Genomic DNA, 55,804 nt, shown 5'->3' with positions numbered 1-55,804 from the left:
TCAGGCTCTCGACGAGTTTCGACGCGTTCCAGAGCTTTCGGAGGAGCTTCTCGCCCGCGCGCAAGCCCTTCTCCGAGTAGGGGAGGTCGTCGCCGACGGCTGACCCCGCGGCCCAGTAGCGCGCGGCGTCGACCGGGTACTTCGAGACGACCTCGTCGGGCGCGACGATGTTCCCCTTCGATTTCGACATCTTCTCTCTGTTCTCGTCGAGCACCATCCCGTTGATCATCACGCTGTCGAACGGCACCTCGCCGGTGTGCTCGTAGCACTTCACGACCGTGTGGAACAGCCAGAAGGAGATGATATCGTGACCCTGTGGGCGGAGATCGAACTGGTAGAGTTCGGGATTCTCGAACGTGTATTCTCCCGCTTCCTCGTCCCAGTCCCACCCGGCGTTGATCAGCGGCGTGAGCGACGAGGTCGCCCAGGTGTCGAGGACGTCGTCCTCGGGGACGAACTCCCCGTGGCCGCACTCAGGACAGGCGTCGACCGGCGGGTCGTCGCTCAGCGGGTCGACCGGGAGCGACGCCTTCTCGGCGAGGACGACGTGCTCGCAGTCGGCGCAGTACCACACCGGGAACGGGATGCCCGAGGAGCGCTGCCGGGAGATGGCCCAGTCCCACTGGAGCCCCTCGATCCAGTTCCGGTACCGGGTGAACATCTTCTCGGGGTACCAGTCCATCTCCCGGCCCGCCTGCAGGTACTCGTCGGTCTTGTCGAGCAGTTCGACGTACCACTGGTCCTTGACGAGGAACTCGACGCTCGTCCCGCAGCGCTCGTGGACGTTCACCGTGTGGGTGATCGCGCGACGGTCCAGAAGCGCCCCGTCGTCGTCGAGGTCGGAAACGATCGCCTCGCGGGCCTCCTCGGAGGAGAGTCCCTCGTACTCGCCCGCGACGTCGGTCAGCGTCCCCGACTCGTCGATGGCGATCCGGAGGTCGAGGTCGTGGGCCTGGTACCACTCGATGTCGGTCTGGTCGCCGAACGTACAGCACATCACGACGCCGGATCCGGTCTCCATATCGACCCGCTCGTCCGCGATGATCGGGACTTCCTGATCGAAGAGGGGGATCCGCGCCGCCTCGCCGACGAGGTACTGGTTCTCGTCGTCGTCGGGGTGGACGAACACCGCGACGCAGGCGGGCAGGAGTTCCGGGCGAGTCGTCGAGATGGTGAACGTTTCGTCTTCGCCGACGACCTCGAAGGCGATGTCGTGAAAGTGGCTCGGCTGCTCGTCGTCCTCGGTCTCGACCTGCGAGATGGCCGTCTCACACTCCGGACACCAGATCGCCGGCGCGCGCTGGCGGTACTCGCGACCCTGCTCGTGGAGGTCGATGAAGGAGAGCTGGGAGATCCGCCGGACCTCGGGAGAGATGGTCTGGTACGTCTGGTTCCAGTCGATCGAGATCCCGAGGTTCTGCATCTTCTCGGTGAACTCCGACTCGTACTCCGCACAGACCTCCTGGGTCATCCGCTGGAACTCCCGGCGCTCGTAGTCCTGGTGGCGGACGTCGAGTTCCTCCTCCGCCAGGCGCTCGGAGGCGATGCCGTTGTCGTCGTAGCCGAACGGGAAGTAGACGTCCTTTCCTCTCATTCGGTTGAACCGAGCGACGAAGTCCTGCAGCGTGAAGCCGTAGACGTGCCCCCAGTGGAGGCTCCCGGATACCGTCGGCGGCGGCGAATCGATAGAGAAGGCGGTATCGGGGTCTTCTGCACCGCCCTCGTACGCGTAGGTCTCGTCGTCGACCCACCTGTCTTGCCACTTCTGCTCGACGGTTTCGGGGTCGTATTCTCCGCTCGGCATTCTCGGGAGAAGATACCGGCGGGCGGCGTGTTAAGTCACTCGATTACCGGGACTCGGTCGAGGCAGAGAACGGACGAGCGGACTCGAAGAGGACGGCGCGGCTACTCGCCGCCGAGGGCTGCGAGGTCGAACTCGAAGGCCGCCACCGGCAGTTCGAGGTCGTGCTCGACCAGGATTTCGGGATGCAGTTCGCCGACGACGCCGGCGGTCTCGCCGTCGATCACGACCGAGGCGACGCGGCCGTCGATGAACGAGGGGTGCTCGGTCGGCGGCGTCTCCAACGCCGCGTCGAAGTCGCGGCAGACGGCCTGCAGGCGCGCCTTCGCGTCCTCGTAGGTGGCGTCGTTGCGAGCGAGAACGCCCGCGACGTGCCGACGCTCGCGGACGCGGGTGTTCACGTCGTCGTCGCGCTCGGCCACGAGGCCGACCTCCGCGAGGTCCTGCGGGTACGCGCGGTGGGTGTTGTTCTCCAGGACCATCACCAGCGAGGGCAGCGCCCACGGTCGCAGAATCGTGTAGTCCTCGCTGTAGGGCTCGGTGATCCGGACCGGGTCGCCGCCGCCGAGGTAGTCGCCGCCGGCCGCGACGTTCATCCGGTCGTACGCCTCGGCCTCGCTCGTCATATGGAAGTTCAGCAGGTCCTCGAAGCCGAGGCCGGTCAGGGCGGTTCTGGTCGCGGCTTCGAGCCGCGAACGCTCGTGTCGGCCGCCGACCGTCCCCACGTCGGGGTAACGCGGTTCGAGTTCGTCGAAACCGTACGCGCGGCCGACGTCGTCGACGAGGTCGAGGGGATGAAGCACGTCCGTCCGGTACGGCGGGATCGACACCTCGTAGGCGGTTCCGCTGGCCGCCGTCTCCGCGTCGTCGTCGCGCTCGACGACCGCGCCGAGGCCGGAGCGCTCGAAGAGGTCGACGACTTCGTCGACGTCGAGGTCGACGCCCAGCATCGTCTCGATGCGGTCGTGGGAGACGGACTTCGTCTCGACCTCGAAGTCGGGTCGCACGAGGGTTCGCTGGCCCTCCGGCGACGACGCGCCGTACTCGACCTCGACCTCCTCGATCGTCGCGCCGCGCGCCGAGAGCGCGTAGCAGATGATGTTGCACATCCGGTCGATCGTCCACTGGTCCGTTCCGGTGAGTTCGACGAGCAGTTCGCGGGACTCGGTCGAGACCTCGGTCCGGCGACCGTTGATCACTGGCGGGAACGAGAACAGGCCGAGTTCGTCGTAGATCGCCGGGTAGCGGTCGTACTCGGAGACGATGTCGGCGTACGTCTCGCCGGTCGGGTGCTCTTCGAGCACCTCGGCGGGCGTCATCTCGCGATCGCTGTCCAGCGGGACGAACGTGTCGCCGTCGGGATCGATTCCCGTGTAGGTGATCGAGTTGCCGTCACCCTCGTCCGTGAGAGCATCGCCCTTGATCGCCACCAGGTCGTGAATCCCGATCGCGCCCTTCGCGCGCTTGCGACCCATCGTCGCGTGGAGTTTCTCCTGCAACTGGATCAAAGAGTCAAGCGCGGACTCGTCGAGATCGACGCCGCGGACGATCGCGCCCGTGACGTACGGCCGCTCGTCGGGGACGTCGCCGTCGACGACGTACGTGAAGTCGGGATCGTTCGTGCTCGGCACGTCGACGCCGCGGTCGTCGCCGTAGTGATACCGCAGCGAACGGGCGACGCCCTCGACGGAGAGCCGATCCAGGCGGTCGGGGCCGAACTCGAACTGCAGGAGGCCCTCCTCGGTCTCGCCCTCGAACTCCAACCCGAGGCCGAACAGATCGGATTTCAGTTCCTCGTCGCCCTTCTCCTCGTGGCCGGTCAGTTCCCGGAGTTCCTCGGGATCGATGTCGACGACAGGCATCAGTAGGTCACCTCCGCGCCGCGGAGGAAGTCAAGGTCGGCTAACGTCCCGTGCAGGTCGCGGATGTCCTCCGCGCCCGTCGTGAGCATCGCGAGCCGTTCCAGCGCCAGCCCCCACGCCATCACGTCGTGCTCGACGCCGAGCGGTTCCAGCACCTCGTCGCGGAACATTCCTGAATTACCTATCTCGATCAGTTCGCCCGTCGTGGGGTGGCGGCCGAACAGCTCGAACGAGGGCTCCGTGTAGGGGTTGTAGTGCGGCTTGAACTGGACGTCGGTGATGCCGAACTGCTCGTAGAACTCGACGAAGGTACCCATCAGGTCCCTGACTGAGAGGTCCTCGGCCATCACCCACCCCTCGATCTGGAAGAACTCGAGCAGATGGGTCGCGTCCAGCGTGTCGTTACGGTACACCTTCTCCACGGAGAAGTACCGCTGCGGGGGTTCGAGCTCGCCGACTTGGGTACCGGAGAGGTAGCGCATCGACAGCGACGTGGTGTGGCCGCGCAGCGCGATGGCGCGCGCGAAGTCCTCCGACCACGGCGAGTGGTAGCCGTCGCCGTCCTCGCCGACGCCCTCGCGGTGGGCGCGCTCGACGTTGTCGACGAGGTCGTCGGGGAGGTCCTCGATCGGCGGCACGTCCAGCGCGAAGCGGTCCCAGTGAGTCCGCGCCGGGTGGTCCTGCGGCATAAACAGACAGTCGTTGATCCAGAAGTCCGCGTCGGCGTGCGGGCCGTCCATCTCCTGGAAGCCCATCCCGACGAGGACGTCCTTCACGCGCTCGGCGGTCTGTCTGAGGACGTGCGTCTTGCCGCCGCGGACCTCCGGGGCGTCGGCCTCGACGTTGTACTCGGTGAACTCGACGTCCGCCCACTCGCCGGAGGTGAGCATCTCGGGAGTCAAACGGTCGACCGTCTCCGCGGCCTCGACGCCCTCCATCAGCGCGGTGACGCCCGCGTCGGTGAGCGCGACCGTCCTGACGGTCCGCTCGTGGCGCTCGAGGAGGTTTCGGGAGACGAGTTGGTCGAGGACGTCGCGCTCGACGTCGGCGAGCACGTCCGACGCGCTCGCCTCGCCCGCGCGGGCCAGATCCGCCAGCGCGGCGAGCGCGACGGTCTCGGGATCGGATTCGGTGTCGGCGTCGCCGTCGGCGGAGAGTTCGCCGCCGTCGATCTCCCCGTATCCCTTCCGCCCGAAGTTCGCCAGCGCGATATCGACTTCGGGGCCATCGAGGTCGGCCGTGCCGATGACGCGCCCCATCTCCACCGGCTCGTCGGCCGCGCCCGCGTCGACGGCGGCGCGGTACAGTCGCACCTCGGGGAGCCCCCTGTCGACGTACGTGCGGCCCTCCTCGGTCAGTTCGTACTCGATCGATTCCGTCTCCGTGACGTCGAGGAGCCCGTCGTCGCGGAGCTCGAAGACGGCCTGCGTCGCCGTCTCCGGCTTCAGGCCGGTCTCCTCGGCGAGTCGGTCGATCGACTGTTCCTCTGTCGCGCTCGCGGCGTTCAGCACCGCGACCTGTGGTTCGGGTAGTTTCATTGCTTCGTGAGTCTCGCTGCAGCGTCGGTCGTTGTCGCGTCTACCGACCGGCCGCCAGTTAGCAGTTCCGAAGACTACGGGCGGTCCCGAGTCGCAGGACCGCCGGCGAGCGTGGAACGCCTCGGGGGAGGACGACGCGTCCGCGGCCACTCCGGACCGAATCGAACGGTTTCGCCGACTGCGACGCCCCGTCGGAAAGGGAACGCGCCGAGTTCGTCGGATCCACCGCCCTCACGCGGTCCGGAAAAAGAAGTCGGACCCGTCGCTGTCGATCGATTGCGTGTCGACGCCGAGCGCCGTGGAATCGGGTCCGAAGCGCATACGTGAGAGAGACCAGTGGGCAGACAAAACAGTTGCGGAAGCGTGCGGTGTGGTCGCACGGAACGACGTCCGTCGGGGCGCGCGTTTATGAGTCGGGACAGCGTACCCAGTGGTATGCCCGAAGAGATCCTGTTCAAATCGGAGAGTCGTCAGAGCCGAGAAGAGATCGCGGCGTACCTACGATCGGTCGCCGACAAACTCGACTCCGGCGAAGCCATCACCCTCAGCGCCGGCGGCGAGTCGGTGACGATGGAGCCCCCGGCGCAGCCGACGTTCGAGGTGAAAGCCGAGCGCGAAGGGCCGACCGGCGCGCCAGGCGAACTGAGCATCGAGTTCGAACTGGAGTGGGACGAAGGCGGAGAAGACGACGCCGCCGCCGACAGCGGCCTGTCGATCGAGTAGCGAACGGAGGCGGAAACGACTCAGTCGTCGCCAGGTGCGACGCCCCGCCGCGGCGACTCCAGGGAGATGTCGAGACCTTCGAGGAGATCCTCGACCTCCGCGCGCTTCTCCTGGTGCTCTTCGAGGAACGCGCGCATCAGCTCGGCGGCCTGCTCCTTACAGCCGCCGCAGAGGCGCTCGCCGCCGACGCACTCGTCGTAGACCTCCTTGGCGAACTCGTCGTCGTCGCCCGCGAGCAGGTAGGCGTACAGTTCGTAGACCGGACACTCGTCGGCCTCGCCACCCAGTTCCCGCTGTTCTTCGGCCGTGTCGCGGCCGCCGGTCGTCGCCGCCTTCACCTTGTCGTAGCCCTCCTCGGGGTCGTCGAGCAGCGAGATGTGCGAGGCCGGGATCGACGAGGACATCTTCCCGCCTGTCAGGCCGGTCATAAAGCGGTGGTAGATCGACGACGGCGGGACGAAGCCGTAGCCGCCGTGGTCGAGTTCGACCTCCCGCGCGAGTTCCTCGGCCTCGCTCGCGTCGAGGTCGAAAGCGTCGACGTGCGCGTCGTAGCGGCGCTTCTCCCCGTCGATCGTCTCGACGAGCGCCTCGAAGGCGTCGTCGGTGGCGTTGAGATCGAGGAAGCGCACGCGGGGGCGGAGCGGCTCCATCCCGGCGTTTTCGAGCTTCTCGACGGCGGAGTCGCGGACCGCATCGTCGACGGCGACGCCGAGGGCGTCGAGGGCGTCGTCGTCGAGGCCGGCGAGCCACTCGCCCGCCTCCTCACACCGGGGACGCTCCGGCTCCTCGGCGTACGCCTCGCGCTCCTCGTAGACGGCCGCGACGAGCGCGCGCTCGGCGTCGTCGAGTTCGAAGCTCGCGTACGCCTCGGTCACCTTGAAGAAGCGCATCCGCGCCGCGAGGTCGCGGGCGAACCGGACGTGCGGGTCCTGGTCCGGCCCGACAGGGATGACGGTCGGCTTCGGCTCCTCCAACTGCGGGTAGAGGATGTCGGCCATCTGCGTGACCACCGACTGCATGTGCGAGACGTTGGTCTCGCCGTCGAAGCCGTAGATGCCCTGGAACTCCGAGAAGTTCGCCTTCGAGCCGAGTTCGAAGGCGAGGTCCTGGAGTTCGCGGTTGTCCGACTGGCGGTAGAGTTCGCCCTCCTCGGGGTCGAAACCGAGCGCGAGCAGGCTCAGGAGGTAATCGCGGGCGTGCTCGTCGATCTCCGCCCAGGTCATCCCGCGGGCGGCGTGCGCCTCCAGGTCGGCGATCAGCCCGTAGGCGTCTGCGCCCTGCTCCTGGTGCCAGATGATCTCGTCGAAGACGAGTTTGTGGCCGATGTGGGGGTCGCCAGTGGGCATAAAGCCCGAGAGGACGGCCGCCGGCTCGTCGTTCCGCAGGGCGTCGGCGACGGGAGAGTAGTCGCGGTGGCCGAAGATGACGCCGCGGCGCATCAGGTAGTGAGGGTTCGGAACGTCGGGGAGGACGTCGTCGAACTCGCCGATGCCGAACTCCTCGAAGAGCTTTCGGTAGTCGGAGACGGTCGAGGACCCCCACGGGTCGAGCGCGACGTCGTCCGCGCCGGGGGCCGAGTCGCTCTCCGTACCGCCGTCCGTCCGTGGCCGGGCGGTGTCGGGCGCTGCCGGCGCGTCGGTACGCGCGGTCTCGGTGACGTCGCCGTCGTCGGTCTCGCGGTCGTCGAGGTCTCGTGTCATGGGGTAACGCGGGCTACCGAGAGCCAGTCTATCTCGCCGTTCGCCGCGGTGAGCGCAAAAACCATTCGCTTCCGGACCCCGCCGGCCAGACGGACGTCGAGCGAGAGGTCCCGCGGGTAGAAGCTGTGCCCGGGAGCGGCCACGCGCACGAGGTCCGTCGAGTGACTCAGCGAGTCGACGTCGGTGAACTCCTCGTAGACGCGGAAGTCGGCGCCGAACTTGAAGCCGCTCTTCGGGACGACGCCGCGGTCCCGAAGAGCGGCGTAGGTCCGGAGTCGTCGGTCGAAGCGCTCGCCCTCCACGTCGCGACCGAGCGCCGCGACGGCGTCGGGGGCGACGTCGACGACGCCGCGCTGGGCGAGGTACGCGCCCTCGACGAGCGAGAGCTGAAGCGGCCCCGACTCGGCGTTGCGGCCGAACAGCCGCTGCCCGTAGAACTGTCGCTCGTAGAGGGTTTCTGCGGTCTCGTCGCAGACGACCCGGTCGCCGAGTAGGTCGGCGTCGACTTCAGTCGGGAGGTCCGCGGCGGCGCCCGCAGTCTCGCCGTCCCCCGCGTCGCCGATCGCCGGGTCGCCGTCGGTCTCGAAGTACGTCAGGTCGCCGTCCTCGTCGACGATCGCGAGGACGAGATCGCCGAGTGCCGACGCGGCGATCCGCTCGCGCTCGCCCGCGACGCGGATTCGATAGGCGACCTCGTCGTCCCACGGCCCCTTGCCGCGGGGGAAGACGACGAAGTGGATCCCGGCGTCGGATGCAGCGTCGGGTGCCGCATCGGAGCCCCCGGACGCGCTGCTGGGCGCATCGCCGGTTCCGCCCGCGACGTCGTCGACGCCGGGCCAGTCCTCCCGCGCGGGCGAGAGATAGAACCCGCGGTCCCGGAGGTCCTTGTAGACCGCGAACCGGAGCGTCGCGCCCGTTTTCACGAGGAACTCGCGGAAGTCCAGGCGGGGAGCGTCGGCCGCGTCCGAATCGGCGGCCGCGTCTCCTTCGTCGACGACGGCGTCGAGGTCGCCGCGGGAGAGGAGGTGGGCGGCCTCCACGGGCGCCAGTTCGATGCGGTTGCGGTCGAGCGGGCGGCCGTACCCGCGGGCGTCGTAGAACCGCTGTCTGGCGTCGCCGCCGACGCGGACCACGCCGTCGGCCAGTGTCCCGTCCATACTCTCTCTGGCGGCCGGCGGCGACATAGGGGCTGCGATCACTGGCAGTCGTCTCAATGCACACTTTCTGATCACTTCGTGGGAGAGGCCGAGCACGATACACCCGATCAGTCCTTTCAATATTCTCGTGTATTACAGTCCTAACGCTAATAACGGTTGACGGCATATTCTCAGTCACCGATGTCGATCGACCGGGATACATTCGAGAACGCGAGTGAGGACGAGCTCGAAGAGCTGTCCGTCCCGGATCGAGTGCTCGGCTTCCTCGGTGCCAACGAGGACCGCGCGTTCAAGGCGCACGAAATCGCCTCGCAAACCGGCCTCGACGAGGGTGCGGTCAGTACCGCACTCTCTCGGTTGAAAGACCGCGGTTTGGTCGAACACAAGGCGACGTACTGGGCGGTGACCGACGACGCGGACCGGATCTCCGGATACGCCGGCTACGAGCGGGCGACCGCGCTTTTCAACGAGCAGTTCGGTGAGGAAGACAAGGAGACGTGGCGCGAACACGCCCCTGACGAGCCACATCCGAACGCGGAGACCGAGCAGTGACCGACGAGGGACCTGCCCCCACCTTCGAGCGCGGTGACGTCGTCTACGGTGCCGATCCGTTCAAAGAGGGTGGCGCTGCTCGTCCCTGGCTCGTACTCTCGAATCACGAAGGTCGTCCGTTCCACGGCGACCAGTACATCGCACTGACGCTCACCTCGAAGTCGTGGATGGACGGCCTCCTCGACGTTCCCGAAGAGAGTTGGCTTCGTGGTGGGACGCCCGACGAGAGCCGAGTTGTTCCGTGGGGCGTCCAGTCGATCGACCGCGAAGACATCGATTTCTGGCAGGGACGTCTGGAACCGGACTTGGTCGACGAGGCGGTGGCCGCTCTCGTCGACGAACTGCGCTAGCGGTTTACACCCATTGGGGCTGAGCCCGGAGACACGATCACACCTGCGTCGCGGTCACCCCTCGAACGCGTCGCACGTGGCGTCCAGACACCGACGGCCGCGCGCGGTCTCGAAGACGGGGAGCCCGCAGGCGCAGTCGTCGACGACGACGCCGGCGGGGATCGCGAATGCGGTCTCGCAGTCGGGGTAGGCGTCGCAGCCGGCGAGCAGGCGACCGCCGCGACGGATGATGCGGAGGTCGGATCCGCAGTCCGGACACGTCCACTCGCCGTCGAACCGCTCGCGGACGGCGTCGTCGAGCGACTCACACGAGCGGTCGAGGCAGATCTCGAAGGCGTCGCCGGCCTCCGCGCGGATCTTCGGCAGGCCGCAGGACTCGCAAGTGTCGTCGAGGACGGTCGCACCCGCGGGGAGGGAGTACCGAACGTCGGAGTCGAGCCCGCGGACGTCGCCGCCCGCTCGGACGAGCGGTTCGCCCGTCTCGGGGTGGGAGCCGACCGGGACGCCGGCCTCGGTGACGGGATACTCGACCCACCCGGCGGACTCGTGGGAGACCACGCGGAGGACCTGCTCGCCCGCGCGTGCGACGAGGCCGAAGCCGCCCTCGTCGGTCTCGACCGTGAGTGAATCGGGACGGGTCAGCCACGCCACGGGCTGGTAGCCGTCGGCGTCGTGGACCAGCGTGGTCCGATCGGGCTTGACCACGACCGCGACGCGGCCGCGCTGGGTTCGGGCGCGAGCGCCCTCGAAGGTGGTCGTACAGTCGCCGGCGAAGACGCGGATCGTCTCTGACATACGGGGGGCCTGGCCCCGTTTTCGGTGATAAACGCTCTCACGAAGGTCTTTGCACGAGGGCGTGCGAGCACCCCGTATGGACGTGCCCGACGGCGCGGTGCTGTTCGATATGGACGGAGTGTTGGTCGATTCTGAGACGTACTGGCACCGCTTCGAGGACGAGTGGGTGTTCGCCGAAGCGATCGAGAGCGGGTCGCCCGCTCACGAGGAGGTCACCGGGATGCCGTACTACGAGATCTACGACTACCTCGACGCGGAGTACGGGACCGCGGTGCCCAGAGAGCGGTTTCTGGCGACGTACGAGGAGCGCGCGGAGTCGCTGTACGGCGAGCAGGTGGCGTTGACCGCGGGTGTCCGGGAGCTGTTCGACGCGATCCGGGCCGACGGCCGGACGCTGGCCATCGTCTCTTCGGCTCGGCGCTCCTGGATAAATATCGTCCGCGAACGCTTTGGTCTCGACCCACTCGACCTGGTGTTGAGCGCGGAGGAGATCGACGAGCCCGGAAAGCCGGAACCGCACGTCTACGAGCACGCCGCGGCGGAATTGGGACTCGATCCGGCCGAGTGCGTCGTCGTCGAGGACTCGGTCAACGGCATCGAGTCGGCCGTGCGCTCGGGGGCGTTCACGGTCGCCTTCCGCTCGACGCACAACGCCGACCTGGACCTCTCCCGCGCCGACGCCGAGGTCGGCAGCTTCGAGGAACTGCGGGCGTTGCTGCTCGATCGCGCGGCGTAGGCGGCTACGTCACGTCGACCGTCCGCGTCGCCCGAACGGGGTGCAGCGGCTCGTCGGGGAACGTCACCTCGACGACGAACTCCAGTTCCTCGGCGTTCGCGCCGAAGACGCCCACCGGGACCGAGAGCGAATCGGAGAGGTACGCCTCCTTCGTCGTCATCTCGACGTCGTTGACGGTCACGCGGACTCCCACGGCCGCGCCGCCGCCCGCGTTGCGGACGGTGACCTCGCACAACTCGTTCTCGCCGAGGGCGATACCGTCGGGGAACGACCCCCACGAGACCTCGATAGCGGGGAATTCACGCGCGTTCGTCACGATCCGCTCGGCGACGCCAGCGGAGAGCCCCGCGCGTTCGAGTTCGTCTGCTCCGGCGTCGACGACGTCGGCGGGGCTGTGGAGCCCACCCGTCGCGAGCGTCCGCGCCCGGGTCGGGCCGATACCGTCGACGGCCGTGAGGCCGACCGCGTCGCGCGGAACGCCGTGTTCGACGCGGGCCTCCACCCGTCGGGCGAGGTTCGCCGCCCGCGGCCCGGCGAACTCAGCGAGGAACTCGCGGAGCGCCGAGAGCAACCTGAGCGCGTTTTGGCGGATGATCCAGGCGTCCGAGCGGAGGTCCGCGGGCGTGCTGTTCTCCATCCCGGCGTGAAGGATCGCGAGCACCTTCCGCGGGCCGTCCTCCAATCCCGTCGACACGTCCGAGAGGACCGCGTCGACGGCGTCGGACTCGGACTGCCGCGCGGAGACCGAGTGGAACTCTTCCGCGCCGGCGACGGCCTCCAAGATGCCGTCCGCGGAGACGGTCTCGCGCTCGCAGAGGTCGTGGAAGCGTTCGGCGGTCTCCAATCGGAGGTAGTACTTCGAGGCGAGGCGGCCGAGCGCGGTCCCCCCGACCGAGAGGTCCTCGCCCATCTCGACGAAGCCGCGGGCGACGAGCGATTCGAGCGTCTCTCGCACGCGCCCGCGGAGGTTCTCGAAGTCGTACTCTGCCGGCTTCGACTTCGCGCGCTGGTAATAGAACGTCGTCTCCAGCCACGACATCACGTCGTCGAGGTCCCGGATCGTGCCCATCGCGATCTCGGCGTTGAGGTGCGAATCCAGGTCCTCCGCCAGCCGCGACTCGATCTCTTTGCCCTCGCGCAGCAGTTTTCGGTACTTGTCGGCGTCGGCGCGGTCGCAGACGACCCAGCCGTAGCCGACGTCGTCGTAGCCGGGCCGCCCCGCCCGGCCGAGCATCTGGAGGATGTCGAGCGGCGAGATGTCGACTTCGCCCTCCAGGGGATCGTGGTACTTCGTATCGCGGATGACGACGCAGCGCGCCGGGAGGTTCACGCCCCACGCGAGCGTCGACGTGGAGAACAGCAGTTGGATCTTGCCCTCCTTGAACCACTCCTCGACGCGGTCGCGGTCGTCCTTCGAGAGCCCGGCGTGGTGGAACGCGACGCCGTCGGGCGCGGCCTTGGCGAGTTCGTCGTCGGAGAGTTCCTTCGCGTCGGTGTGGAAGTCGAAGTCGCCGCGCGCGCCCATCGGGATGTCGCGCTTGGCGATCTCGTCCCTGGATTTTCCGGCGGCCCGCACGGCGTCCTGCCGGGAGGAGACGAACACGAGCGCCTGCCCGTCCTCGCGGATGTGCTCCTCCGCGAGGTCGAGGGCACTGTAGAGCCGGCGGTACTTGTCGGCGAAGGCGTTGTCGCCGTGGGTGTACGTCTTCACGTCCGCGTGGAGGTCGACCGGGCGGTATTCGTCGCCGAACTCGAAGGTCGTCTCCGGCGGGGCGTCCAGCCACGCGGCAACGTCCTGGATGTTCGGCATCGTCGCCGAGAGCGCGACGACGCGCGGGTCGCAGATGCGGCGGAGTCGCGAGACGGTCACTTCGAGGACCCCGCCGCGGGTGTCGGAGTCGAGCAGGTGGACCTCGTCGATGACGCAGCAGTCGACGTCGGCGATAAACGAGTACCGTGCGGAGTCGTGCTTCCGCGTCGCCGAGTCGGTCTTCTCGGGCGTCATCACGAGGATGTCCGCGCGCTCGGCGCGTCGCGGATTGAGGTCCCGTTCGCCGGTGACGACGTAGACGGAGTACCCCAGTTCCTCGAAGCGCTCCCACTCGGACTCCTTCTCGTTGGTGAGCGCGCGCAGCGGCGCGATGAAGAGCGCGGTGCCGCCGCGGTCGAGCGTCCGACAGATCGCGAGTTCCGCGAGCGCGGTCTTGCCGGAGGCGGTCGGCGCGGCGGCGACGACGTTCTCGTCGCCGTCGAGGATCGCCGGCGCGGCCTCGCGCTGCATCCGATTGAACTCCTCGAAGCCGAAGGCGTCGGCGAACTCCGGGACGACCTCGGTGACTTTCACGCGTCGGACCCCCGTGCGGACGGGTGGCGAACGGCGCTCGGCGGGCGGCACCGAACGGGTCGGGGAGGAGTAGAGATCGGAGCGAAACGAGTCATATCCGACACCGGGGGCTCCGGCGGCAAAGTCGTTTCTCCATCGGCGCGGACGCGTCGGCGACCGCGTCACTCTGACGACGACCCGCCGCGGCGGCCGGGGAGGACCTGCCCCCAGACGCGCTTGTCGAGCAGCCGGACGGTCATCGGCGCGTCGACCCGGATCTGACAGGAGAGCCGCGGGTAGCCGAACCGGCGCGCGGCGGCGTCGTGCCAGTGTGTCGGCTCCGGGGCGGGATCGACCTCGACGGTGCAGGTCGCACACAGGCCGCGGCCGCCGCAGTTGGCGTATCGGGAGACGGTGCCGTAGACCGGGAAGCCCCGTTCGAGCAGCGCGTCGCGGAGCACGACGCCGCGCTCGACCTCGACGGTCGTCTCGTCGTCGCCGTCGACGATCGTCAGCGAGACGGGATCGTCCATATCTCTGCGTCGGGCGCCTGAGGCCTCACTCTGTCGGCCGGCCGTGCCTCCGATCGGCCAGGGACGATCCCCGGATCGAACGCGGCTGCGACCCCACGGCTCATTAGCACCGGATCCGAAACTCCCGCTATGGAAATCGAGTGCGCCTTCTTCGGGCCGCTCCGCGAGCCCGTGGGGACGAAGACGGTCGTCGTCGACACGGACGCCGAAACCGTCGGTGCGCTCCTCGCGGAGCTCGAAGCCGCGTATCCGGGGCTCGACGGGCGACTGCTCGACGGGGGCGAGTTGGTCGGCGACCTCGTCGTGACGTGGAACGGCAGACACGTCCAGCACGAGGACGGCCTCGAAACCCCGCTGTCGGACGGTGACGTGATACGGATGACCCCCGCGGTGTACGGCGGGTAGCGTCGTCGGGCGGCGGAACGGTCGCGCGGGGAGCGTCAGTCGCCGTCGACTCGACCGTCCGAAGGGCGTCAGGCCGTCGACTCGACCGTCTGAAGGGCGTCAGGCCGTCGAATCGGAGAGTGACGGGGCTCAGTCGTCCGCCGGAGTCGCGGTCGTGCCGGAATCGAACCGACTCTCGGGAACGGTCCCGTCGTCGTTCCAGCCCCGCGCCGCGTAGTACTCCTCCAGCGACGAGTCCAGATCGGGAATCTCGTAGGGGAGGTCGTCGTCCGCGCGGTCGTACCCGCGTCGGTTGTTGAAGTGGCGCTCGCGCTCGACGACGCCGGCACCGACTTCCAGGAGGGTCTCGTAGTCGGCGTCGAAGAGCGCCTCGAACGCCTCGGGGTCGATGTAGTCCCCCGAGAACGCGCAGACGATCCCCGAGTCGCGGAACGCGCAGTAGTTCTCCTGTTCGACCAGCGTCTCGGCCTTGCCCGCGGTCCCCTCGGGATCGTGCACGCCGCTGTAGGCGAGGCCCATCATCTCGCCGTACATATGGTCGCCGCCGCGGTTCGCGACGGCGTACTGGAGGCCGAGGCCGTGCAGCACGCGGCCGTCGTGGGCGGCGAACTCCATCCCCTTCATCGTCATGTCGTCGACGCCCAGTTCGTCGTGGGCGCGGTGGACGCCCTCCGCCAGCAGGTCGCCGACGCCCTCGCGGCGGGCGATCAGTTCCGTCACCTCGCGGGCGAGTTCGGCGTTCCCGAACTCGTCCTCGCTCGCGAGGTAGGCGGCGACGGTGACGCCCGCGGAGATGGTGTCCAGCCCGTACAGGTCACAGAGCTCGTTGGCCTTCATCACGTCGACGATGTCGCCGACGCCCTGGCTCGAACCGAACGAGTAGACGGTCTCGAACTCCGGGCCCTCCGTCTCGATGCCGGCTTCCTCGTCGCGAGTCGGCAGTTTGCACGCGAACGCGCACTGCGAGCAGGCCGCCTTCTTGTACTTCTTCTCCTCGACAGCGTCGCCCCCGATGTCGGCGGCGTGTTCGAACTCGTACTCGGAGAAGTACCGCGTCGGCAGCGAGAAGTTGTCGTTGATGAACTCGGTGCCGCCGGTCGTCCCCTGCCGCTTCATATTGTCGTCGGCGGTGGCCGCCGCGCGGTGGATCTCGGCCGCGGCGTCGGCTGGGACCTCGACGGGCGGGCGGGCGTCGCCCTCGAACGTGAGGAGTTTGACGTTCTTCGAACCGAGGACGGCGCCCAGGCCGCCGCGACCGAACGCCCGGGAGTCGAACGTCATCACGCTGGCGAACCGGACGAGGTTCTCGCCCGCGGGCCCGATCGCGACGCAGTGCTCCGGCCCGAGGTCGTGGCGTTCCGCGGCGTAGTCGCTCACCTCGGGGACGAGCGCGCCTTCGAGCTCCGGCACCGGCTCGAAGGTCACGCCGTCGTCGCGGACGTGGACGGCGAGGAGTTCGTCGCTCTCGCCGACGAGTTCGAGGGCGCTGATGCCCGTGTCCGCGAAGTTCCGCGAGAGGTAGCCCCCGGCGTTCGTCGAGCAGAGGCCGTCGGTCAGCGGGGACAGCGACGTCATGTTCATCCGGCCGGTGAAGCTCATCCGGGAGTGCTGCAGCGGCCCCGTCGAGAGATACGCGCGGTTCTCCGGACCGAGCGGGTCGGCGTCGAACGGGATGCGGTCGTGCGCGAGATGCGTGGCGGTGGCCCGACCGCCGACCGTCGCGGCGAGCAGGTCGTCGATGTCGGTCCGGGTCGCCGTTCGCTCGGCGAGATCGACTTCGAGGAGCGGACCTTTGGCGTGAAGCATTTCTCGAACGTACGGCGTCGAAATAATAAGCATTTTTGGGGTGAGACTGGCGACGGTCGGGGACTCGACGCGGCCGACCGGCGCGGCGGTACCCGTAGGCTTTTGCTCGGGCGCCCGAACATAGGCGTATGAGCGGAAGGCGGAAGCCGGACTGGTTGAAGATGCGTCCGCCGTCGGGACGACAGTTCACGGACATCAAGGAGACGCTTCGCGACCGGGATCTCCACACCGTCTGCGAGGAGGCCAACTGCCCGAATATGGGCGAGTGCTGGAGCGGCCGCAACGGTCCGGGGACGGCGACGTTTATGCTGATGGGCGATCGGTGCTCGCGGGGCTGTAACTTCTGCGACGTCGCGACCGGGGGGATGGAAGCGCTCGATCCCGAGGAGCCGGCGAACGTCGCCGACGCCGTCGCCGAGATCGGACTGGACTACGTCGTCCTGACCTCGGTGGACCGCGACGACCTGCCGGACCAGGGCGCGGGGCACTTCGCGCGGACGATCCGCGAGATCAAGGATCGCGATCCGGGGATCCTCGTGGAGGTACTCATCCCCGACTTCCAGGGCGAACCCGAGTTGGTCCGGCAGATCATCGACGCCGGTCCGGACGTGATCGCGCACAACATCGAGACGGTCGAACGGCTCCAGTGGCCCGTGCGGGACCGCCGCGCCGACTACGAGCAGTCGCTATCGGTGCTCGAACAGGTCTCGGCGGAGTCCGACGTCTACACGAAGACCTCCATTATGCTCGGTCTCGGCGAGTACGACCACGAGATCTACCAGACGCTGTCGGACCTGCGGGAGGCCGACGTCGACGTCGTCACGCTGGGACAGTACCTCCAGCCCTCGCGGTCGCACCTGGACGTCTTCGAGTACGTCCACCCCGATTCCTTCGAGACGTGGCGGCGCGTGGCCGAGGAGGAACTCGACTTCCTCTACTGCGCGTCGGGGCCGATGGTCCGGTCGTCGTACAAGGCCGGCGAACTGTTCGTCGACGCCGTGCTGCGGGAGGGCAAGAGCGTCGCCGCCGCCAGACAACGGGCCCACACGGCCGGCGACTGACCACGGAAAGGCTCTCACGTACCAAGGGCGTACGCATCCGGAAATGGGATTCATCGCCGAATACACGATCGACTCGCCAGTGCTGAAAGAGACGCACGATCGCCTCCCGGACGCGGTCCTGGAGATGGAGGACCTCCAGATCCTTCAGGACGGACAGGCGAAGTACGTCTTCTGGATCGACAACGTCGATCCGGAGGCGTTCGAGGAAGCCCTGTTCGAGGATCCCTCCGTCGCGGAGTTCGCCGTTCTCACTACCGTCGGGGACCGATCGCTGTACCGCGTGAACTTCACGTCCGAGGCGAGACAGAAGATGACCTACCCGGAGGCATCGAACTTCGATATCGTCTTTCTCGGCGCTCATTCGACCGACGAAGGCGTCCACTTCCGGTCGCAGGTCCCGACCAGGGACGCGCTCTACTCGTTTCGGGAACGCTGTCGAGAGCTGGGGATCCCGTTCAAGCTCGACAGCATCTATCAGGAGGACAGCAGTGACGCGCTCGACCAGTACGGGCTCACCGATGCACAGCAGGAGGCGTTGGTGCTGGCGCACGAACGCGGGTACTTCGCGTCAACGCGAGAGGCCTCGTTGGAGGAGATCGCATCGGAGCTCTCGATCTCGCGGCAGGCGCTCGCCGGGCGGCTGCGTCGCGGCCACGAGCAACTCATCGAGAGCACGCTGTTGTGACCGACGTGGCGTCGATTTCGCGATCGGCTCCGAAAAGTAGTGATAAAACATTACATAGTAAATAGGTAGCGTAAGGTGTGACTCACGCCTTCAAAGATACAGACTGAGTGTGTGAGACGACCACGCTCGGCCGCACCAAAATGAGCAACTCACCGCTGACACAGATTCGCGACGGCACGAGCACCCGATCCCCGATTCCGAAAGCGATGATTCACAAACGGATCCTCAGCGTGGCAGAGAGAGACCCGAACGCGACAGTGGGGGAGTTGTCGAAGTCGGTAAGCGGCGCTCGACCCGACCTCGTAGCGCGAGTCCTCGAAGAGTACGGTGACCCAGGTGCCCGCGGGGACGGGACGGAGCGGAGCGACACCGCACAGAAAACCGCGACCGCCGAGACGGAGGAGGCCTCTGACGCCGACGCGGGGCGAACCGACACCGGAGCCGACTCGGAGACGACGGCCTCGATCGCTGAAGCGGACGCCGAACGGGAGCAGGCACTGAGCGCCGAGCAGTACGAGGTCCTCGCGGCGATCCGGGAGCACCCGAACGCGACGCAGCGTGACCTCGCCGACCTCGTCGACGTGAGCTGCGCGACGATCAACAGGCGCGTCAACTCCATCGAGGGGTTCGAGTGGGACGAGCGTGCGGCGTTCGCGACGGCGGCACTCGACGGGGAGGAGCCCGGACGACCGGACGGAACGCGAAACGGCTGGGAGCCACCGCTACCCGGAGCGGACGGGCTCTCCGAAGCGGACGGATTCTCCGGAGGAGAGTCGACCGAAACGGAGGACGATCGGTGTCCGGCGAATACCGGGGAATCCGGCGAATGTCTCTTCGGTGACGTCGAATTGACACATAAGGTCGTTCACGCGTGTATGGCGTCGGACCGGATCACCGAGGCCGAGGAGATGAAAATCCTGCGTGCGGTCATCGAGCACCGATAGGGACCGGGCGAGGGCTATCGAACTCGGCCGCTATTTGAACTCGGGGAACAGCCGGCTGTGGGGGACGTCGAGGTCGAGCAGCCGAACGGCGTTGCCGCCGAGGATGAGGTTCAGGTCGTCCTGCGGGAGATCGGTGTCCAGCGCGAACTTGAGCAGTTGCCGCTGGTTAGCCCCCCAGTAGTCGGGCTGATGCGCCGGCAGTCCCTTGCTCGAGATCTGCTCCCAGTACGTCGGCGGGTACTCGTTCGGCTGGCTGTGCTGCACCATCGACGCGCCCCAGTCGCTCCCCCAGAGGAGCTGGTCGATGGCGATGTTGGGGTCGTTGATCGGCTTCTTCATCAGTTCGCCCCAGTAGAGCCCGATCTCGAGGTACACGTCGTCGAAGGTGCCCGCCACCTGCGTCACCTTGTCGACGTAGTCCTCGCGCCATCCGGCCTGCATCCCGCCGTGATCGAACACGATCGGGACCTCCGGATACTCGGCTTTGAGCTGGGACGCGAGCGTCGGGTCCTGCCAGTCGGGGTAGAGATGAAACAGGTGGTTCCCGCCGTATCCGGACGTGTAGCCGGTGTGCCAGCGGACCGGAACGCCGTGGTCGGCGGCCACGTCGAACACGTGTCGGAGGTGTTTCTTTCGCTCCCGCCACGGCACGGGTTCGGTCCGCGTCGGGTCCCCCCGAATCCCCTCGCCGGTCATCACGAAGCCGTCTTTCGAGAGCCACTCGTCCAGTTCGTCGGCCGCGGCCTCCCAGGACCACGCTTCCTCGCCGCGGAGGGCGCGTTTCTTCGTCTGTACCGGGGCCGCCGCCGCGACGAACTTCTCCGGGTTGGCCTCGATCATCTGCCGGTTGAGCTCGTTCGTCATCCCGAACGCTGACAGGAGAACGCACATATCCACGTCGTAGGTGTCCATGTCGTACAGCAGCCGCTCCGAGTTGTCGTACACGACGACGTCCGTGTCCTCGTCGGCGTCGTCGGCCATCACCGCCGTTTTCATCGCGTCTGCGAGGTTCGCGTAGTCGCCCTCGCCCTCCCCGATCCGGACCGCGTGACGCTGCGCGTGGCAGTGAGTCTCCACCACGAATCGTCCTAGTCTCATTACGTGTGGTCAGCTACCACACACACTAATAGCTCTTTCGCGAGGGTCGTAAATTCGGTAGTTTCGAGCCCGCTACGTCCAGAATAACCGCATCGAACGCGGCGGAACAGAACCCGTAACGGAGCCGGGAGGAGCGCCCGCGTCCGCTCAGTTCCCGCCGGCGTACTCCCCGTTCTCGTCGAGGCACGGGAAGTCCTCGCCGGTGGGGTTCTCGCCCTGCGGCCACAGCGGCGAGAGGTCCGCGTCGGCGGGGTACCGGAGGTTGTCGTTACCGTCCCATCCCCATCCGTTCTCCGACAGCAACTCGCGGGCTCCCTCGACGTCGCCCTCCGGGTCGTCGGTGAACTGCCCGAGGCGGTCCGCCGGCGGCCGCCAGGGGTGACTCTCGGTGAACACGCAGGAGGAGTACTCGATCTCGCCCGCGCCGCGCCACACGATGTCGTGGATCTGCTGTCTGTTGAACGACATCCCGAGCGCCTGCCGGAACTCCCGGAACTTCACGGGGCTCTGTGGGTGCTGGGGGTAGAGGTAGAACCCGGTCGGCTCCGCCTGCTCGACGAACGCCACCGAATCGCCCATCGTGTCGCTCAACTGCTCCTGGGTGCTCGGCCCGATCTGCGACACCATATCGAGGTCGTCGTTCTGGAAGGCCTGAACGATCGATTCGTTGTCCGCGAACGCTTGGAGCAACACGTTGTGGCCGACGTCGTGGACGGGGTGTCCGTCGTGCGGAGTGAGCCGCATAAACGAACCCCGCTGGATGTCGTCCACCTGGAAGGGCCCGGAGCCGATGATCGGATCGAAGTCGAACTCTCCCGCGTTCCCCACGGCGGCGCTCCAGGTGTCGCGGTGGAGGATCCCCCACCTGCCGAACGTGTTTCGGATGAGCGGTCGGAACACCTCCGAGAGGGTGAATTCCACCGTACTCTCGTCGACGACCTCGATGCTCTCGTAGGGCGGGGAGGTCGCGGTGGGGAAGATGCCCGCGTTGTCGGAGATGAACTCGAAGGTGAACTTCACGTCCTCGGCGGTGATCGGATCGCCGTTGTGGAAGGTCGCGTCCCTGAGCGAGACGGTGAGCACGAGGCCGTCGTCGGAGGTCTCGATGCTCTCTGCGAGCATATTCTGGAGGTCGTAGTTCTCGTCGAACTCGACCAGCGTCGAGTGGACGAGGTGACTCCACGGGGCCGTCACCGTGGGGCTCGTCGACGTGGGGAAGTTCGTCGTCTCCAGCAGTTGCGGATCGACGTGCGTGCGGAGCGTGTCGCTGTTGGTCGGCGTGGATCTGAAGAAGACGTACGGGTTCACGAACGGCTTCAGCCCCGCGTCTCCGGTGCCGCCGATCTCGACGTTCGCCGGTCTGTAGGCGCCCGTCGTCACCCTGGGGTGAATCGGGATGATGTAGGCGTCCTCGGCGGCCGTCCCCAGCGCCGAATTCACCAGCTCGCGCCGTTCCTCCTCGGAGGTGGCGCGTCGTTGCGCGAAGGCGGCATCGGTGTACTCGCAGTTCGCGTAGTTCGCCGGGTTCGCACCGTCGGCCCCCGCGCGGTCCGCGGTGAACTGCGAGACGAGTTCGTCCGGATCGAGGCGGGACGGCGGCGAGGAATGCGTCCAGTACTGGAGGTGCGAGCGTCGGGCGTCCGAGAACGCGTTGCTGTTCTGGGTGGCGAAGTCCGTCGGGAGAATGTTCAGCGAGATGCCGAGCTCCTCGACGCCGTTCTGGAACTGGTTCAGCGAGTTCTCCATCAGCGTCGAACTCGTCCCGATGTTCGCCCAGTATTCGATCGCAATCTCGGGCACGCGTTCGCCGAGTTCCTGTTGGTCACCGCCACCCCCGCCGCTGTCTCCGCCATCACCCCCGCCATTACCGCCCTCGTTACATCCGGCGAGACTCGCGATCCCGACGCCACCGAGCATCTGAAGCACGCGCCGTCGCTGTACTGATCCTCGGTTTTTGTCACTCTGTGACATACACTTTGAACTCCCTGATAGTTAATGAATGTTGTGGGGCGAAACAGCGAGAAACAGGCGTTACAGGCACTCAAAACAGGATTCGGGTCGAAAGGCTACTCGTCGACACTGACGCGCGGATCGATCACGCCGTAGAGGAGGTCCACGCCGAAGTTGGCGACGATGATGAATCCGGCGACCAGGAAGAACACGAACTGGACGACCGGGAAGTCGCGCGCCAGCACCGCCTGGACCAGCGTGAACCCGATACCCGGCCAGTTGAACACCGATTCGATAAGTACGAGGCCGCCGAGTGCTCGCGTCATCGACACCGGATACAGCGTCACGACGGGCAGGATCGAGTGCTTGCCGATGTGTCGAAGCTGACGCGACTTCGGCAGTCCCGAGAGCCGGTGATAGAACGTGAACTCCTGTCCGATGGTCTCGACGACGCTCGTCCGCATAATCAGAAGCGGCAGGTAGGTGTATCTGATCACGATGACGGCGAAGGGCAGCATATAGTGCATCGCGAAGTCGCTCGTGAGATACGGCCGCCAGAAGGGAGCGTCCCTGAACTGCGTGTACGTGTCCGGCGTGATCATCCCGAACGACGGGAACCACCCGAAGTACCCCGAGAACACGACGATCGCGACGATCGCGAGGAAGAACGACGGGACCGACGCGAAGAGGATGAACGGGAGCAGTCCGTGCTTCTCCAAGGTGCTGCCGCGTTGCGTGCCGAGGATCGTTCCGTAGATCGAGCCGATCACGTACGCCGCCGTGATCGCCGGGGCGATGAGGACGAACGAGTTGAAGATCCGGATGCCGACGTGCTCGATGACCGGCGTTCGGAACTGGATCGACGTGCCGAAGTCGAAGACGACGAAGTTCCCGAGATATCGGAGGTACTGAACGTACAGCGGATCGTTCAGCCCCCACCGATCGCGGAAGGCCATAACCGCCGACTCGGACGCACCCTGCTGCAGCATAATGTCGGTGAAGCTCCCCGGCATCAGCCGGAAGAAGAAGAACAGGAACGTCAGGAGGAACCAGAGGAGGACCACGGTCTGAACCGTCCGGTACGCGAAGTATCGCTTGCGGGTCATCGGGCTGTCCCTCCGTCGTCGGTCGGCACACGGTGAGCCGGGAATGAGTGGGGTGTCATTTCTGTCCCTCGGCTATCGCTTCGCCGCGGCGTTGCTCCTCCTCGTGGTCGTAGTAGAGGTGGCAGGCGACGCGGTGGTTCTCGGCGTCCACGGAGACGTTCCGAGGCGTCCGTTCGCAGATATCCATTCGCTCGGGGCACCGGTCGCGAAAGCGACACCCCTCGCCGATGCCGACCGGATTGCCCGGGGTTCCGTCGATGGTCGTCCGCTCCCGATCGTCGTGGGGGTCCGGAATCGGGATCGCGTTCACGAGCGCTTGCGTGTAGGGGTGTTTCGGGGAGTCGAGCAGGTCGTGAGTCGGTGCCGATTCGACGACGCGACCCAGGTACATCACGTCGATCCGATCGCAGACGTACGAGACCGTCGAGAGATCGTGTGAGATGTACAAAAGCGCCACGTCGAGTTCGGCGGTCAGATCGGAGAGGAGGTTCAGGATGGACGCCTGCGTCGAGACGTCGAGCATCGAGACGGGCTCGTCCGCGAGTATTACCTTTGGTTCGAGGACGAGCGCCCGTGCGATAGAGACCCGCTGCAGTTCGCCGCCGCTCAGCTGCGTCGGGCGCCGTTCGAGGTACTTTTCCGGCGGGTTGAGTTCGGCGCGTTCGAGCGCTTCGCGGACCCGCCGATCGCGGTCGTCCATCCCGTGGATGCGCAGCGGTTCGAGCAGCGATTCGCGGACGGTCAGTTTCGGGTCGAACGAGTTGAACGGGTCCTGGAAGATGATCTGGACCTGCCGTCGGAACGCCTTCATCTCCTTCTTGGAGAACTCCGAGATCGGGTTCCCTTCGAACCGGAGTTCGCCGTCGGTCTGCTCTTGCAGCCGCGCGAGCGTCTGGAGAAGCGTCGTCTTGCCGCATCCGCTCTCGCCGATGATCCCGATCGAGTCGTTCTCATAGAGCGCGAGCGAAACCCCGTCGACCGCCTGAACCGGTTGGCTTCCCCCACCCAGGAAGGCGTCGAGAAAGCCCGTGTCCTGATCGAAGTACCGTTTGAGGTTCTCGGTTTCGAGGAGGGGGGTCTCGTCCGTCATCGCTGCGGTGCCTCCGACGTCGGGTCCACCGGTGGCGCGCCCTCCGAGCGGTACAGCTCCAGGACCTCGTCTTTGCGGAAGCACGCCGCGCGGTGGTGACCGGACGCGTCCTGCGCGACTTCTTCGAGTGGTGGGGCGGACCGGCGGCACTCTTCGACCGCCCACGGACAGCGGTCGGCGAAGGTGCACGACTCGACGTCCCCCATCGACTGCGGGGGCCGGCCTTCGATGACCGCGAGGTCGCGCTCCGGGTGGCGGATGTCCGGGAACGCTTCCTGCAGGAGAATCGAGTACGGGTGCCGGGGCGAATCGAACAGTTCCACGACGTCACCCGTCTCTGCGACCTGCCCGCCGTGCATAATCGCCATCGACTCACAGCTCTCGAAGACGACGCTGATGTCGTGGGTGATGAGGAGGAGGCTCGTCTCGGTCGCCTCCTTGATCTCGTCGAGGTACTTGAACACCATGTCCTGCATAATGACGTCGAGCGCCGTCGTCGGCTCGTCGGCGATGATGAGCGACGGGTCCAGAAACAGCGCGAGAGCGATGATGGCCCGCTGTTGCATTCCGCCGGAGAACTGGTGTGGATAGTCGTCGATGCGGTCTTTCGGCAGCCCGACGACCTCGAAGAGGTCGCGGAATTTCTCCCGAGCCGCCGCCTCGGAGAGATCCGTGTGCACCTCGGCCAGTTCCAGCGCCTGTTCGCTGACCCGCTGGAGCGGGTCCAGGCTGTTCATCGAGCTCTGTGGGATCCACGAGATCTCCTTCCATCGGAGTTTCTCGTTCATCTCCCGCTCCCCGTACTCGTGGATCTCTTCGCCGCGGTACCGAACGGATCCGGCGGTGATTTCGCCGTTGTCGTCGAGTCCTCGGAGCAACGACTTGGCGAGGGTGCTCTTCCCACACCCGGATTCGCCGACGAGGCCGAAGTACTCGCCGTCGTCGATGGTGAACGAGGCACCGGAGACGGCCGTGAGTGGACCCTGGTCCGTCCGGTATTGTATCGTAAGATCCTCGATTTCGAGGAGGGGTTCGCTCATGTGTGATGGTCTCGCATAGCTCACAGTCCTAATTAACGGTTTCGACGCTCTCAACGGCTGAAATAAACTGAAACAGGCGTTTCGCGAAATCCACGACGAACGGTACCGACGCGCGTTCCGCCCCGGCAATCGACCACGAGCGCGCCGTCGGCAGTGCCCTTATACGAGGTGCCCCTCTCAGTGGACGGAAGGATGAATCCCTCGGAGCTGCTCGAACGGCTCGTGGAAGCCGGCGTCCTCACCGCGGAGGGCGAAACGGCCGAACTGACCCCCGAATTCGTCGAGTCCCGGGCCGAACACCGGCGTGCGGTGAGTGAAATGGACGCAGTCGAGGTCGAATCGGAACTCGGTTCGATCGGCGAGGGCGCGGAGGAGCGGCACCAACGAGAGCTGTTAGCGACCAAACGAGCCATCGGAGAGCACGTCGAAGACCTCTCCGATGCGGCCCCCGAACGCCTCGCACCGGTCGTGATGCAGTTCGTCGAAACGCCGGGGCGGACCGACGGGGTCCCGGAGCCGTTCAGCCCGATCGTCGGGAGCAGTTTCACGCCGCTCCTCCGCGCCTGTGAGAGAGCAGTGGTATACGTCTGGAAAGAGGACTGTGAACCGTGTGACGACCAGCGTTCCGTGCTGGAGGAGATCTTCGAGGATCCGCCGGACGACCTGGCGTTGCTCGCGATCTACGGACCGAACGCTCTCGGTGTGATGGACGAGTACGACGTCGCCGGCGCGCCGGCGCTGCTGTTCGTCGCGGGCGGTCGGGTGGACTCCCGACTGTTCGGTGCCCAGCACGCGTCCACGATCGAAGCGGAGGTCGCGAAGATCCGCGAGACCGCCGAGATGCGGTAGATCGTACCGAGAGGCCGGCGGGGCCGATAATGCGTCCGTGAGCGGGTGCGAGAGAGTTTGGCTACGGGAGTTGCCGAGCGTTCGGCCCCGAGCGAGGGCAGGAAAGTGGCTCCAAGCGACGGCAAAAGGGCGGTTGCGACCCCGTCCGGGCCGCGAGTCGGGCAGCTGCGAAACCGAGACCGTTCGCCGCCTACGCGGTCGCGACGGCTTCGCCGTCGGTCTGGCCGACGAGTTCCTCGTAGCGGCGACCCAGCATAATCGTCGACATCACGGTGAGTGAGATGAAGATGCCGGGGGAAATCGACCACCACCACGTCGTGGTCATCTGCCCCGAGGTGTACGCGTTGCGGATCATAATGCCCCACGAGGGGACGAGGGGGTTGGAGACGCCGATGAACGCCAGCCCCGCCTGAAGCAGGATCGAGAGACCGATACCGAGCGCGAAGTACATTATCGCCATCGGCGCGACGTTCGGGAGGATGTGCTTGTAGATGATGCGCGGCGTGCTCGCCCCGGTCGCCTTCGCCGCGAGGATGAAGGGCCGCTGACGGATCTGCAGGACCTGCGACCGCAACACCCGCGCGGGCCCCCGCCAGAGGAGCAGTCCGATGACGACGACGGACATCAGGAATCCGACGCCGAACAGGGCGAGCAGGACGATCGCGAACGGAATGAGCGGCACGCCGTAGGCGATGTCCGTGATCCGCATCAGGACGTCTTCGGTGCGGCCGCCGACGTAGCCGGCGGTGATTCCGATCGCCGAACCGATCGTGATGATGATCGTCCCACCGAGCAGCCCGGTGATCACGGTCGGGCGCGCCCCGACGAGGATGCGAGAGAACACGTCGTAGCCCGACGACGTGGTGCCGAGCGGGTGAGTAACCGAGGGCGGCTCCGAGAGGAGCGGCTCCCCCCCAGCGTACATCGGCTCGTCGTAGGGGTACGGTGCGATCTCCGGTCCGATCGCCCCCAGGAGGATCACGAAGACGAGAAAGGAGAGGTAGAACAGCGTCGTCCGGTCGTTCGCGATGAGTGCAATCCCCTCACGGAGGTTTCGAACGAGCGGGTGCTGGCGCAACCCACCGTCGGGGAGTACATTCGACAGTGACATACCCTCACAAAGTCGGGTGGGTGCGCATAAGCATTCCGCCGAGAGCGGAATCAGCGGCCAGACCGTTCACTAGCGTAACGGGTCTAACAGGCTGAAACGCGGTGTTTCACGGGAGAGGATTGATAGTAGTCCGGGGTCTCCGGCCCCCTATGGAGACGAGACCACGGCGACTCGCGGGATCATATACATCTGCGGCGAACAGCCAGGCGGGTATGACCGTCCCGCGGAACGGTTCGTGACCCCGATGACGACCACAGCCAACCAACACGTCGATCTGCCGTCCCTGGTCGACGTCTGTCGGCAGAACGCGGACCGAAGTCCCGACGCGCCGGCGTTCGACGACGGGGACCGGTCAGTGACGTGGGGCGAGTTCGACCGCGAAACGGACCGGGCGGCGGACTCGTTTCTCGACTACGTTTCGCGGGGCGACCGCGTCGCGTTCCTGTGTGAGTCCTCGGTGACGCAGACCGTGCTCCTCTTCGGAGCGATGAAGGCCGGCTGTGTGGTGACGAACGTCCACCTCAAGTCCGCCTCGGACGTGATGAAACGGAGTGTTGCGGAGACCCGACCCGCAGTGGTCGTCGTGGACGAGCACGTCGCCGACCGGGTCCGAAGCGAACTCGACGAGGACGCGATGCGGTCCGTGTCGACGGTGGTCGTCGTCGGGGACGACGCCGACGAGGGCGAACAGACCCACGGCTCGTTTCTGGAGGGCGCAGCGGCCCGGTCACCGGACGTGCTCATCAACGAGGAGGACCTGGCGACGATCTGGTGGACGTCGGGGAGCACGGGACGCCCGAAGGGCTGGTGTCACACGCACCGCGGAATGTATCTCAAGGCGATGAAGGGCGCGGCCAGGTACGGCGTCGACCGATCCGGACGGACGCTCGTCGTGTTCTCGCCGTCGTTCGGGGCCTGGTACAACCCGGTCGTGAAGGCGATGATGGGGTGTGAGAGCGTCCGGTTCTTGCGGGGGTGGGACGCGGCGGAGTTCGTCGACATCGTGGAACGGGAGGACATCACGCACACCGGACTGGTCGCCACGATGTGGCGTGAAGTCCTCCAGCGGGGCGTCGCGGACCGCGATTTCAGTTCGCTCGAAGTCGTCTATTCGACCGGCGAGAAGATGGACAGCGGAACGCTCGATCGACTTCGGGACCACGTCTGCCGGAACGTCACCCAGTCGTACGGATCCACCGAGATGTACGGGACAGTCCTGTACAACGAGGAAATGACCGGCGATCGGATCGACAGCGTCGGGAAGGCCCAGACGGGCACGGAGGTTCGTATCGTCGAGGAGGGCGGCGCTCCCGACGACGTCCGCGAGCCGGGGGCACTGGGTGAGATCATCATCCGAGGCCCCGACGTGCCCGCGTGGGCCTGGCGGAACACCGCAAAGACCACCGACGGGTTCCGAGACGGCTGGTGGTATTCCGGTGATTTGGGCTACCGTGACGAGGGGGGGTACCTCTATCTCGAAGGCAGAGTCGACAACCAGATCAAATCGCGCGGCGTGAAGATCATCCCCGAGCGGGTCGAGGAGGCCCTGAACGATCACCCGGACGTGACACGGTCGGCAGTCGTCGGCGTCGACGACGAGGAGTACGGGCAGCGAGTCACGGCGATCGTCGTGCCCGCGGCCGAAAGCCTCACGAGCGAGGAACTGGACGAGTGGTGCCTCGAGAGCGACCTCGTGGCGGACCACGAACGGCCGCGGGCCTATCACTTCGTGGATGAACTCGAAAAGACGTCGAGCGGGAAACTCGACCGGAACGCGGTGAAAGAGCGGCTGGGACTCTGAACGCGCCGCGGGCGCGGTTCACTCGTCGTCGATCGCGGTGACCACCGGTCGATCGGCGTCCAGGAGGACGCTCTGGGTGACGCTTCCGAAGACCGCTTTCCCGACCGGCGAACGCTTTTTGCCGCCGATGACGAGGTATCTCGCGTCCCGGTCTCTCGCGAGCGAGAGGATCGCTTCGGTCGGAGATCCCACTCGCCCGACCGACGTGACAGAGGCCTCGTGCGCTCCGAGCGTCTCGTCGACGACGTCGTCGACGAGGCGTTCGGCGCTCTGTTCTTCCTGCGTGAACGAGTAATCGGCCGACCCGTCCAACCGAGTGATCTCTCGGCGGTGTTCTTCGAACTCGTCTTCGGGAACGACGTGGAGGACGACCAACTCCTCGCCGTACGCCTCCGCGAGGTCGGCCCCGACCGAGACGACGGGATCCGTCTGCTTGCGTCCGTCGATCGCTGCCACGATGGTCATACCCAGTACACTCGCAGGTGTGAAGTAAGCGTTTGGGAGACTGCAACCCGGTACGACAGTCCGTATCAAAGAATATCCATCCTGCTTCTCATATCGAGACGTTATGTCCAACACGCGTGACGGCAGAGACTCGACAGCGACGCGGTCTCAGCGGGGCGGCGGATGAGTCCAGTCGGGTTACAGACGACCGCGAGACCGGACAGTTATCTCAGCGAACTGCTCGCGAGCGTCGGGCTCCCGACGCAGCTCGCGAACGCGGTCGCCTCGGCGCTCGTGTTTCTCGTAGTGTTCGTCGGAGTCTACGTCGTCAGCAAACTCGTGGTCGTGCCGCTGGTCGCCAGGCTGCTCGACAGGCGCGGCGTCGAGGAGCACGTTCGAAAGCCCCTCACCCTCGTCGTCTACGGCCTCCTGTTGTTCGTCGCCGTCGGCCTCGCCTTCTCCTTCGCCGGCTTCGGGAACATCCTGGTGGCGCTCTCGACGGTGACGGCCGCCGCGACCCTCGCCGTCGGGTTCGCGATGCAGGACGTGCTGAAGAACTTCGTCGCCGGGGTGTTCATCTACACTGACGAACCGTTCCGGACGGGCGATTGGATCGAGTGGGAGGGCAACTCCGGCTACATCGAGGACATCAGCCTGCGGGTGAGTCGGGTGCGAACCTTCGACAACGAGCACCTCACGGTCCCGAACTCTCAGCTCACCGACGGCGTGATCAAGAACTACGACAAGAACGGCACGCTGCGATTGAAGTTCACGTTCCGGATCGGCTTCGACGACGACATCGACGAGGCGATGGACATCATCGTCGAGGAGGCGCGGGCACGGGACGGGATCCTGAGCGATCCGGAGCCGTCCGTGCGCCTCGTGGAAATAAACGAGGCGTCCTTCGGACTGCAGAGCCGCATCTGGATCGAAGACCCCGGAAACTCGGATTTCCTCGGGATCCGCGGTCGGTTCGTCCAATCGGTCACCGAGCGCTTCGAGGCGGCGGGGATCACCATCCCCTATCCGCACCGGACCGTGGACGGATCACTGGAGCGGACGGGACCGAGCCCGAGCGGGCGGGTGTCCGACGACTAGCGGGAGAAAAGCGGCGTCGGAAGCGGCGCGCGAGCGGCCGCGGAGCCGCCCGTTTCGGGAGCGATCGGTCCCACGGGCGTTTTTGTGTCCCGGGCCGGGACCTGCAGCTATGATCTCGACGGGCGTCGCGCTGGCGATCGCCGCGTTGGTACTGTTCGGCGGCTGGGCCGTGACCGCGGGGCTGGCGACGCGGTCGGTGTCGGCCGTCAACGCCGTCTTCCTGTCCTACGTGGCGAGCATCGCCATCGCGGGTGCCTACGTCCTTCTCGCGAAGCGGCCGATCACTGGGACGCGGACGGACGTCGCCTTCGCGCTCGTTTCGGGTGCATTTCTCGCGGCGGGGAGCATCAGTTTCTACGCGGCGCTCACGCGGGGGAATATGGCGATCGTCTCCGCGATCGCAGCCCTGTATTTCGTCGTCCCGGCGTTCGTCGGCGTCGTCTATCTCGACGTCGCACTCAGTGCCGCGAACGTGGCCGGCCTGACGCTCGCCGTCGTCGCCGTGGTCTTGATCGCGCTGTGAACCGCGGTCGGGACCGCGGCATTCCCCATACGGCTTTGACCCCGGAGGCCGCAGTCCGGGGTATGCCTGGAATGGACGCGGAGACGGCCGAACTGATCCAGTCAGTACGGAGCGACCCGCAGCGGAAGGCAGTTCTCTCGCATCTCGCAGACGGCCCGAAGACCGTGAAGAACGGGTACGAAACCGCCGCCAACGCAGACGCCGAGACGGTGCTCGCGGCACTGACGGACGACGGGATCGTCGAGCGCGACGGCGAGAGGTACGTTCTCACCGACTTCGGCGAACGGGTCCACGAGTACGCGACGCGCGAGTGGAACCCCTCGAACGAGGGGACGAAGCGCGCGGCGACGTTCGAGACGCTCGCCGACTGCGAGTGGCACTGCTCAGCGTGTGAACTCCCCAGTTCCCAGCCCGCGAAAGACATCCAGATGCTCCGCAAGGAGGGTTTCGAGTTCGTGCAGAACACCGGCCAGGGCCAGGGCGATTACCGGCACTGCGAGAACTGCGAGGACACGACCTTCCACAGAAAGCTCAAATATCCGTTTCCGACCCAGAAATCGATCACGCGACAGGATATGCCCGCCTCGTTCAAGCGTCGGGTCCGCGACCGCTACGACCACCGCGACGCGTTCGACGGTTCCTCGCCGAGCACGACCCTGGAGGTCGACCACCGCGTGCCGGAGGTGCGCTGGGAGGAATCGGAGAGCTTCGACTACGAATCGATGAGCGGCGAGGAGATCGAGGAGCACTTCCAGCTCCTCTCGCGGAAGCACAACCTCCTGAAGAGCCGGAAGTGCGAGGCCTGCGTCGAGAGCGGGAAGCACCCGCCGTTCATGCAGATCGAGTACTACTACGAAGGCGGCGAGGAGTACGAGGAAGACGTCGGTTGCGTGGGATGTGGCTGGTATAACCCCCAGGAGTGGCGGGCGGCGTTGCAGGCGGAACTCGACGGGTAGTTCGGAGTTTTTCGAAACAGTCGGAGCCGAGCCGTCGGCGTCGGTCGAGAGCAGTCCGCCGTCGGCGTCGATCCAGAGCGGCCGGCCGTTAGGGCCGTAAGCCCGGACGCCTCAGAGACGCTCCGCGTCGGGAGCGACGTCGTGGCCGTCGACGATCCCGTTCGCTTCGAGGAGGTAGTAGAGCGCGACGTGGGCGACGAACGCGGCGACGAGTCCGTTCAGCGCCGCCCCGACGGGACCGGGGATCACCTGCGGTGCCGCCAGTCCCGGAACGACCTGCCCGGCCGTGAGCACCGCGACGACGGCCCCGACGACGTAGGCGAGGACGCCCGTCCACCGGACGCCCGCGAACCGGACGTCCTCCATCTTCGGGACGCGCATCCGCCAGCACAGCAGGAAGTCGGCGATGACGACGCCGCCGAGCGGCGGGACGTACTGGCCGAGCGTCGACAGCCACGGAATGAGGAGGCTGTCGGCGCCGACCAGCGCGAGAAGAATACCGATCGCGCCGCCGACCAGGATGAACGGCCGCTTGCGGTCGAACTCGAAGGCCTCGCTGCCGGCGACGCCGAAGGCGTAGGCGGCGTTGTCGTTCGTCGTCCAGATGTTGAGAATCAGCGCGAGGAGGCCGACCGCCGCGAGTCCCTGCGCCGCGAGCACCTCGTAGAGGTCGCCGGCGGGGGTGACGTCGTAGACCGATCCGCCGACAGCGCCCGACAGAAAGAGGAAGCCGTTCCCGACGAGGAAGGCGATGAGCCCCGCCCAGAAGCCGACGCGGGTGCTGCTGGCGAACCGCGCCCAGTTCGGGGCCTGTGTGCCGCCGCTGATGAACGTCCCCACGACGATGGTGACGGCGGCGGCGAATCCCATCTCGCTGCCGGACGCACCGCCGAACAGGCCCGAGAGGCCGCCGACGTCCCCCACGGCGATGAAGATCGAGAGGAGGCCGACGATGACGAGAATCGGAACGGCCACGAGCGACAGCCGCTCCATTCCCTCGTAGCCGAAGTACGCGGTCGCGAGGTGCAGGATCCCCCAGATCAGGATGAGGGCGGCCGTGAACGTCGGCGTGTCGAGGCCGAAGAACGTCGCCGTCGGGATCGCGACCATCGGAATCGTGACGCCGAACCAGCCGACCTGCGTGCCGCCGAGGATCAGGTCGGCGAACTTCGCGCCCCAACTACCGAAGCTGTACCGCGCGAGGAGCACCGTCGTCAACCCGGCCTTCGCGGCGATGCCGCAGAGCGTCGCGACGTAGACGCCCAAGATCGCGTACCCGGCGGCCATCGCCGTCAGCATCGGTCCGAATCCCATCGCTGCGCCGACCTCGGCACCGGCCCAGAGCGTGCCAGCGAAGAACACGAAGCCGAGAAGGACGGCAGAGATGCTCACCAAGCCCTTCCGTTCGTCGCCGGGGACGTGATCGAGCGGATAGTCGGGGTCGGGGAGGTTCTCGTCGCCGAACACGAACCGTCGCCACGCGGGCGTGTCGTCTTCCGTTGCCATTGGGTCCGGAATTCGTCCTATTTTTATAAAATTGGGGATTGGGACCAGATTTGTTGTTACAGTTCGGCGATCAGCGGAGAGATAGCGGAAATGATTAACCGTACGTGTCCGTCTCTCCCGGATATGTCCGAGTACATCGTCACGAGCGGCCGGACGCTGGCCGGCGACGCCGTCGACATCGAGATCCGCGCGGGAGCGATCGATCGGATCGTCCCCGCCGGTGACGGCAATCCCGAGGCGTTTCCCGCCGAGCGCCGCTACGACGCCGACGGTCGACTGGTGACCCCGCCCCTCATCGAGCCCCACGTCCACCTCGACGCGACCGGGACGGCCGGCGATCCCTCCTGGAACGACAGCGGCACGCTCGCGGAGGGCATCGAGGTCTGGGCGGAGTACAAAACGGACATCACCGTCGACGACATCGTCGAACGGGCGACGAAGACCGTCGAGTGGTACGCGTCCCACGGCGTGACGCGGATCCGGACGCACGCCGACACGACCGAGCCGTCGCTGACGACCGTCGAGGCCCTAGTGGAGTTGAAATCGCGGGTGTCAGACCTCGTCGACCTGCAGGTCGTCGCGTTCCCGCAGGACGGGGTCCTCACCGACGAGTCTCACGAGGATCTGCTCCGGGACGCGGTGGAGATGGGTGTGGACCTGGTGGGCGGGATCCCGCACAACGAGTACACCCGCGAGGACGGGGTCAAGAGCGTCGAGATCGCGTGCGACCTGGCGGAGCGACACGACCTGCCGCTGGACCTCCACATCGACGAGACGGACGACCCGAGCTCGCGGTTCACGGAAGTCCTCGCCAGCGAGGCGATAAAACGAGGGATCGGCGACCGCGTCACCGCGAGTCACACGACGGCGACGCACTCGTACAACAACGCCTACGCCGACAAACTCATCTCGATGCTCGCCGAGAGCGGCGTCTCCGTGGTGACGAACCCGCCGGACAACTCGGTTCTCCAGGGTGCGTACGACGACTACCCGCGTCGGCGCGGCCACACCCGGATCGACGAACTCCGTGAGGCCGGCGTCACGGTCGGGATCGGACACGACTCCGTCCTCGATCCGTGGTACCACTACGGCGTCGCCGACCCCCTGGACGCGGCGTTCATCCTCGCACACTACGCCCACATGGCGGGCCGCGGCGACGTCGAGGTGCTCTGGGAGATGCTGACCGACGCCAACGCCGAGATCTTCGGCGCGGACGAGTACGGCCTCAGCGAGGGCACCGAGGGCTCGCTGGTCGTCTACGACAGCCCCGACGCGTTCAACGCGCTCCGGCGACGAGCGCCGCGAACGCTGGTGCTCCGAGAGGGGAAACCGATCGCGGAGACCGAACCGAGCGCGACGACGGTGCACCGATCGGACGAGGCGGTCGACGTCGACTACAAGCGGTAGTCGGACTGTAGCGGGCCCCGAAAGCAGACCCCCGCCCGCCGGCCGCGACACCCCGCGGTCTTTAAATACGATCGCGAACGAGAACCGGACAGATTCCGAATGCCGAACTCCGACTTCGATCGCTCCTCGATCACGGTGCTCGATCTGTTCTGCGGCGGCGGCGGCCTCTCGGAGGGCTTCCTGCAGGCCGGCTACGACGTCGTCGCCGGCGTCGACGTCGACGAGGACTTCCTCGCGACGTACGAGCACAACCACGAGGACGCGCTCGCGATCCAGGCAGACCTCTCGGAAGTCGATCCCGAGGCGTTCTTCGCGGAGCACCCGATCGACCAGGAGGAGATCGACGTCGTGATCGGCGGCCCGCCCTGCAAGGGGTTCAGCATCGCGGGCCACCGCGACCCCGACGACGAGCGGAACTACCTCGTCGGCAACTTCATCGACTTCGTCGAGTACGTCGGGCCCGCGGCGTTCGTGATGGAGAACGTCCCGGGGATCAAGTCGATGGAAGAGGGCGACACCCTGCGGGCGATCCTGGAGGGCTTCGAGCGCGCCGGCTACGAGAAGCCGGCGTACGAGACGCTGAACGCCGCCGACTACGGCGTCCCGCAGAACCGCCGCCGGGTGATCTTCCAGGGGCGGCGCGACGGGTCGATCCCGACGTATCCCGAGCGGACCCACGGCCCCTCGAAACAGGCGACGCTCACGGGGAAGCGGTTAGAGCCGTACGTGACCGTCGAGGAGGCGCTCTTGGAGCGGGGCGCGGACGGGGACGGGACAGCCGTCGAACGCCTGCCGAACCACGAGAAGACGAACCACTCCGAGGAGATGGTCGAGCGGATTTCGGAGGTCGACCCCGGCGAGAGCCTCTACGAGAGCTACGGCGACAGCTGGCGGCGACTCCCCCGCGACGAGCCCTCGATCACGATCAAGGAGAACCACAACGCGCCGTTCGTCCACCCCGTCGAGGACCGCGTCGGGACCGTCCGCGAATGTGCGATCCTGCAGTCGTTCCCCGACGATTACGTGTTCCAGGGCCCCAAGAGCACGCAGTTGAAGGTCGTCGGCAACGCCGTCCCGCCGGGGCTCTCGAAGGCCATCGCGGAGGCGCTGGCCGAGGACCTGGCGGCGATGGAGCGGAGTCGCGCCGCCGGCGCGGAGTGAGAGTCGGGTCGCAGTAGTCGCCTCGGACTTCGTTACTCGTCTTCCCGCCGAACCACGTTGTACCCTTCCAGCACCTTCCCGAGTCGATGCATAGACGCGACGACGACGTCGCAGGAGGGGCGGACGGCGTCCTTGGGAAGGTAGCCGATGGACAGCCCCGCGACCTCCAGCATCGGCAGGTCGTTCGCGCCGTCGCCGACCGCGATGGTTCGGGAGAGCGGCACGTCGAGGTCGGCGGCGAGCGACTCCAGGGCGTCGTCCTTCGTCCCGGTGATGAGCGGCCCCTCGACCTCGCCCGTCAAGCGGCCCCCCTCGATCGGGAGTCGGTTGGCGACGACGGTGTCGACCTCGACGCCCTCGCGTTCGAGGGCGCGCTCGACACCGCGCTCGAATCCGCCGGTCAGGATCGCGACGTGGTGACCGGCCTCGCGGAGGCGGGCGATGAGTTCCGCCGCGCCCGGGCGGAGTCGAACCTCGCCGAAGGCGTCCTCAGCGTCCTCCTCTGAGAGCCCGTCGAGCAGCGACGCGCGCTCCCTGAGGCTCTCCGCGTAGGAGAGTTCGTCGTTCATCGCCCGGTCGGTGATGTCCTGCATTCGCTCGGCAACGCCCTCGCGCTCGCCGAGCAGCACGGTCATCTCGGAGTCCGAGAGCGTTCCGTCGAAATCGAAGGCCACGAGTCGCATACGCGGGAATCGTCGGCGGAGGCTTTCAAATCACCTATCGCGACCTGAGGACGGACGTTCACACGGATCGCGACTCCGGGAGCGGGCGTTCATATGGGGCTCCGAAGAGTAGTCTTATCGAGGTCTTGAACCGAGCTGTCACGCTATCCACGGGGGACGGTAACAGGCAACAGATCGCCTGTGAGACCGATGAAGAAACGTTTAACCGGGAACCAGGGATGGGTTAGGATATGAAGGTCCTTATTACGGACCCGATCGACGACGCCGGTCTGGAACGCCTCAGAGAGGCGGGCCACGACGTCGAGACGGCCTACGACGTAGACGGTGAGGCGCTTCTGGATGCAGTCGCGGACGCCAACGCGCTCGTCGTCCGGTCCGGAACGGAGGTGACCGAGGCGGTCTTCGAGGCCGCGTCGGATCTCGTCATCGTCGGTCGCGCCGGCATCGGGGTCGACAACATCGACATCGACGCCGCGACCGAACACGGCGTCATCGTCGCGAACGCGCCCGAGGGGAACGTCCGCGCGGCCGCCGAGCACACGGTCGCGATGTCGTTCGCCGCGGCGCGGTCGATCCCGCAGGCCCACGCCCGACTCAAGATGGGTGAGTGGGCCAAGAGCGACTACCTCGGCACGGAACTCAACGGCAAGACGCTCGGCATCGTCGGCCTCGGCCGCGTCGGCCAGGAGGTCGCGAAGCGTCTCGACGGTCTCGGGATGAACCTCGTCGCCTACGACCCCTACATCAGCGAGGAGCGCGCCGATCGACTGGGCGCCGAACTCGTCGAGTTCGAGGCGTGTCTCGAACAGGCCGACTTCCTGACCGTCCACACGCCGCTGACGCCCGAGACCGAGGGGATGATTTCGACTGGAGAGTTGGAACTGATGGGCGGCGGCTACCTCGTCAACTGCGCTCGCGGCGGCGTCGTCGACGAGGACGCGCTCGCCGCGGCGGTCGACGACGGCGTCCTCGACGGCGCGGCGATCGACGTGTTCGCCGAGGAGCCCGTCTCGCCGGACAGCCCGCTGCTCGACGTCGACGACATCATCGTCACCCCGCACCTCGGGGCGTCGACCGAGGCGGCGCAGGAGAACGTCGCGACCTCGATCGCCGACCAGATCGACGCGGCGTTCGCGGGCGAACCGGTGATGAACGCGCTGAACGCGCCGTCGGTCGACGAGAGCGTCTTCCCGCGCATCCGGCCGTACATCGGCCTCGCCGAGACCGCCGGAAAGGTCGCCGCACAGCTGCTCGACGGCCGGATCTCGTCGGTCGAAGTCGCCTACGAGGGCGACATCGCCGAGGAGGACGTCGAACTCGTCACGGCGTCGGCGCTGAAGGGCGTCTTCGAGCCCCTGGAGTGGCAGGTCAACGCCGTCAACGCGCCGCAGATCGCCGAGGAACGCGGTATCGACGTGAAAGAGTCGAAGCGGCTCCAGTCCGAGGACTTCCAGAGTCTCGTGACGGTCACCGTCGGCAACGAGGAGGACTCCCTCGGCGTCTGTGGAACCCTCTTCGCCGGTGACGACCCGCGGATCGTCCGCATCGACGGTTACCGCGTCGACGCGATTCCCCACGGGAAGATGCTCGTCGCGCGCAACGCCGACAAACCGGGCGTCATCGGGTTCATCGGCTCGGTGCTCGGCGATTACGACATCAACATCGCGGGGATGTTCAACGCCCGCCGCGACGAGGAGGGCGGCGAGGCGCTCACCGTCTACAACCTCGACGACCCCGTTCCCACCGAAGTCGTCGAGAAGATCCTCGCCGACGACCGGATGATCGACGTGAAGTACCTCACGCTCAACGGCGCGGACGACGAGGAGTAGTCGGCCGCGAGAGGCGGTCGACGGACCCCACCGCGGGGGGATTGGCCGTCGGGGCGCAGGGGAGCCACCCGGAAAGCTACCGTCGTCGGAAGCCCGGAACTAGTTGGGTCACCCGAGACACGAGCGCGTCGACGAGGCGGCCGGGGCGCGTCTCCGCACCCGAATCTTCCTTCTCCTGTTCTAACTCCTGATTGGCGTCTCTGAGACGATGTTCGTAGTGATCGAGAACGTACTGGCGCTCCCGGCCGCGACGTTCGAGTTTTTGCGCCAGTCGCGAGTTTTCTTCTTCGAGCCGTCGGACCGTCTCGCGTAACTGCTCGTTGTCGCGTTGAAGTTCGACGACGAGATCCAGGAGCGTCGACGCCTGGAGGGCGGGGTCGACGCTATCGCGGTCCACTCGTTGGTCCGAAACGGATCCACGTTCGTCGGTATCGGAGGGTGCCGCACCGCTCGGTCCGGACTCTCGTGGGCCGAGATCGTCACTCTGTACGCCGCAGACGGTTCCGCGCTCGTGGGAATCTGTGGCCGATCCGTCGCCGCAGACCGGGGGGTCAGAGAACTCCGCAGACATATATGTGAATTGGCACCACACGACTAAGAAGACCCGTCAGACACAGGGCGAACGGACGTCAGTCAGCGGCTTCAGAGCCCCGAAAACGACGGATACGCGAATTCGTTTCTCTCGCAAACGGGGGCGACCCTTTGTCGCGCCGAGGGCGGATCGTGCGCATATCCGCCGTTATGTCTGACGATACGGATCTTTGAACGGACTTATTTCGGGAGGGGAAAATTTTGAGCGATCTTACCCCGAGCGAGGGAGCGCATAACAATCTCCGGATGAGGTGAGGGAGAGTCCGTCGGGAACGACCCCGACACAACTATGACGAAGCCAACAGACCCAGATGCGCGCGCAGCGGAGATCGCCGCCTCGGTGAAGGACAGACTGAGTTCCGAAGAGCGTTCTCGGCGGAGTTTCCTGACTCGTTCCGCGATCGCCGGCGGGAGCTTGCTGGCGCTCGGTGGAGCGACGGGATCCGTCCTCGGACAGGAAGACGACGACTCGGCGGAGGGAGCCGCAGCCTTCGACGACGTCGAGGGGACGGACGTCGACGTCCTGAACTACGCGTTGTCCCTCGAACACGTCGAGAACGCGTTCTATCGCGAGGGACTGGCGAGGTTCAGCGTGGACGAATTCGTCGGTGCCCCGTCCCTGGAGTCCTACGACGGGGACCGCCAGACCCAGGTGTTCGACCGAATCGGGGCGATCGCCGAGCAGGAAGCCACCCACGTCGACGTGCTCACGCAGGCGATCGAACTGCTCGGCGGGACGCCCGTCGAGGAGGACTCGTACGACTTCGGCGTCGAGAGCGTCGGCGACTTCCTCGAACTCGCGCAGGTCCTCGAGAACACCGGCGTCGCCGCCTACGCGGGCGCAGCCCCGTTCGTCGAGAGTCCGGATCTGCTGTCTACCGCGCTCTCTATCCACAGCGTCGAAGCCCGCCACGCGGCGGTGTTGAACGAGGTCAATGGTGAGTCGCCGTTCGCGAACGCGTTCGATCCGGCCCAGTCACAGCAGGAGGTGCTCGACGCCATCGAGGGGCTCATCGAGTCCGACGACGGAGACGATGGCGACGGCGGAGACGATGACGACGGGAGCGGCGACGACGACGGAAGCGGCGGAGACGACCAAACGACGACGCCAGGCGACGGTACTGCCACCCCCGGGGACGAAACGGCGACTCCCGAAAACGGGTCGACGACCACGCCAGGAGACGAGACGACTACGACACCGGGGACCGAGACGCCCTCCACCCCGGGCACCGAGACGACGGTCGGGGACGCGACGGAGTAGGCGTCCCGAAGTAGAAGAAACGGGCATCGACCGGCGCGATCCACCGCACGTGCGTCCGTCAGTTCGCGCCGATGTGATCGAGGATCGCGTCCAGATCGTTCGGCACGGGTTCGGGCTTTCCGCCCGCCTCGAACGCGGCGTCGGGATCTTTCAGCAGGTGACCGGTCGTGAGGCAGACGACGTCCTCGCCGGCGTCGACGACGCCGCGGTCGCGGAGCTTCCTGAGTCCGGCCACCGACGCTGCAGAGGCGGGTTCGACGCCGATTCCCTCGCGGGCCAGGTCGCGCTGAGCCTCGGTGATCGCCTCGTCGGAGACGGCGACCGCGGTGCCGCCGGTGCCGCGGATCCCCGGCAGCGCCTTCGGCGCGTTGACCGGGTTGCCGATGCGGATCGCCGTCGCGCGAGTCTCGACCTCCTCCCAGCGCTGGGTGTCCGCCCAGCCGTTCTCGATCGCCTCGACCATCGGCGCGGCCCCCTCGGCCTGGACGCCGGTGAGTTTCGGCACCTCAGCGGGGTCGAGCGCGCCCGACTGGACGAGTTCGCGGAAGGCCTTGTACAGCGCAGAGGTGTTGCCCGCGTTGCCGACGGGCAGGACGATGCGGTCGGGGAAGCGGCCGTAGTCGTCGCGGAACTCCTCTAAGATCTCCAGACCGATCGTCTTCTGGCCCTCCAGACGGAAGGGGTTCAGCGAGTTGAGCAGGTACACCTCGCCGCGGGCGGCGAGTTCCTGCACCAGGTCGAGACAGGCGTCGAAGTTGCCGTCGACTTCGAGGATACGCGCGTCGTGGAGCGCGGCCTGGGCGATCTTGCCGGCCGCGACCTTTCCGGACGGGAGGAGGACGAGCGTCTCCATCCCGCCGCGAGCGCCGTAGGCGGCGAGCGCGGCGGAGGTGTTCCCGGTCGACGCACAGGCCAGGCGACCGACGCCGAGTTCCTTCGCGACGCGGACGCCGACGGTCATCCCGCGGTCCTTGAACGATCCGGTCGGGTTCATCCCCTCGTGTTTGATCCGGAGCGTCTCGACGCCCACGTCCTCGCGGAGTCGCGGGGCCTCGTGCAGCGGCGTGTCGCCCTCGGGGAGCGTGACGCCCTCCTCGAACGGGAGCGCGGCGCGGTAGCGCCAGACGCCGCGACCCTGGCCCTGAAAGTCCTCGAAGGTCGGCGGCTCGGCGTAGCGCACTTCGAGCAGGTTTCCGCCCTCGCCGGTGTATCGGATCTCGTCGAAGGGAGCGTACGTCTCGCCCGTCTCGATGTCCGCGAGCCAGACGCCGTCCTCGGCGACGTCGGGAGCGTCCGGCGCGGGAGCAGTGAGTTCGAGGCTCATTGTGGAATCCCTCGCGTTCGGCGGTGAAAAGGGGGGCGGTTCACTCCTCCGCAGCGCCGTACTCGTCGATGCTCCGGTGGACGCGCTCGGCCCACTCGTCGAGGGCCTCGTGAAGCATCTCTTTGGCCTCCGGCAACTCCGTCCCCGTGTACTGATAGATGTAGCCGCCGGAGTCGAGCAGCCGCCGCTCGCGCTGCGCGAGCCCCTTCTCCATCAGCGTCGTCAGCGACCGGTTGACGTTACTCCGGTCCCGATCGAGGATGTCAGCGAGTTCGGCGACCGTACTCCCCGGGTTCTCCAGAAGCGTGAGATACGTTCGGCTCTCGTGGCGCTGAATTCCGAAGACGCAGGCGAGCACCTGCTGGAACCCCGGATCTTCGGTTTCCAGAAGGTCGCTCATCTCTGGCACGTCGCTCATACCATCCCATTCGCCACCGCCACGACTAAAGTCCCGCGTCGCCGGCAGTTCAGGTCGTTCGCTGCGCCCCAGTCAACTCACTCGATGCGGCCGTAGCCCATCTTCTCGATGCAGGTGAGCATTCCCTCCTCGTCTTCGTGTTTGTGGAGCGTCGTCGGCGTGTCACAGTAGTACGTCTCCCCGTCGTGGCGGAGTGAGAGCTGATGGGTCCCGCCGAGGAGTTCCGCTTCGACGACGACCCGGCGGCCGCTCTGGAGCGCATCGAGGATCTCCCTGCCGGTCAACTCGCCGGATTCGATGCGGAGTGGTTCGGACATACGCTAGCATTCGAGGCCGAGGATATGACTGTTGTCCGTCGAGTCGGGAATTCGGTACGTTCGACGGACGAGAGAGAACGGCGATGAGAACGCCGGTCGCAGAGCGGACAGTCAGTTCGTCGTCGACCGGGACCGGTTCTCCGATTCCGGTGGCTCGACTCCCTCGACGGCCTCGGCGGTCTCGGTTTCCTTTTCGGTGTCGACGTGCCAGCGCGTCACCTCGTCGTCGAACTCGCCGAGGCGTTCGCTCACCTGCTGTTTCAGGTCGTCGTCGTTGACGTTCACCTCGAAGATGAACGAGACGTCCTCGCCGCGCGTCGATTTCTGGATGTTGGCGCTGACGAGTTCGTTGTCGAAGTAGTACGGAGCCAGTTGCGTCATCACCCGCTGATAGACGGTGTTCTCGACGCGCCGGAGCGCCCGACGACCCGCGGAGTCGGCCGCGCGCGCCACGTAGCCGAGCGACTCCGACCAGCGCTCGACGGCCTCGTCGTTGTCGCCGTTCTCGACGTGTTCGTAGGATTCCGAAAGCCGCTCCCCGGCGGTCTGGAGGTCTTCGTCCGGGTCCTTCCCGGCTTTTTCGCCCTCGCCCTCCGCGACGCTCGCCTGGTCTGCGGTCTTCTCGCTCACGTCCTCGCCGAGTCGCTCGTGCGACTTCGGCCGCCACTCGTCCCACTCCTCGAAGGCGTCGCTATCGACGCCCGCGTCCCGGAGTGCTCGTGTGATGCGTTCGCCGTGTTCGACGACGTCGCCCCAAGTCCCCCGGACTTTGAATCCGGAGACGCTCTCTTCCATCGTCTCGCGAAAGGTACGTTCGTCAAGGTATAAAACTCTACTCCGAAGGTTGCGAGCGCGTCTCACGCTACCTCGATCTGGGCAGGACATCGCTGCGCCGACCCGAGAGGCTTTTGTGCCGAACCGAGATGTATCGCGTATGGGATACACCGTAGTGAGCCAGTCGGCGGTGAGTCCGGCCGAGGGGCGGCCGTGCGAACTACGCCGACTCTCCGAGGCCGCGGAGATGTCGAACCTCGCGATCAACCGATTCCGCGCGGAGCCGGGCGAACAGATCCCGCTCGCGTATCACTACCACGACGAACAGGAGGAGGCGTTCTACGTCCTCTCGGGGACGCTGCACGTCGAGACGCCGGACGGGACGTATCAGGTCGAGCCGGAGTCGCTGTTCACCGCGACGCCGGGATCGCCGCACAGAGCCTATAATCCGACCGACGCGGACGAGGCCGTCGAAGTGCTGGCCGTGGGCGCTCCCGCAGTCGAGGGCGACGCCAACGAGTACGACCCGGACTCCGAGGAGACCGACGGGGGGGTCGACACGGCGTCCGAGGAAGCCGATGCCGAATCGGAAGCCGGGGGTGTCTGAGATGGCTATCGAAGACCGCGACGACGCATACCTGATCACACACGCGCTCGCGAAAGACACCCTCTCGCGGCTTCGCGACGTCGAAACCGAACAGGTCGCGTTCCGGAAGGGCCTCGTCAAACTCGGGCGGATCTGCGGCTACGAGATCATCGACGGAGCGATGGAGACCGAGTACGTCTCCGTGCAGACGCCGCTGACGGAGACGACGGGCGAGCGAGTCAAAGGGCTCGACGACGTCGTGATCGTCAACGTCCTCCGGGCGGCGACGCCGTTCGTCGAGGGCCTATTGAAAGCGTTCCCCCGGGCGAAGCAGGGCGTCATCAGCGCCGGCCGCGACGAGAGCGCCGGGATGGACGAGGAGGGAAGCTTCCCGATCACCATCGACTACGTGAAGCTGCCGGAGATCACCGAGGACGACACGGTCATCGTCGCCGATCCGATGCTCGCGACCGGGTCGACGATGTGCGCCGTGCTCGATCACGTGCTCGAATCTACGGCGGCCGATCCGGCCGATCTGTTCGTCCTCTCGGCCGTCTCCGCGCCGGACGGCCTCCTGCGCGTCGACGAGGAGTTCCCCCAGACAGATCTCCTGACCGTCGCGATCGACGACCGCCTCGACGACGACGGGTACATCGTTCCCGGTCTCGGCGACGCCGGTGACCGGGCGTTCAGAACGACCTAGCCCGGAAGATCGAAACGACGCGGCGGCCGGACGGAATCGGGAGGTGACGCCCCCGGCGACGTGAACAACTTTACCCGCGGGCTTCCCAGAGGGACCTATGACCGGGAGCGAACCCTGCGATGCCTGCGGTGAACCGATCGAGGAGGCGCTCGCACGGACGGTGCAACTGAACGTCGATCGCTCGGAGGTCGACAGTCAGCGACTGTGTCCCGCCTGCTTCGCGGACTGGATCGAGCGCTATCGAACCGAGATGCAACCGCGAGCGAGCGAGAGCCTCCCCGACAGCGACGCCGACATCATCGTGGATTGAGCCCCCCGGCCGACACCGTCTCAGACTGAGCGTCGAGCGCGGGGGTTTCAGACCGCGTACCGACGCGGACCGTCGGTGTCACTCTGGAAGACGGCGATGTAGGGATCGCCCGTCTCGTCGTCCGGACAGGCGGCGGTTCGCTCGACCGGGAACGACTCGCCGGTCGTGTTCGCGGCGTCGAGATACAGCGTCACCGGATACGTCTTCGAGCCGAAGCCCCAGACGTGTTCGTTGTAGCCGTCCTGGACGTTCAGATGGGCCCGCACCGGCGGTCGCTCCTCGCGCTCGGGTTCGCTCGGACGTCTGTATTCGCTCCAGTCGCCGGCGACGCAGACGCCGTAGTTCGGCGTCTCGACGCGCTCCGGAAGCGGCGTCGGGTTGTTCACGACGACGGAGGCGACCCGGACGTCGCCGCGGGGCGACTGCGTGATCTCGATCCGACTCTCGGGCTGGAGTTCGTACGCGAGACCGCCGGTGACGACGTCGACGACGAGGACGAGCGCGACGAGCGCGGCGACGACGCCGAAGAGGGACGTCGCCTGCCTGCCCGTCAGCAGTCGGTTCCCGCCGTCGAATCGCGTTCGGAGGACGAACAGCGCGGCCGCGAGAAGCAGCAGCCCCAGTACGGTCGCCTCGTTGCCGAGGTCGAACGTGTTCACGAAGTCGAAGAAGATGCCCACCACCGAGACGACGACGACGCCGTACCCGAGGAGGGTCAGCTGTCGGTCCGTCGTCCGTTGGGAGATAGCGAAGACGCCGGCGAGGAATCCCAGCGCGAGCAGCGTCTTCGAGACTGGCGAGAGGCCGAGGTCGACGCTGAAGACGAAAAAGAGGACGGCCACCGTCGTGAGCGCCGCCGCCGCGGCGTTGAACAGCGTCTCGGAGTCGATGTCGACCATACCGACCGCTTCGAAACGGAACACCAATACCGCACCGGTGGCACAAACGGTCGTTTCAGTCTCGCGCGATCCGCGCGGACCGTGTCCGGCGGATCAAGAGTGCGGAGCGAGCGGGTCGACGACGGCTCCGACGAACCCCCTTCTTTCGTCTCGAACCCCATCGCAGTGTGGCGAAATCACTTCGAAAAGAAGCGAAGGAAACGGACCCCCGTACTCTCCGGAGCAGACATATGAGGGACGTTCCCACGGGTCGGGTGAATCGATCCGGCTCCGCGGGACGAACGGTGACGACACTCGCGAGCCGCTCGTGAGCGTCCCCGGTGGCGATCACGCGTCGATGTCGGCGCGGCCGCTCGTCGCGCTCCGGATCCGGTCGCGGAGCGTCGCGGCCGCGTCGACGGGAGCGCGGACCTCGAAGGCGACGTCGGCCTCGTAGGTGCCCTCGAACTCTACCCCCGAGCTTTCGAGAAGTCCGCGGACCGTGCCCGAGTCGTCGTACTCGACGGTGACGACGAAGCGTTCGTGCGGCACGGTCTCGACGACGCCCGCGTCGTCGACCGCGTCCTTGACCGCGCGCGAGTACGCTCTGGCCAGGCCGCCGACCCCGAGGTTCGTTCCGCCGTAGTACCGAGTGACGACGGTCGCGACGTTCCTGATGTCGCGCTGGACGAGGACGTTCAGTGCCGGTTTGCCGGACGATCCGCTCGGTTCGCCGTCGTCGGACTGGTACTCCCGAAGCATCGGCCCCGTTCCGAACCCGGTTCCCGTTCCGGACGCGGTTTCGGGGCCGGATCCCGTTTCAGCCTCGTTTCCAGGTCCCTCAGTCCCGGCTCCAGACCCGGATTCCGGCCCGACCGCATCTCCCGGCCCGGTGGTCGGATCCGCGTCACTCCCCGTCGAATCCGCGTCACTCCCCGTCGAACCCGGGTCACTTCCCACCGAATCCGCGTCGCTCGGCCTCGACGGTGATCCCGCGCTCGCAGGAACGCGGTATGCGGGGACGTTGTGCGTGGCGTCCGGATGCCGTTCGCGGACCCGTTCGATGAACGATTCCGCCTCCTCGACCGTGTTTGCAGGCGAAGCGTACCCGATGAACTCGGAGCCTTTCACCTCGAAACTGGCCTCGCCGGGACCGGCTACCGTACGGAACGATTCCGGGTGGCTCTCCGAGTCGTCGGATCGATCGGTCACGGCCGAGAGTAGCGCCGCCATCGGTCAAAAGGGTTCGCGTCGCACGGAGAGAGACGTGTTGGCGCGAGCGATGTCAAACGATTCGTCTCAAGTGATCTTGAGCGATTCGTCTCGAGTGACGTTGGACGATTCGTCTCAAGCGGTGCCGACCGCATCGTCTCAAGCGATGCTGATCCGGTGGACGAAATCGAGGTCTGCGAGTTCGTTCAGTAGGTCACCGGGGATCGGCTCGTCGGTGACGACGTAGAGTTTCGGATCGTCGGTGAACTCCGGGTCCTCGCTGATCGTCTGTCGGATCGAGATGTCGCGGTCGGCGAGACGGGTCGTGATCTCCGCGACGATCCCGGGCCGTTCGGCGTCGTTGACCTCCACGGTCAACACCGACAGGTCGAGCACCGGGGCGAGGTCCATCAGGCTTGGAATCGACGAGATGTTCTGAAAGATGCGTCTGAGTTCCTCGTCGTCCAGGATCGCCGTCGTCGTCGAGTCGACGACGCGGCGGTCGACGTCGATTTCGCGGGCGATGCCCGTGTTCGGGATCTCGATGCCGCCGGAGACGACGCGCCCGTCGTCGTTCACCGAGAACCCGCGTTCGAGGAGCAGGCGAATGACCGCCTGTTGGCTCGGGCTTCCCTCGAACTTCTGCATAATCTCGTCGAACATCCGTCAGAAGGGTGCACGGCCAGCGCTATTATAGTAGCGTTTGGGCGCCCGCCGAGGTCGTCGCGGTTGGACGCTCGTCGAGTCGGCGGGAGAGCGCGACGTTCCGGAGTATCGATCAGTTGTCGAAGCGCGCCTGAACGAACGGCTGGGCGTTCTCGATGTCACCGAGTCGGGAGTCCGAGAGCAGCACCGCCTCGGTTTCGTCGATCGGAACCGACAGCGAGATTTCCTTCGTCCGGCCGTACCGCCCCTTCGAGACCACGACGGCGTTGACGATGCCGAGCATATCGAGTTCGGAGATGAGATCGGTCACGCGACGCTGCGTGAGGACGTCGGCGTCGATCTCCTCGCAGAGGCGCTTGTAGATGTTGAACACCTCGCCGGTGTTGACGTTGCGGACGCCGTTCTTTTCGAGCAGGATCGTCGCGAAGAGGACGATCTTCGATTGGGTCGGCAGCGTCCGGACGACCTCGACGACGCGGTCCAGTTCGATCTTGTCCTGGGCCTGGCGGACGTGCGCCTCCTCGACGGTGTCGGCCTGTCCCCGCTCGGCGAGTTCGCCGGCGGTCCGAAGGAGATCCAGCGCGCGACGGGCGTCGCCGTGCTCCTGCGCGGCGAACGCCGCACACAGCGGGATGACGTCGTCGGTGAGCGCGTCGTCCTTGAACGCCACGTTCGCGCGGTGTTGGAGGATGTCGCGGAGTTGGTTGGCGTCGTACGGCGGAAAGACTATCTCCTCCTCGCCCAGGCTGGATTTCACCCGCGGATCGAGGAAGTCGGTGAACTTCAGGTCGTTCGAGATCCCCATAATCGAGATCCGTGAGTTATCCAGTTCCGAGTTCATCCGCGAGAGGTTATACAGCGTGTCGTCCCCGGACTTCTCGACGAGTTTGTCGATCTCGTCGAGCATAATCACGACCACGCGTTCCCGGTAGTCGACGGCGTCGAAGAACGTCGAGTACACGCGGTCCGTCGGCCACCCCGTCATCGGAACCGGTTCCATCTCGTCGCGGTCGTCCTCCAGTTCCTCGATCCGGTCTCGGACCGCGTCGGCGGTCTCGTACGTCGAACCGGAGAGTGCCGTCGGGTCGTCGACCGCCTGTGGGTGGAGTTCGTTCAGATCGTCGAGTTCCGATTCGATCACGTCCTGGTTCTTCTCGATGAACTTGTTCGCGAGCTGGGCGAGTACGCGATACTGCGTGTCCGTTACCTCACAGTTGATGTACTCGACTTCACAGGGGACGTCGTACTTTTTCGAGGTGGATTCGAGTTCCTGACTGACGAACTTCGCGCTCGCGGTCTTCCCGGTGCCCGTCTTCCCGTAAATCAAGATGTTGGAGGGCGTTTCGCCCCGAAGTGCGGACACGAGGATGGTCGCCATCTGGTTGATCTGTTCGGTCCGGTGGGGGAGTTCCCGCGGCGTGTAGGAGGGCCGGAGGACTTCCTTGTTCTCGAAGATGGGCTCACCGGAGAGCAGGTCGTCGAACAGCCCCTGACTATCGCCGTCGTCGTCCAACACGACTTCGTCGAGGCTGACGTCCGTCGTTCCGGTACTGCCGTCACCGACCCGGACGGAGTCGGGATCCTCGGGGCCGATGCTCTCTTCGATGTCGATATCTTCGGCCGTCACCGGGTCCCCGCTCGCGGAACCCTCGTTCGTCGATTCCGAAGCGTCTTCGTCGAGCGTGTCCGCGCTTTCTGCGCCGGACGCGTCGTCGGCGTTCTCCGAGTCGGAAACGCGATCCGCGCTGTCCGAATTCCCACGAGACCCCGTGCCCGCCGTCGGCCCCGGGTTCGGGTCCGTGTTTCGCTCGGTTGTGTCGGCCGACTGTGAATCTGAGGCGACCGATTCTTCGCTATCCGCGTTCTCGCCGGAATCCGCCTCCCGCGAATCTGACTTGCCTGAATCCGCCGGTCCGTTAGTGTCGTCGGATTGTGTTTCTTTGTCCATCCGTGTACCCCCCAATTTCGACTGGAAATTATGCCGGTATAGCCGGTAAAGCGTACAATCCAGCGGAGTAAAACGATTCTGCGTCGTTTCTCCGTCGGTGACGTGTCCAGTTGATGCAGACGAAGCAGAGGAACACGTGCTACAAAAAGCTTGTCTCTTCCCACGTCACTTTTCTACTTGTTCCGCTGCGAGCAACCGGGGGCTGTCACTCCGGCTATCGAGTTCGAAGAGTCGTTTATCGAGCGCCGCTCACGTTTTCCAGTTCCTGGCATTCTCTTCCGATTGGGTTGCCTCCTCGAATCGTGACGTGAGTTCACGAATTCGAGTGCAGTGAGTCGCCGAGGGTGAGATTAGCGTGGAATTTCCTCTCGACATTCGATGTTCTCGTTCGTCCCGTCGTGAGACCGCGACGTGAGATCCCTGTATACCGCTCTCGGTGTTGGCTCTCAGGGGACTGTCTCCTCCAATCTCACCCGCCCCCCACCCCTTCGTTTCGTGTGGAACTCGAAATAGAGGGGGAGGGGGTGATGACGGAGGCTATGATATAGCGGTAGTTTTATATTCTGAAATGTTTAACGATACCCGTACCGCAGTAAGATAATTAATTTAGCAGCTTTATATATTTAATTTTATTACTATTTCTTTATACGTGACCACGAGTTCCCGTCCTTCTACAGTCTCCAGTTGAAACGAAGGGGTGGGGGAGGGGGAGAACGACTCACCCGGAGAACGGCTGGAACGATCCACTCGAAAGAATACCCACCGAATAACGGCCGACACAGCCATTGAGTTACCTCGGGCCGCGAACGGCGGTGTCCAGTTGCGGCACTACCACAGACGAGACTGTCACAGACGGCACTGCTACAGACGGCACTGTCACTGAGAACATTTCTCCAGTCTTCCCACTCGCCGACGTATCTGACGGAAGAGGTGGGACATCACTTCGATATCGGGGTCTGTCTGACGCAGTGTTTAAGTGAACACGGAAATGTGGTTCCTCCATACGCCCCTCCACGACACGCATCGGGAGGCGCGGGAGGCCAGGATGGGACTGTTCACAGACCTCAGAGACAGCATCTCACGGGCCGTCGACCGGATGTTTTCGGACTCCGAACCGAAACGAATCGGCATTTACGGACCGCCGAACGCCGGGAAGACGACCCTCGCAAACCGAATCGCACGTGACTGGACGGGTGACGCCGTCGGCCCGGAGAGCCACATCCCGCACGAGACACGACGCGCGCGCAGAAAGGAGAACGTCGAGATCGAACGCAACGGGAAGACCGTCAACATCGACATCGTCGACACGCCGGGCGTTACGACGAAAGTCGACTACAAGGAGTTCCTCGAACACGATATGGAGAAAGACGACGCCGTCCGGCGCTCTCGCGAGGCGACCGAGGGCGTCGCGGAGGCGATGCACTGGCTCCGCGAGGACGTCGACGGCGTCATCTACGTCCTCGACAGCACGGAGGACCCGTTCACGCAGGTCAACACGATGCTCATCGGGATCATCGAGAGCCAGGACCTGCCCGTGCTCATCTTCGCGAACAAGACCGACCTCGACGACTCGAACGTCCAGCGCATCGCGAACGCGTTCCCGCAGCACGAGACGGTTCCGCTGTCGGCGCTCGAGGGGAACAACATGGACGAAGTCTACGGGAAGATCGCGGAGTACTTCGGGTGAGCACGATGCCGGAAGTTACACCAGGCGAAACCGGAAACGGCGTCCAGATCGACCTCATCAGCGGCGCCCGGATGGAGGGGTTGACGAGTATGGAGAAGATTCGGCTCATCCTTGACGGGGTGCGCGACGGCAACATCGTCGTCCTCGAAGAGGGGCTCTCGCCCGACGAGGAGTCGAAACTCATCGAGGTCACGATGACCGAGATCAGCCCCGACGAGTTCAACGGCATCGAGATCGAAACCTATCCCCAGTCCGGCGGCGGAAGCAAGGGCTTCCTCGGCCGATTGATGGGCAAGGAGTCGAACAAGAAACTCACCGTCATCGGCCCGGCAAATCAGATCGAGACGCTGCACAAAGACGAGAACCTCATCAGCGCGCTCGTCTCTCGGAAGTGATGAAATTTTACTCAACCGACCGCTGGAATCCGGAGTGTATCAACGCCGCGCTCGCGGTGTTCGATCGGTCTCGGAGTCTCCACACGAAACAAAGGGCACACCTGAACCACCGGACCCACCTGAACCACCGGGCTCACCGGGCCCACCTGAACCATACGAACCGCTCCCGAGAGGGAAAACGCCCGCTGCACTCGATCCCCTCACTGCACACGAAACGGACGCCCTCCCGCTAATTCAACACGATGCCTCACGAATGTACAACCTGTGGACGAGTGTTCGACGACGGGTCGAAGGAGATGCTGTCGGGGTGTCCGAACTGTGGCGGAAACAAGTTCCAGTTCCGGCCGTCGTCGGCGACTGACTCGTCCGACTCGACCGAGTCGCCGTCGAAACCGTCGTCACCGACCGGTGAGGCGGATCCCGATCGCCAGTCACGTCCAGCGGAGCAGACGGAACCGAAATCGAGTTCGACGGCGTGGAGCGAGGCCGCCGAGCGCGCTGTCGGGGACGAAGGCGACCTGGATTCAAGTCCGGATTCGAAGCCGAGTTCGGGTTCAGAGCCAAGTCCGGATTCGGAGTCGACGTCTCGGCGGGTTTCCTCGTCCTCGCGGGAGTGGCCGAATCAACGCCAGGAGTCCACGCAGGGGTCCGCTTCGACTCCGGACGATCACAGAGACTCGGCTGAAGACGCTCCGACTCGGACAGATTCACGACCGTCCGACTCGCCGGAACCGAGCGGACCCGGCGACACTGCACCGGACTCGGACGACGGCGTCGACATCGACGCCGACGGAACTGCGTCGTCGACGGACGACGACTCCATCGAAGACACCGCACAGGCGAGCGCTCGCAGTGAGGTCGTCTCGCCCGACGAACTCGCCGCCGCGAGTCGGAGTGAGGCCGTAGACGACGAGCCAGTGAGTCCGGACGCGCCCGCAGGCGACGCGGCCGGCCCCCAAGCGTCGGCGGACCGTCCGAGCGACTCCGAGGGCCGGGTCATCGAACCGTCGAGCGACGACCGTCCCGACCTCGAAGACCTCCGAGCCGAACTCAACGAACAGTTCGAGAGCATCCGCATCGTCGCACCGGGCGAGTACGAATTGAACCTTATGGAACTGTACGACCGGACGGAGTACATCATCTCGCTGCAGGAGGACGGCCGGTACGTCATCGAAGTCCCGGACACGTGGGACACGACTCCCGGCGGGCCCGAGGACACGTAGCCGCACGTCGTGATCGGACTTCTATTCCGTATTTCACCTTCCGGACGACTCACAGCGTCAGATTGAAGCTTTTAAGCGCTCCCGTCGAGAGAGTCTCACTATGAGTCAAGCGACCAAGATCGTCCTCGGTACCGTGGGTGTGTCGGCCGTCCTCGCCATCGCGATCATTTTCGCGCTCGCTTTCGGATAACTCGCCTCCGGGTAACTCGCTTCGAATCACCGGAGCGGTCCGTGTGCAGACCTCGACCGTTCTCCTGATACCCTCCCGTCCCCAACGAACGCTATGTTCGACCAACGGCATCTCTCCGACGACGTCGCTGCCGTACGCGACGCCCACGCGCCCGACGCGCTCGTGCTCGACGTTGCGGCCGACTTCGAGACGATACCGCCCGCCGCGGCCGAGGATCTCGGCCTCCTCGTCGACGCGCTCGACCCCGCGACGTACCCCTCGGCGTGGCTCCCAGACGACGCTCCGAGCGCCCTCGTCGCGTACGCGAGTTCGGATTTCACCGTCGGGATGCCGGGCGACGGAACCGTCGCGTGGACCCGCCAGACGTCGCCGCCGACGGTCCTCGTGAAGAAACGCGCCGAGGGGACGCCCGAGGAGTTCCTCGAATACCTCCTCGCGGAGGCGTTCGTCCAGATCGGAACCGACGCCCCCGAACACTTTCTCCCGTTCTTCGGACCGCAGTACCGCGATCTCGACGCCGCCGTGCCGTTAGGTCCCGCCGACGTCTATCAGATCGCGGCCGCCCTCTACGACGCCTGGCTCGGCCTCCAGACCAGGGACGTCTTCGCCGCTTGGGAAGACACGCAACCGCGGCTGTTCGACGCGTGGAAGGACGCCGGAAACCGACTGGAAGGTCGACTCTCGACGCTCCCGCGTGCTGTCGCACGCGGGGAGACCTCCTTCGCAGAGGCGACCGAGTACGCCTGTTCTGCGATCAAACACGAGTTAGACCTTCCTGCGCCCTTCGCCGCGCTCGACACGCAGGCCTTCGTCGAGTACGGTCCCGAGTACGGCGTCAGGTGGGCGACCAAGACGTTCGAGAAACTCGAAGACGACGCCGACGAGAACGCCTGATTCGGAACTCGATATTACCTTTGATCGAACGCTGGGTTCAGAACTCAGCGGCGACGTCGCCGTCCACGTCGAGTTCGACGACGGCGTCGAAGAGGTCGCGGAACCGCCCGATCGTCGCCTCGTCGTGGACCTCGTTCGAGAGGTGGAACAGCCCGACTGCGTCGTGTGCGTCGAGGAGTTCGAGAAGCCGTTCGGTCGCGTCGTACGCGCCGTCGACGTCGGCGTAGTACGCCATCTCGGTCACCGAGTCGACGGTGATCCGGACTTTCCCGTCGTGAGACTCCAGGAACTCCCGCGTCTTCTCGACGATCCCGTCGAGGTCGTCGGGGGCGGAGACGTAGTGGACGTTGTCCGACCTGCGGCGGGAGTATCCGCGCTCGACCGACAGGGTGTCGAGAACCTCCGCCTTCGACTCGTCGACGTCGTAGTATTCGAGTTTCTGTTCTACCTCTCGGGCAGTCGTTCGAGTCGAAATGACGAGGAAGTGGTCGGTGTCGGTCTTCAGAAAGTCGGTGTCGATGCGGTCGGTCGCGCCGATACTCGGGTGCAGAAGCAGGACACCTGTGCCGCCGGGGATCGAATCCGGTGCGTTCTCGATCGCGAGCGCGTAATCCATACCCGTAGGTGCGACCCCGACGACTTAACCGTGCGGGAGTTTCCGTCGTCGGCTGTCACCGCTCGGCACGTCCGATCTAGTCCGGCCGCCAAGTAGACCGATTCTGGCCGTCCAGTAGATCGAGTCCGGCCGTCCAGTAGATCGAGTCCGGCCGTCCAGTAGATCGAGTCCGGCCACCCAGTAGATCGAGTCTGGCCGTCCAGTAGATTGATTCCAGTCGCTCAATATAGCGAGTCGGCGGTCGCGGCCCCGATGACGCTGAACACCGCCCCGATGCTGATCGCTTTGAGCGTCACCCCGATCAGCGGGAGGTCGACCCGCAGTCCCAGTGGCTTCCACGCCGACGTTTCCGACGCTCCGACGAACGTCCCCGGGGCGTCGAACGCGATGGCGAGAATGAGCACGGAGAGATACGAGACGGAAATGAGCGAAATGAACCGGAGGGGGACTCCGCCCACTTCGCTCTCCCGGTCGGGGTTCCGATCGTCGGCCTTGTAGAGGGCCCCGTATCCGATTGCGAAGACGATGACAACGGTGAGGAGCGCCTGAATCGGTGCCATACTCCGTGCGAGTACCCACACTTCTTCGGTGACGACGAACGGGCCGGCCAGCAGGAACCCGCCGACGATCTGCTGGACGGTGTCCGAAAGCGCGAACCGCCGGCGACGTCCGACCATACGTCCCGTTCGACTTTCAGTACTTATATAGCGTCGCATCCGGCGGGCCGCTTCGGTCGGTCCGATCCTGACGGGTCTCGACCTGCGATCCCAACAGTTCTTGGTCCGTCCCCGTCACGCACGCGTATGAGCGTCAGAGCGGAATTCGACGCCTGGGCGGCGGACGGGCGCGACAAGGGGATGGAAGAGCGCCACTGGCACACCGCGAAGCACGCACTCGCACGGATGCCGGTCGAACACGGAGACACGATCCTGGATCTCGGATGCGGCAGCGGGTACGCCGGCCGGGCGCTTCGAGAGACGAACGACGCCGGCCGCGTCTACGGTCTCGACGGCGCGCCGGAGATGGTGAAAAACGCGCGGTCCTATACGGACGACCCGAACGTCAGCTACGTCGTCGGCGACTTCGACGCGCTGCCCTTCGCCGACGATAGCGTCGATCACGTCTGGAGTATGGAGGCGTTCTACTACGCCTCGGACCCGATCCACACGCTCGAAGAGGTGGCTCGCG

55 protein-coding genes (2 of these 55 cut by a window edge) are annotated in these 55,804 nt (G+C 65.9%); 26 read left to right on the top strand and 29 right to left on the bottom strand.

Going from position 1 to position 55,804, the window contains the following annotated elements; translation table 11 throughout:
- From NO360_RS07630 to pheS, 3 genes are all read right to left on the bottom strand, one after another.
- Positions 1-1,804 carry the 5' portion of a valine--tRNA ligase gene (locus NO360_RS07630; protein ID WP_256307052.1) on the bottom strand. Its footprint begins 815 nt before the window's first position, so only the first 1,804 of its 2,619 coding nucleotides appear in the window; its start codon is at positions 1,802-1,804; the stop codon falls past the left edge of the window.
- Positions 1,805-1,905: 101 nt separating this feature from the next.
- Positions 1,906-3,663, bottom strand: coding sequence for a phenylalanine--tRNA ligase subunit beta (gene pheT / locus NO360_RS07625; protein WP_256307051.1), 1,758 nt, complete (start codon positions 3,661-3,663; stop codon positions 1,906-1,908).
- Positions 3,663-5,201: a phenylalanine--tRNA ligase subunit alpha gene (gene pheS / locus NO360_RS07620; protein ID WP_256307050.1), complete on the bottom strand. Its 1,539-nt coding sequence runs from the start codon at positions 5,199-5,201 to the stop codon at positions 3,663-3,665. The genes pheT and pheS overlap by 1 nt, the downstream gene beginning before the upstream one ends.
- A gap of 435 nt (positions 5,202-5,636) precedes the next feature.
- Between pheS and NO360_RS07615 the strand changes: the two genes are divergently transcribed.
- The gene (locus tag NO360_RS07615; protein WP_256307049.1) at positions 5,637-5,924 is read left to right on the top strand and encodes an amphi-Trp domain-containing protein; all 288 of its coding nucleotides are present in this window, start codon (positions 5,637-5,639) and stop codon (positions 5,922-5,924) included.
- 20 nt (positions 5,925-5,944) lie between these two features.
- On the opposite strand, the gene NO360_RS07610 is transcribed toward NO360_RS07615, so the two are convergent.
- Complete coding sequence (locus tag NO360_RS07610; protein WP_256307047.1) at positions 5,945-7,624, bottom strand: tryptophan--tRNA ligase; 1,680 nt, start codon at positions 7,622-7,624, stop codon at positions 5,945-5,947.
- On the bottom strand, positions 7,621-8,781 hold the full coding sequence (gene endA / locus NO360_RS07605; RefSeq protein WP_256307046.1) for a tRNA-intron lyase: 1,161 nt from the start codon (positions 8,779-8,781) through the stop codon (positions 7,621-7,623). Before endA ends, NO360_RS07610 begins: the two co-directional genes overlap by 4 nt.
- 180 nt (positions 8,782-8,961) lie before the next feature.
- On the opposite strand from endA, the gene NO360_RS07600 reads away from it, so the two are divergent.
- Both NO360_RS07600 and NO360_RS07595 read left to right on the top strand, forming a co-directional pair.
- A complete protein-coding gene (locus tag NO360_RS07600; protein ID WP_256307045.1) occupies positions 8,962-9,333 on the top strand; it encodes a MarR family transcriptional regulator in 372 nt (123 codons plus the stop codon).
- The gene (locus tag NO360_RS07595; protein ID WP_256307044.1) at positions 9,330-9,683 is read left to right on the top strand and encodes a type II toxin-antitoxin system PemK/MazF family toxin; all 354 of its coding nucleotides are present in this window, start codon (positions 9,330-9,332) and stop codon (positions 9,681-9,683) included. Before NO360_RS07600 ends, NO360_RS07595 begins: the two co-directional genes overlap by 4 nt.
- Before the next feature lie 54 nt (positions 9,684-9,737).
- Here the strand turns inward: NO360_RS07595 and NO360_RS07590 are convergent, their stop codons facing one another.
- Entirely contained in the window at positions 9,738-10,478 is a 741-nt protein-coding gene (locus NO360_RS07590) for an endonuclease NucS domain-containing protein (protein ID WP_256307042.1), read from the bottom strand.
- Between the two features lie 76 nt (positions 10,479-10,554).
- Here NO360_RS07590 and NO360_RS07585 point away from each other — a divergent pair, with 76 nt between their 5' ends.
- Positions 10,555-11,214, top strand: a complete 660-nt coding sequence (locus NO360_RS07585) for an HAD family hydrolase (RefSeq protein ID WP_256307041.1) — start codon at positions 10,555-10,557, stop codon at positions 11,212-11,214.
- Between the two features lie 4 nt (positions 11,215-11,218).
- On the opposite strand, the gene NO360_RS07580 is transcribed toward NO360_RS07585, so the two are convergent.
- Complete coding sequence (locus NO360_RS07580) at positions 11,219-13,558, bottom strand: DEAD/DEAH box helicase (protein ID WP_256307039.1); 2,340 nt, start codon at positions 13,556-13,558, stop codon at positions 11,219-11,221.
- Between the two features lie 161 nt (positions 13,559-13,719).
- Positions 13,720-14,070, bottom strand: coding sequence for a 2Fe-2S iron-sulfur cluster-binding protein (locus NO360_RS07575; RefSeq protein ID WP_256307038.1), 351 nt, complete (start codon positions 14,068-14,070; stop codon positions 13,720-13,722).
- Between the two features lie 129 nt (positions 14,071-14,199).
- Between NO360_RS07575 and NO360_RS07570 the strand changes: the two genes are divergently transcribed.
- Positions 14,200-14,475, top strand: coding sequence for a ubiquitin-like small modifier protein 1 (locus NO360_RS07570; RefSeq protein WP_256307037.1), 276 nt, complete (start codon positions 14,200-14,202; stop codon positions 14,473-14,475).
- A 129-nt stretch (positions 14,476-14,604) separates the two neighbouring features.
- Here the strand turns inward: NO360_RS07570 and NO360_RS07565 are convergent, their stop codons facing one another.
- Positions 14,605-16,281, bottom strand: a complete 1,677-nt coding sequence (locus NO360_RS07565) for an aldehyde ferredoxin oxidoreductase C-terminal domain-containing protein (protein WP_256307036.1) — start codon at positions 16,279-16,281, stop codon at positions 14,605-14,607.
- 128 nt (positions 16,282-16,409) lie between these two features.
- Here NO360_RS07565 and lipA point away from each other — a divergent pair, with 128 nt between their 5' ends.
- The 3 genes from lipA (at position 16,410) to NO360_RS07550 (ending at position 18,971) form a co-directional block, all read left to right on the top strand.
- Positions 16,410-17,342, top strand: a complete 933-nt coding sequence (gene lipA, locus NO360_RS07560) for a lipoyl synthase (RefSeq protein WP_256307035.1) — start codon at positions 16,410-16,412, stop codon at positions 17,340-17,342.
- 43 nt (positions 17,343-17,385) lie between these two features.
- Positions 17,386-18,027 (top strand): helix-turn-helix domain-containing protein, encoded by a 642-nt coding sequence (locus NO360_RS07555; RefSeq protein ID WP_256307034.1) that lies wholly within the window; start codon positions 17,386-17,388, stop codon positions 18,025-18,027.
- Between the two features lie 140 nt (positions 18,028-18,167).
- Positions 18,168-18,971, top strand: a complete 804-nt coding sequence (locus NO360_RS07550; RefSeq protein ID WP_256307033.1) for a winged helix-turn-helix transcriptional regulator — start codon at positions 18,168-18,170, stop codon at positions 18,969-18,971.
- A gap of 30 nt (positions 18,972-19,001) precedes the next feature.
- Here NO360_RS07550 and NO360_RS07545 read toward each other — a convergent pair whose 3' ends face one another.
- The 5 genes from NO360_RS07545 to NO360_RS07525 all read right to left on the bottom strand — a co-directional run bounded on the left by NO360_RS07545 (position 19,002) and on the right by NO360_RS07525 (position 25,255).
- Entirely contained in the window at positions 19,002-20,069 is a 1,068-nt protein-coding gene (locus NO360_RS07545; protein WP_256307032.1) for an amidohydrolase family protein, read from the bottom strand.
- 147 nt (positions 20,070-20,216) lie between these two features.
- Positions 20,217-22,040: an ABC transporter substrate-binding protein gene (locus tag NO360_RS07540; RefSeq protein ID WP_256307031.1), complete on the bottom strand. Its 1,824-nt coding sequence runs from the start codon at positions 22,038-22,040 to the stop codon at positions 20,217-20,219.
- Between the two features lie 95 nt (positions 22,041-22,135).
- A complete protein-coding gene (locus NO360_RS07535; protein ID WP_256307029.1) occupies positions 22,136-23,125 on the bottom strand; it encodes an ABC transporter permease in 990 nt (329 codons plus the stop codon).
- A 55-nt stretch (positions 23,126-23,180) separates the two neighbouring features.
- Positions 23,181-24,215: an oligopeptide/dipeptide ABC transporter ATP-binding protein gene (locus tag NO360_RS07530; RefSeq protein WP_256307027.1), complete on the bottom strand. Its 1,035-nt coding sequence runs from the start codon at positions 24,213-24,215 to the stop codon at positions 23,181-23,183.
- Positions 24,212-25,255 carry an ABC transporter ATP-binding protein gene (locus NO360_RS07525; RefSeq protein ID WP_256307025.1) on the bottom strand — a complete coding sequence of 348 codons (1,044 nt, stop codon included), beginning with the start codon at positions 25,253-25,255 and terminating at the stop codon, positions 24,212-24,214. The genes NO360_RS07530 and NO360_RS07525 overlap by 4 nt, the downstream gene beginning before the upstream one ends.
- A gap of 192 nt (positions 25,256-25,447) precedes the next feature.
- On the opposite strand from NO360_RS07525, the gene NO360_RS07520 reads away from it, so the two are divergent.
- Positions 25,448-26,104, top strand: a complete 657-nt coding sequence (locus NO360_RS07520; RefSeq protein WP_256307024.1) for a thioredoxin domain-containing protein — start codon at positions 25,448-25,450, stop codon at positions 26,102-26,104.
- A gap of 190 nt (positions 26,105-26,294) precedes the next feature.
- On the opposite strand, the gene NO360_RS07515 is transcribed toward NO360_RS07520, so the two are convergent.
- The gene (locus NO360_RS07515) at positions 26,295-27,215 is read right to left on the bottom strand and encodes an ABC transporter permease (protein ID WP_256307022.1); all 921 of its coding nucleotides are present in this window, start codon (positions 27,213-27,215) and stop codon (positions 26,295-26,297) included.
- A gap of 244 nt (positions 27,216-27,459) precedes the next feature.
- Between NO360_RS07515 and NO360_RS07510 the strand changes: the two genes are divergently transcribed.
- Complete coding sequence (locus NO360_RS07510) at positions 27,460-29,016, top strand: class I adenylate-forming enzyme family protein (protein WP_256307021.1); 1,557 nt, start codon at positions 27,460-27,462, stop codon at positions 29,014-29,016.
- Between the two features lie 18 nt (positions 29,017-29,034).
- Here NO360_RS07510 and NO360_RS07505 read toward each other — a convergent pair whose 3' ends face one another.
- Positions 29,035-29,481, bottom strand: a complete 447-nt coding sequence (locus NO360_RS07505) for a universal stress protein (protein WP_256307020.1) — start codon at positions 29,479-29,481, stop codon at positions 29,035-29,037.
- A gap of 162 nt (positions 29,482-29,643) precedes the next feature.
- Between NO360_RS07505 and NO360_RS07500 the strand changes: the two genes are divergently transcribed.
- The 3 genes from NO360_RS07500 to NO360_RS07490 all read left to right on the top strand — a co-directional run bounded on the left by NO360_RS07500 (position 29,644) and on the right by NO360_RS07490 (position 32,037).
- Complete coding sequence (locus NO360_RS07500; RefSeq protein WP_256307018.1) at positions 29,644-30,558, top strand: mechanosensitive ion channel family protein; 915 nt, start codon at positions 29,644-29,646, stop codon at positions 30,556-30,558.
- A gap of 109 nt (positions 30,559-30,667) precedes the next feature.
- Positions 30,668-31,081 carry an EamA family transporter gene (locus tag NO360_RS07495; protein ID WP_256307017.1) on the top strand — a complete coding sequence of 138 codons (414 nt, stop codon included), beginning with the start codon at positions 30,668-30,670 and terminating at the stop codon, positions 31,079-31,081.
- A 62-nt stretch (positions 31,082-31,143) separates the two neighbouring features.
- Positions 31,144-32,037 carry a hypothetical protein gene (locus NO360_RS07490; protein WP_256307016.1) on the top strand — a complete coding sequence of 298 codons (894 nt, stop codon included), beginning with the start codon at positions 31,144-31,146 and terminating at the stop codon, positions 32,035-32,037.
- Between the two features lie 111 nt (positions 32,038-32,148).
- Here NO360_RS07490 and codB read toward each other — a convergent pair whose 3' ends face one another.
- Positions 32,149-33,543, bottom strand: a complete 1,395-nt coding sequence (codB, locus tag NO360_RS07485) for a cytosine permease (RefSeq protein ID WP_256307015.1) — start codon at positions 33,541-33,543, stop codon at positions 32,149-32,151.
- A 123-nt stretch (positions 33,544-33,666) separates the two neighbouring features.
- Between codB and NO360_RS07480 the strand changes: the two genes are divergently transcribed.
- Positions 33,667-34,950, top strand: coding sequence for a cytosine deaminase (locus NO360_RS07480; RefSeq protein WP_256307014.1), 1,284 nt, complete (start codon positions 33,667-33,669; stop codon positions 34,948-34,950).
- A 99-nt stretch (positions 34,951-35,049) separates the two neighbouring features.
- On the top strand, positions 35,050-36,111 hold the full coding sequence (locus NO360_RS07475) for a DNA cytosine methyltransferase (protein ID WP_256307012.1): 1,062 nt from the start codon (positions 35,050-35,052) through the stop codon (positions 36,109-36,111).
- A gap of 32 nt (positions 36,112-36,143) precedes the next feature.
- Here the strand turns inward: NO360_RS07475 and serB are convergent, their stop codons facing one another.
- Entirely contained in the window at positions 36,144-36,794 is a 651-nt protein-coding gene (serB, locus tag NO360_RS07470; protein WP_256307010.1) for a phosphoserine phosphatase SerB, read from the bottom strand.
- Between the two features lie 230 nt (positions 36,795-37,024).
- Here serB and serA point away from each other — a divergent pair, with 230 nt between their 5' ends.
- On the top strand, positions 37,025-38,623 hold the full coding sequence (gene serA / locus NO360_RS07465) for a phosphoglycerate dehydrogenase (RefSeq protein WP_256307009.1): 1,599 nt from the start codon (positions 37,025-37,027) through the stop codon (positions 38,621-38,623).
- 76 nt (positions 38,624-38,699) lie between these two features.
- On the opposite strand, the gene NO360_RS07460 is transcribed toward serA, so the two are convergent.
- Positions 38,700-39,194 (bottom strand): hypothetical protein, encoded by a 495-nt coding sequence (locus tag NO360_RS07460; protein WP_256307008.1) that lies wholly within the window; start codon positions 39,192-39,194, stop codon positions 38,700-38,702.
- Positions 39,195-39,503: 309 nt separating this feature from the next.
- On the opposite strand from NO360_RS07460, the gene NO360_RS07455 reads away from it, so the two are divergent.
- The gene (locus NO360_RS07455) at positions 39,504-40,475 is read left to right on the top strand and encodes a ferritin-like domain-containing protein (protein WP_256307006.1); all 972 of its coding nucleotides are present in this window, start codon (positions 39,504-39,506) and stop codon (positions 40,473-40,475) included.
- 58 nt (positions 40,476-40,533) lie between these two features.
- Here NO360_RS07455 and thrC read toward each other — a convergent pair whose 3' ends face one another.
- The 4 genes from thrC to NO360_RS07435 all read right to left on the bottom strand — a co-directional run bounded on the left by thrC (position 40,534) and on the right by NO360_RS07435 (position 43,329).
- Complete coding sequence (gene thrC, locus NO360_RS07450) at positions 40,534-41,799, bottom strand: threonine synthase (protein ID WP_256307004.1); 1,266 nt, start codon at positions 41,797-41,799, stop codon at positions 40,534-40,536.
- Between the two features lie 40 nt (positions 41,800-41,839).
- On the bottom strand, positions 41,840-42,217 hold the full coding sequence (locus tag NO360_RS07445; protein WP_256307003.1) for a helix-turn-helix domain-containing protein: 378 nt from the start codon (positions 42,215-42,217) through the stop codon (positions 41,840-41,842).
- Between the two features lie 77 nt (positions 42,218-42,294).
- A complete protein-coding gene (locus tag NO360_RS07440; RefSeq protein WP_256307002.1) occupies positions 42,295-42,534 on the bottom strand; it encodes a DUF8001 family protein in 240 nt (79 codons plus the stop codon).
- Positions 42,535-42,645: 111 nt separating this feature from the next.
- Entirely contained in the window at positions 42,646-43,329 is a 684-nt protein-coding gene (locus NO360_RS07435; protein ID WP_256307001.1) for a DUF5828 family protein, read from the bottom strand.
- 139 nt (positions 43,330-43,468) lie between these two features.
- Here NO360_RS07435 and NO360_RS07430 point away from each other — a divergent pair, with 139 nt between their 5' ends.
- The 3 genes from NO360_RS07430 (at position 43,469) to NO360_RS07420 (ending at position 44,907) form a co-directional block, all read left to right on the top strand.
- Positions 43,469-43,915, top strand: coding sequence for a cupin domain-containing protein (locus NO360_RS07430; protein WP_256306999.1), 447 nt, complete (start codon positions 43,469-43,471; stop codon positions 43,913-43,915).
- A gap of 1 nt (position 43,916) precedes the next feature.
- Complete coding sequence (gene upp / locus NO360_RS07425; RefSeq protein WP_256306998.1) at positions 43,917-44,597, top strand: uracil phosphoribosyltransferase; 681 nt, start codon at positions 43,917-43,919, stop codon at positions 44,595-44,597.
- A gap of 97 nt (positions 44,598-44,694) precedes the next feature.
- A complete protein-coding gene (locus NO360_RS07420; protein ID WP_256306997.1) occupies positions 44,695-44,907 on the top strand; it encodes a DUF7569 family protein in 213 nt (70 codons plus the stop codon).
- A 47-nt stretch (positions 44,908-44,954) separates the two neighbouring features.
- Here NO360_RS07420 and NO360_RS07415 read toward each other — a convergent pair whose 3' ends face one another.
- The 4 genes from NO360_RS07415 to NO360_RS07400 all read right to left on the bottom strand — a co-directional run bounded on the left by NO360_RS07415 (position 44,955) and on the right by NO360_RS07400 (position 49,611).
- Positions 44,955-45,806 carry a hypothetical protein gene (locus NO360_RS07415; protein ID WP_256306996.1) on the bottom strand — a complete coding sequence of 284 codons (852 nt, stop codon included), beginning with the start codon at positions 45,804-45,806 and terminating at the stop codon, positions 44,955-44,957.
- 327 nt (positions 45,807-46,133) lie between these two features.
- Positions 46,134-47,018 (bottom strand): IMPACT family protein, encoded by an 885-nt coding sequence (locus NO360_RS07410; RefSeq protein WP_256306995.1) that lies wholly within the window; start codon positions 47,016-47,018, stop codon positions 46,134-46,136.
- A gap of 138 nt (positions 47,019-47,156) precedes the next feature.
- Positions 47,157-47,660 carry a TrpY family transcription regulator gene (trpY, locus tag NO360_RS07405; RefSeq protein WP_256306994.1) on the bottom strand — a complete coding sequence of 168 codons (504 nt, stop codon included), beginning with the start codon at positions 47,658-47,660 and terminating at the stop codon, positions 47,157-47,159.
- A 115-nt stretch (positions 47,661-47,775) separates the two neighbouring features.
- Positions 47,776-49,611 carry a Cdc6/Cdc18 family protein gene (locus NO360_RS07400; RefSeq protein ID WP_256306993.1) on the bottom strand — a complete coding sequence of 612 codons (1,836 nt, stop codon included), beginning with the start codon at positions 49,609-49,611 and terminating at the stop codon, positions 47,776-47,778.
- A gap of 1,045 nt (positions 49,612-50,656) precedes the next feature.
- Between NO360_RS07400 and NO360_RS07395 the strand changes: the two genes are divergently transcribed.
- The 5 genes from NO360_RS07395 (at position 50,657) to NO360_RS07380 (ending at position 54,000) form a co-directional block, all read left to right on the top strand.
- Positions 50,657-51,298 (top strand): Era-like GTP-binding protein, encoded by a 642-nt coding sequence (locus tag NO360_RS07395; protein ID WP_103991141.1) that lies wholly within the window; start codon positions 50,657-50,659, stop codon positions 51,296-51,298.
- Between the two features lie 5 nt (positions 51,299-51,303).
- On the top strand, positions 51,304-51,693 hold the full coding sequence (locus NO360_RS07390) for a DUF2073 domain-containing protein (protein WP_256307137.1): 390 nt from the start codon (positions 51,304-51,306) through the stop codon (positions 51,691-51,693).
- Between the two features lie 272 nt (positions 51,694-51,965).
- Complete coding sequence (locus NO360_RS07385) at positions 51,966-52,916, top strand: OapC/ArvC family zinc-ribbon domain-containing protein (protein ID WP_417388621.1); 951 nt, start codon at positions 51,966-51,968, stop codon at positions 52,914-52,916.
- Positions 52,917-53,016: 100 nt separating this feature from the next.
- The gene (locus NO360_RS19065) at positions 53,017-53,106 is read left to right on the top strand and encodes a hypothetical protein (protein ID WP_425492341.1); all 90 of its coding nucleotides are present in this window, start codon (positions 53,017-53,019) and stop codon (positions 53,104-53,106) included.
- A gap of 93 nt (positions 53,107-53,199) precedes the next feature.
- On the top strand, positions 53,200-54,000 hold the full coding sequence (locus NO360_RS07380) for a DUF7089 family protein (RefSeq protein ID WP_256306991.1): 801 nt from the start codon (positions 53,200-53,202) through the stop codon (positions 53,998-54,000).
- A gap of 37 nt (positions 54,001-54,037) precedes the next feature.
- Here NO360_RS07380 and NO360_RS07375 read toward each other — a convergent pair whose 3' ends face one another.
- Both NO360_RS07375 and NO360_RS07370 read right to left on the bottom strand, forming a co-directional pair.
- Positions 54,038-54,616: a DUF7090 family protein gene (locus tag NO360_RS07375; RefSeq protein ID WP_256306990.1), complete on the bottom strand. Its 579-nt coding sequence runs from the start codon at positions 54,614-54,616 to the stop codon at positions 54,038-54,040.
- Between the two features lie 221 nt (positions 54,617-54,837).
- The gene (locus NO360_RS07370) at positions 54,838-55,293 is read right to left on the bottom strand and encodes a DUF2391 family protein (RefSeq protein WP_390281833.1); all 456 of its coding nucleotides are present in this window, start codon (positions 55,291-55,293) and stop codon (positions 54,838-54,840) included.
- A 126-nt stretch (positions 55,294-55,419) separates the two neighbouring features.
- Between NO360_RS07370 and NO360_RS07365 the strand changes: the two genes are divergently transcribed.
- Positions 55,420-55,804, top strand: partial view of a class I SAM-dependent methyltransferase gene (locus tag NO360_RS07365; protein WP_256306988.1) — the 5' portion only. Its footprint extends 296 nt past the window's final position; the window shows 385 of its 681 coding nt (coding positions 1-385); its start codon is at positions 55,420-55,422; its stop codon lies off the right edge, out of view.

The organism is Halobellus litoreus (assembly GCF_024464595.1).
In the GTDB taxonomy this organism is placed as follows: domain Archaea; phylum Halobacteriota; class Halobacteria; order Halobacteriales; family Haloferacaceae; genus Haloquadratum; species Haloquadratum litoreum.
Note: the sequence above shows the minus strand (reverse complement) of the source record. Positions and strands in the feature narration are given on the sequence as shown.

Coding starts and splice junctions, on each gene's coding strand:
- pheT (WP_256307051.1), bottom strand. CDS start 3,663: ATGCCTGTCGTCGACATCGATCCCGAGGAACTCCGGGAACTGACCGGC.
- pheS (WP_256307050.1), bottom strand. CDS start 5,201: ATGAAACTACCCGAACCACAGGTCGCGGTGCTGAACGCCGCGAGCGCG.
- NO360_RS07615 (WP_256307049.1), top strand. CDS start 5,637: ATGCCCGAAGAGATCCTGTTCAAATCGGAGAGTCGTCAGAGCCGAGAA.
- NO360_RS07610 (WP_256307047.1), bottom strand. CDS start 7,624: ATGACACGAGACCTCGACGACCGCGAGACCGACGACGGCGACGTCACC.
- endA (WP_256307046.1), bottom strand. CDS start 8,781: ATGGACGGGACACTGGCCGACGGCGTGGTCCGCGTCGGCGGCGACGCC.
- NO360_RS07600 (WP_256307045.1), top strand. CDS start 8,962: ATGTCGATCGACCGGGATACATTCGAGAACGCGAGTGAGGACGAGCTC.
- NO360_RS07590 (WP_256307042.1), bottom strand. CDS start 10,478: ATGTCAGAGACGATCCGCGTCTTCGCCGGCGACTGTACGACCACCTTC.
- NO360_RS07585 (WP_256307041.1), top strand. CDS start 10,555: ATGGACGTGCCCGACGGCGCGGTGCTGTTCGATATGGACGGAGTGTTG.
- NO360_RS07575 (WP_256307038.1), bottom strand. CDS start 14,070: ATGGACGATCCCGTCTCGCTGACGATCGTCGACGGCGACGACGAGACG.
- NO360_RS07570 (WP_256307037.1), top strand. CDS start 14,200: ATGGAAATCGAGTGCGCCTTCTTCGGGCCGCTCCGCGAGCCCGTGGGG.
- NO360_RS07565 (WP_256307036.1), bottom strand. CDS start 16,281: ATGCTTCACGCCAAAGGTCCGCTCCTCGAAGTCGATCTCGCCGAGCGA.
- lipA (WP_256307035.1), top strand. CDS start 16,410: ATGAGCGGAAGGCGGAAGCCGGACTGGTTGAAGATGCGTCCGCCGTCG.
- NO360_RS07555 (WP_256307034.1), top strand. CDS start 17,386: ATGGGATTCATCGCCGAATACACGATCGACTCGCCAGTGCTGAAAGAG.
- NO360_RS07550 (WP_256307033.1), top strand. CDS start 18,168: ATGAGCAACTCACCGCTGACACAGATTCGCGACGGCACGAGCACCCGA.
- NO360_RS07545 (WP_256307032.1), bottom strand. CDS start 20,069: ATGAGACTAGGACGATTCGTGGTGGAGACTCACTGCCACGCGCAGCGT.
- NO360_RS07540 (WP_256307031.1), bottom strand. CDS start 22,040: ATGTCACAGAGTGACAAAAACCGAGGATCAGTACAGCGACGGCGCGTG.
- NO360_RS07535 (WP_256307029.1), bottom strand. CDS start 23,125: ATGACCCGCAAGCGATACTTCGCGTACCGGACGGTTCAGACCGTGGTC.
- NO360_RS07530 (WP_256307027.1), bottom strand. CDS start 24,215: ATGACGGACGAGACCCCCCTCCTCGAAACCGAGAACCTCAAACGGTAC.
- NO360_RS07525 (WP_256307025.1), bottom strand. CDS start 25,255: ATGAGCGAACCCCTCCTCGAAATCGAGGATCTTACGATACAATACCGG.
- NO360_RS07520 (WP_256307024.1), top strand. CDS start 25,448: ATGAATCCCTCGGAGCTGCTCGAACGGCTCGTGGAAGCCGGCGTCCTC.
- NO360_RS07515 (WP_256307022.1), bottom strand. CDS start 27,215: ATGTCACTGTCGAATGTACTCCCCGACGGTGGGTTGCGCCAGCACCCG.
- NO360_RS07510 (WP_256307021.1), top strand. CDS start 27,460: ATGACGACCACAGCCAACCAACACGTCGATCTGCCGTCCCTGGTCGAC.
- NO360_RS07505 (WP_256307020.1), bottom strand. CDS start 29,481: ATGACCATCGTGGCAGCGATCGACGGACGCAAGCAGACGGATCCCGTC.
- NO360_RS07500 (WP_256307018.1), top strand. CDS start 29,644: ATGAGTCCAGTCGGGTTACAGACGACCGCGAGACCGGACAGTTATCTC.
- NO360_RS07495 (WP_256307017.1), top strand. CDS start 30,668: ATGATCTCGACGGGCGTCGCGCTGGCGATCGCCGCGTTGGTACTGTTC.
- NO360_RS07490 (WP_256307016.1), top strand. CDS start 31,144: ATGCCTGGAATGGACGCGGAGACGGCCGAACTGATCCAGTCAGTACGG.
- codB (WP_256307015.1), bottom strand. CDS start 33,543: ATGGCAACGGAAGACGACACGCCCGCGTGGCGACGGTTCGTGTTCGGC.
- NO360_RS07480 (WP_256307014.1), top strand. CDS start 33,667: ATGTCCGAGTACATCGTCACGAGCGGCCGGACGCTGGCCGGCGACGCC.
- NO360_RS07475 (WP_256307012.1), top strand. CDS start 35,050: ATGCCGAACTCCGACTTCGATCGCTCCTCGATCACGGTGCTCGATCTG.
- serB (WP_256307010.1), bottom strand. CDS start 36,794: ATGCGACTCGTGGCCTTCGATTTCGACGGAACGCTCTCGGACTCCGAG.
- serA (WP_256307009.1), top strand. CDS start 37,025: ATGAAGGTCCTTATTACGGACCCGATCGACGACGCCGGTCTGGAACGC.
- NO360_RS07460 (WP_256307008.1), bottom strand. CDS start 39,194: ATGTCTGCGGAGTTCTCTGACCCCCCGGTCTGCGGCGACGGATCGGCC.
- NO360_RS07455 (WP_256307006.1), top strand. CDS start 39,504: ATGACGAAGCCAACAGACCCAGATGCGCGCGCAGCGGAGATCGCCGCC.
- thrC (WP_256307004.1), bottom strand. CDS start 41,799: ATGAGCCTCGAACTCACTGCTCCCGCGCCGGACGCTCCCGACGTCGCC.
- NO360_RS07445 (WP_256307003.1), bottom strand. CDS start 42,217: ATGAGCGACGTGCCAGAGATGAGCGACCTTCTGGAAACCGAAGATCCG.
- NO360_RS07440 (WP_256307002.1), bottom strand. CDS start 42,534: ATGTCCGAACCACTCCGCATCGAATCCGGCGAGTTGACCGGCAGGGAG.
- NO360_RS07435 (WP_256307001.1), bottom strand. CDS start 43,329: ATGGAAGAGAGCGTCTCCGGATTCAAAGTCCGGGGGACTTGGGGCGAC.
- NO360_RS07430 (WP_256306999.1), top strand. CDS start 43,469: ATGGGATACACCGTAGTGAGCCAGTCGGCGGTGAGTCCGGCCGAGGGG.
- upp (WP_256306998.1), top strand. CDS start 43,917: ATGGCTATCGAAGACCGCGACGACGCATACCTGATCACACACGCGCTC.
- NO360_RS07420 (WP_256306997.1), top strand. CDS start 44,695: ATGACCGGGAGCGAACCCTGCGATGCCTGCGGTGAACCGATCGAGGAG.
- NO360_RS07415 (WP_256306996.1), bottom strand. CDS start 45,806: ATGGTCGACATCGACTCCGAGACGCTGTTCAACGCCGCGGCGGCGGCG.
- NO360_RS07410 (WP_256306995.1), bottom strand. CDS start 47,018: ATGGCGGCGCTACTCTCGGCCGTGACCGATCGATCCGACGACTCGGAG.
- trpY (WP_256306994.1), bottom strand. CDS start 47,660: ATGTTCGACGAGATTATGCAGAAGTTCGAGGGAAGCCCGAGCCAACAG.
- NO360_RS07400 (WP_256306993.1), bottom strand. CDS start 49,611: ATGGACAAAGAAACACAATCCGACGACACTAACGGACCGGCGGATTCA.
- NO360_RS07395 (WP_103991141.1), top strand. CDS start 50,657: ATGGGACTGTTCACAGACCTCAGAGACAGCATCTCACGGGCCGTCGAC.
- NO360_RS07390 (WP_256307137.1), top strand. CDS start 51,304: ATGCCGGAAGTTACACCAGGCGAAACCGGAAACGGCGTCCAGATCGAC.
- NO360_RS19065 (WP_425492341.1), top strand. CDS start 53,017: ATGAGTCAAGCGACCAAGATCGTCCTCGGTACCGTGGGTGTGTCGGCC.
- NO360_RS07380 (WP_256306991.1), top strand. CDS start 53,200: ATGTTCGACCAACGGCATCTCTCCGACGACGTCGCTGCCGTACGCGAC.
- NO360_RS07375 (WP_256306990.1), bottom strand. CDS start 54,616: ATGGATTACGCGCTCGCGATCGAGAACGCACCGGATTCGATCCCCGGC.
- NO360_RS07370 (WP_390281833.1), bottom strand. CDS start 55,293: ATGGTCGGACGTCGCCGGCGGTTCGCGCTTTCGGACACCGTCCAGCAG.